This is a genomic window from Pseudoalteromonas sp. T1lg10 (genome assembly GCF_002964545.1).
In the GTDB taxonomy this organism is placed as follows: domain Bacteria; phylum Pseudomonadota; class Gammaproteobacteria; order Enterobacterales; family Alteromonadaceae; genus Pseudoalteromonas.
In genome coordinates this window covers 230,944-284,527 of sequence record NZ_PQBV01000042.1, presented here as the reverse complement: position 1 = coordinate 284,527, position 53,584 = coordinate 230,944, and the positions used below count along the sequence as shown (strand labels likewise).

The 53,584-nt window shown below is 48.8% G+C and carries 47 protein-coding genes, 1 tRNA gene and 1 pseudogene (1 of these 49 cut by a window edge); 10 read left to right on the top strand and 39 right to left on the bottom strand.

The window, feature by feature from the left end:
• Positions 1-143: 143 nt before the first annotated feature.
• From C2M17_RS12520 to C2M17_RS12485, 7 genes are all read right to left on the bottom strand, one after another.
• Positions 144-566, bottom strand: coding sequence for a hypothetical protein (locus C2M17_RS12520; protein WP_105201088.1), 423 nt, complete (start codon positions 564-566; stop codon positions 144-146).
• Positions 567-601: 35 nt separating this feature from the next.
• Positions 602-1,321, bottom strand: coding sequence for a hypothetical protein (locus C2M17_RS12515; RefSeq protein WP_105201087.1), 720 nt, complete (start codon positions 1,319-1,321; stop codon positions 602-604).
• Positions 1,322-2,058: 737 nt separating this feature from the next.
• Positions 2,059-3,279: a S8 family peptidase gene (locus tag C2M17_RS12505; RefSeq protein ID WP_105201085.1), complete on the bottom strand. Its 1,221-nt coding sequence runs from the start codon at positions 3,277-3,279 to the stop codon at positions 2,059-2,061.
• An 11-nt stretch (positions 3,280-3,290) separates the two neighbouring features.
• The gene (locus C2M17_RS12500; RefSeq protein WP_105201084.1) at positions 3,291-3,848 is read right to left on the bottom strand and encodes a hypothetical protein; all 558 of its coding nucleotides are present in this window, start codon (positions 3,846-3,848) and stop codon (positions 3,291-3,293) included.
• A 364-nt stretch (positions 3,849-4,212) separates the two neighbouring features.
• Positions 4,213-4,833 (bottom strand): response regulator transcription factor, encoded by a 621-nt coding sequence (locus tag C2M17_RS12495; protein ID WP_105201083.1) that lies wholly within the window; start codon positions 4,831-4,833, stop codon positions 4,213-4,215.
• Positions 4,830-8,390 carry an ATP-binding protein gene (locus tag C2M17_RS12490; protein ID WP_105201082.1) on the bottom strand — a complete coding sequence of 1,187 codons (3,561 nt, stop codon included), beginning with the start codon at positions 8,388-8,390 and terminating at the stop codon, positions 4,830-4,832. The genes C2M17_RS12495 and C2M17_RS12490 overlap by 4 nt, the downstream gene beginning before the upstream one ends.
• A gap of 431 nt (positions 8,391-8,821) precedes the next feature.
• The gene (locus tag C2M17_RS12485; protein ID WP_105201081.1) at positions 8,822-9,631 is read right to left on the bottom strand and encodes an ion transporter; all 810 of its coding nucleotides are present in this window, start codon (positions 9,629-9,631) and stop codon (positions 8,822-8,824) included.
• Positions 9,632-10,059: 428 nt separating this feature from the next.
• Here C2M17_RS12485 and rnk point away from each other — a divergent pair, with 428 nt between their 5' ends.
• Positions 10,060-10,473 (top strand): nucleoside diphosphate kinase regulator, encoded by a 414-nt coding sequence (rnk, locus tag C2M17_RS12480; protein WP_105201080.1) that lies wholly within the window; start codon positions 10,060-10,062, stop codon positions 10,471-10,473.
• A gap of 113 nt (positions 10,474-10,586) precedes the next feature.
• On the opposite strand, the gene C2M17_RS12475 is transcribed toward rnk, so the two are convergent.
• Positions 10,587-11,522: a general glycosylation pathway protein gene (locus tag C2M17_RS12475; protein WP_442792605.1), complete on the bottom strand. Its 936-nt coding sequence runs from the start codon at positions 11,520-11,522 to the stop codon at positions 10,587-10,589.
• Positions 11,523-11,772: 250 nt separating this feature from the next.
• Here C2M17_RS12475 and C2M17_RS12470 point away from each other — a divergent pair, with 250 nt between their 5' ends.
• The gene (locus tag C2M17_RS12470; protein WP_105201078.1) at positions 11,773-12,198 is read left to right on the top strand and encodes a hypothetical protein; all 426 of its coding nucleotides are present in this window, start codon (positions 11,773-11,775) and stop codon (positions 12,196-12,198) included.
• Positions 12,199-12,274: 76 nt separating this feature from the next.
• On the opposite strand, the gene C2M17_RS12465 is transcribed toward C2M17_RS12470, so the two are convergent.
• From C2M17_RS12465 to rlmE, 29 genes and pseudogenes are all read right to left on the bottom strand, one after another.
• Positions 12,275-12,997 carry an SIR2 family NAD-dependent protein deacylase gene (locus C2M17_RS12465; RefSeq protein ID WP_105201077.1) on the bottom strand — a complete coding sequence of 241 codons (723 nt, stop codon included), beginning with the start codon at positions 12,995-12,997 and terminating at the stop codon, positions 12,275-12,277.
• Between the two features lie 103 nt (positions 12,998-13,100).
• Positions 13,101-14,417 (bottom strand): sensor histidine kinase, encoded by a 1,317-nt coding sequence (locus C2M17_RS12460; protein WP_233997988.1) that lies wholly within the window; start codon positions 14,415-14,417, stop codon positions 13,101-13,103.
• A complete protein-coding gene (locus tag C2M17_RS12455) occupies positions 14,417-15,742 on the bottom strand; it encodes a sigma-54-dependent transcriptional regulator (RefSeq protein ID WP_105201076.1) in 1,326 nt (441 codons plus the stop codon). Before C2M17_RS12455 ends, C2M17_RS12460 begins: the two co-directional genes overlap by 1 nt.
• A gap of 314 nt (positions 15,743-16,056) precedes the next feature.
• Complete coding sequence (locus tag C2M17_RS12450) at positions 16,057-17,262, bottom strand: ABC transporter permease (protein WP_105201075.1); 1,206 nt, start codon at positions 17,260-17,262, stop codon at positions 16,057-16,059.
• 9 nt (positions 17,263-17,271) lie between these two features.
• Positions 17,272-18,585, bottom strand: coding sequence for an ABC transporter permease (locus C2M17_RS12445; protein ID WP_105201074.1), 1,314 nt, complete (start codon positions 18,583-18,585; stop codon positions 17,272-17,274).
• Position 18,586: 1 nt separating this feature from the next.
• Positions 18,587-19,333 carry an ABC transporter ATP-binding protein gene (locus tag C2M17_RS12440; RefSeq protein WP_105201073.1) on the bottom strand — a complete coding sequence of 249 codons (747 nt, stop codon included), beginning with the start codon at positions 19,331-19,333 and terminating at the stop codon, positions 18,587-18,589.
• 29 nt (positions 19,334-19,362) lie between these two features.
• A complete protein-coding gene (locus C2M17_RS12435; protein ID WP_105201072.1) occupies positions 19,363-20,622 on the bottom strand; it encodes an efflux RND transporter periplasmic adaptor subunit in 1,260 nt (419 codons plus the stop codon).
• A 441-nt stretch (positions 20,623-21,063) separates the two neighbouring features.
• Positions 21,064-21,393, bottom strand: a complete 330-nt coding sequence (locus tag C2M17_RS12430; RefSeq protein WP_105201071.1) for a Na+/H+ antiporter subunit G — start codon at positions 21,391-21,393, stop codon at positions 21,064-21,066.
• 8 nt (positions 21,394-21,401) lie between these two features.
• On the bottom strand, positions 21,402-21,671 hold the full coding sequence (locus C2M17_RS12425; RefSeq protein WP_105201070.1) for a K+/H+ antiporter subunit F: 270 nt from the start codon (positions 21,669-21,671) through the stop codon (positions 21,402-21,404).
• Entirely contained in the window at positions 21,665-22,201 is a 537-nt protein-coding gene (locus tag C2M17_RS12420) for a Na+/H+ antiporter subunit E (protein WP_105201069.1), read from the bottom strand. Before C2M17_RS12420 ends, C2M17_RS12425 begins: the two co-directional genes overlap by 7 nt.
• A gap of 1 nt (position 22,202) precedes the next feature.
• A pseudogene (locus C2M17_RS12415) lies at positions 22,203-23,725 on the bottom strand (monovalent cation/H+ antiporter subunit D).
• The gene (locus tag C2M17_RS12410; RefSeq protein ID WP_105201068.1) at positions 23,726-24,076 is read right to left on the bottom strand and encodes a Na+/H+ antiporter subunit C; all 351 of its coding nucleotides are present in this window, start codon (positions 24,074-24,076) and stop codon (positions 23,726-23,728) included.
• Positions 24,076-26,868 carry a monovalent cation/H+ antiporter subunit A gene (locus C2M17_RS12405; RefSeq protein ID WP_105201067.1) on the bottom strand — a complete coding sequence of 931 codons (2,793 nt, stop codon included), beginning with the start codon at positions 26,866-26,868 and terminating at the stop codon, positions 24,076-24,078. Before C2M17_RS12405 ends, C2M17_RS12410 begins: the two co-directional genes overlap by 1 nt.
• 277 nt (positions 26,869-27,145) lie before the next feature.
• On the bottom strand, positions 27,146-28,285 hold the full coding sequence (locus C2M17_RS12400) for a hypothetical protein (protein WP_158684019.1): 1,140 nt from the start codon (positions 28,283-28,285) through the stop codon (positions 27,146-27,148).
• A gap of 37 nt (positions 28,286-28,322) precedes the next feature.
• Complete coding sequence (nlpI, locus tag C2M17_RS12395) at positions 28,323-29,201, bottom strand: lipoprotein NlpI (RefSeq protein ID WP_105201065.1); 879 nt, start codon at positions 29,199-29,201, stop codon at positions 28,323-28,325.
• Between the two features lie 86 nt (positions 29,202-29,287).
• Positions 29,288-31,417, bottom strand: coding sequence for a polyribonucleotide nucleotidyltransferase (pnp, locus tag C2M17_RS12390; RefSeq protein WP_105201064.1), 2,130 nt, complete (start codon positions 31,415-31,417; stop codon positions 29,288-29,290).
• Between the two features lie 261 nt (positions 31,418-31,678).
• Positions 31,679-31,948, bottom strand: coding sequence for a 30S ribosomal protein S15 (rpsO, locus tag C2M17_RS12385; RefSeq protein ID WP_105201063.1), 270 nt, complete (start codon positions 31,946-31,948; stop codon positions 31,679-31,681).
• A 97-nt stretch (positions 31,949-32,045) separates the two neighbouring features.
• Entirely contained in the window at positions 32,046-32,987 is a 942-nt protein-coding gene (truB, locus tag C2M17_RS12380; protein WP_105201062.1) for a tRNA pseudouridine(55) synthase TruB, read from the bottom strand.
• A 5-nt stretch (positions 32,988-32,992) separates the two neighbouring features.
• Positions 32,993-33,382 carry a 30S ribosome-binding factor RbfA gene (rbfA, locus tag C2M17_RS12375; RefSeq protein ID WP_105201061.1) on the bottom strand — a complete coding sequence of 130 codons (390 nt, stop codon included), beginning with the start codon at positions 33,380-33,382 and terminating at the stop codon, positions 32,993-32,995.
• A 109-nt stretch (positions 33,383-33,491) separates the two neighbouring features.
• Positions 33,492-36,170: a translation initiation factor IF-2 gene (gene infB / locus C2M17_RS12370; protein ID WP_105201060.1), complete on the bottom strand. Its 2,679-nt coding sequence runs from the start codon at positions 36,168-36,170 to the stop codon at positions 33,492-33,494.
• Between the two features lie 25 nt (positions 36,171-36,195).
• Positions 36,196-37,695 carry a transcription termination factor NusA gene (gene nusA / locus C2M17_RS12365; protein ID WP_105201059.1) on the bottom strand — a complete coding sequence of 500 codons (1,500 nt, stop codon included), beginning with the start codon at positions 37,693-37,695 and terminating at the stop codon, positions 36,196-36,198.
• 38 nt (positions 37,696-37,733) lie between these two features.
• On the bottom strand, positions 37,734-38,189 hold the full coding sequence (gene rimP, locus C2M17_RS12360) for a ribosome maturation factor RimP (RefSeq protein WP_105201058.1): 456 nt from the start codon (positions 38,187-38,189) through the stop codon (positions 37,734-37,736).
• 443 nt (positions 38,190-38,632) lie between these two features.
• Positions 38,633-38,718, bottom strand: a tRNA-Leu gene (locus C2M17_RS12355).
• Positions 38,719-38,726: 8 nt separating this feature from the next.
• The gene (gene secG / locus C2M17_RS12350) at positions 38,727-39,083 is read right to left on the bottom strand and encodes a preprotein translocase subunit SecG (RefSeq protein WP_105201057.1); all 357 of its coding nucleotides are present in this window, start codon (positions 39,081-39,083) and stop codon (positions 38,727-38,729) included.
• 6 nt (positions 39,084-39,089) lie between these two features.
• A complete protein-coding gene (tpiA, locus tag C2M17_RS12345) occupies positions 39,090-39,833 on the bottom strand; it encodes a triose-phosphate isomerase (RefSeq protein ID WP_105201056.1) in 744 nt (247 codons plus the stop codon).
• Between the two features lie 80 nt (positions 39,834-39,913).
• Positions 39,914-41,254 (bottom strand): phosphoglucosamine mutase, encoded by a 1,341-nt coding sequence (glmM, locus tag C2M17_RS12340; protein WP_105201055.1) that lies wholly within the window; start codon positions 41,252-41,254, stop codon positions 39,914-39,916.
• Positions 41,255-41,273: 19 nt separating this feature from the next.
• The gene (gene folP, locus C2M17_RS12335) at positions 41,274-42,122 is read right to left on the bottom strand and encodes a dihydropteroate synthase (protein WP_105201054.1); all 849 of its coding nucleotides are present in this window, start codon (positions 42,120-42,122) and stop codon (positions 41,274-41,276) included.
• Positions 42,123-42,240: 118 nt separating this feature from the next.
• A complete protein-coding gene (ftsH, locus tag C2M17_RS12330) occupies positions 42,241-44,172 on the bottom strand; it encodes an ATP-dependent zinc metalloprotease FtsH (RefSeq protein WP_233997987.1) in 1,932 nt (643 codons plus the stop codon).
• A 64-nt stretch (positions 44,173-44,236) separates the two neighbouring features.
• On the bottom strand, positions 44,237-44,866 hold the full coding sequence (rlmE, locus tag C2M17_RS12325) for a 23S rRNA (uridine(2552)-2'-O)-methyltransferase RlmE (RefSeq protein WP_105201052.1): 630 nt from the start codon (positions 44,864-44,866) through the stop codon (positions 44,237-44,239).
• Positions 44,867-44,955: 89 nt separating this feature from the next.
• Between rlmE and yhbY the strand changes: the two genes are divergently transcribed.
• Positions 44,956-45,252, top strand: coding sequence for a ribosome assembly RNA-binding protein YhbY (gene yhbY, locus C2M17_RS12320; RefSeq protein ID WP_105190062.1), 297 nt, complete (start codon positions 44,956-44,958; stop codon positions 45,250-45,252).
• Between the two features lie 62 nt (positions 45,253-45,314).
• Here the strand turns inward: yhbY and C2M17_RS12315 are convergent, their stop codons facing one another.
• Positions 45,315-46,466 (bottom strand): serine hydrolase domain-containing protein, encoded by a 1,152-nt coding sequence (locus C2M17_RS12315; protein ID WP_105201051.1) that lies wholly within the window; start codon positions 46,464-46,466, stop codon positions 45,315-45,317.
• Positions 46,467-46,609: 143 nt separating this feature from the next.
• On the opposite strand from C2M17_RS12315, the gene C2M17_RS12310 reads away from it, so the two are divergent.
• The 7 genes from C2M17_RS12310 to C2M17_RS12280 all read left to right on the top strand — a co-directional run bounded on the left by C2M17_RS12310 (position 46,610) and on the right by C2M17_RS12280 (position 53,319).
• The gene (locus C2M17_RS12310) at positions 46,610-47,437 is read left to right on the top strand and encodes a hypothetical protein (RefSeq protein WP_158684018.1); all 828 of its coding nucleotides are present in this window, start codon (positions 46,610-46,612) and stop codon (positions 47,435-47,437) included.
• A gap of 99 nt (positions 47,438-47,536) precedes the next feature.
• A complete protein-coding gene (locus C2M17_RS12305; protein WP_105201049.1) occupies positions 47,537-48,373 on the top strand; it encodes a MipA/OmpV family protein in 837 nt (278 codons plus the stop codon).
• The gene (locus C2M17_RS12300) at positions 48,363-48,761 is read left to right on the top strand and encodes a DUF3019 domain-containing protein (RefSeq protein ID WP_105201048.1); all 399 of its coding nucleotides are present in this window, start codon (positions 48,363-48,365) and stop codon (positions 48,759-48,761) included. Before C2M17_RS12305 ends, C2M17_RS12300 begins: the two co-directional genes overlap by 11 nt.
• Positions 48,761-49,483, top strand: a complete 723-nt coding sequence (locus C2M17_RS12295) for a response regulator transcription factor (RefSeq protein ID WP_105201047.1) — start codon at positions 48,761-48,763, stop codon at positions 49,481-49,483. The genes C2M17_RS12300 and C2M17_RS12295 overlap by 1 nt, the downstream gene beginning before the upstream one ends.
• Before the next feature lie 22 nt (positions 49,484-49,505).
• Positions 49,506-50,768 (top strand): ATP-binding protein, encoded by a 1,263-nt coding sequence (locus tag C2M17_RS12290; protein WP_105201046.1) that lies wholly within the window; start codon positions 49,506-49,508, stop codon positions 50,766-50,768.
• 207 nt (positions 50,769-50,975) lie between these two features.
• Positions 50,976-52,325, top strand: a complete 1,350-nt coding sequence (locus tag C2M17_RS12285; protein WP_105201045.1) for a sodium-dependent transporter — start codon at positions 50,976-50,978, stop codon at positions 52,323-52,325.
• 172 nt (positions 52,326-52,497) lie between these two features.
• Positions 52,498-53,319, top strand: a complete 822-nt coding sequence (locus C2M17_RS12280; protein WP_105201044.1) for a hypothetical protein — start codon at positions 52,498-52,500, stop codon at positions 53,317-53,319.
• 149 nt (positions 53,320-53,468) lie between these two features.
• Here the strand turns inward: C2M17_RS12280 and C2M17_RS12275 are convergent, their stop codons facing one another.
• Positions 53,469-53,584, bottom strand: partial view of a GNAT family N-acetyltransferase gene (locus C2M17_RS12275; RefSeq protein ID WP_105201043.1) — the 3' end only. 328 nt of this gene lie beyond the right edge of the window; only the last 116 of its 444 coding nucleotides appear in the window; the start codon falls outside the window, past its right edge; the stop codon is at positions 53,469-53,471.

Genomic DNA, 53,584 nt, shown 5'->3' with positions numbered 1-53,584 from the left:
ATATGACCTATCGAAAGAGCGTGTTCAAGATGCTAATTACAAAAGAGATTTAGAGATCGCCAGATTGAAACGATCTCAGTGAATCACACAAATAAACTGTTCAGCGGCTTGAAATCTAAGTATTCGGGCTAGTGTAATTCGGCTCATACAAATACTTGCCAATTATTTCGGTATGGTTCCAGCGAACGCCAGTTAATTCCTGGAAACTTAGGATCATCAAGGTACTTTGCCAAGTCACCAGTTGCACTAGATAGTGTTGATCCTAGAACAATAAAATAGTCCACCTCTTTATCAGGCTTATTCAAGATAACGAAGACATAAACGATATTTTCGCCTATAGCGGATCGCCGTATTGGAAAATAGTTCTTTGTTCTAAGAGATTTAACCTGAACGGCATACGTCTGTCCCGACTCTTCACTATGAGCAAATATGTCTATTGATTTAGCATTGCCAAATGTAATCGAGGTTTGAAAATTTCTTTTTAATAGTTCGCCAGCAACAAAAAACTCTCCTGCTAGCCCTGTCATCTGACCATCGACTCTTTTTTTCTTTTTTATTTCAGTCATTTTGGAATAATCATCTCTATATATTGGTAGCTCAATTACATTGATTCCAATCCCTCAGAAACTTGCTCTAAGGCGCTCGCAATCATCTTTTGCAGTTCGCTCACCTGCTTGCTCAAAGTTTCGGCCGTATCTTCCTCGATTTCACTTTCAAAGTGTAGGCTAGCTATGGCCTTAAGTATTTTGCCTCGCTGAAGGTCTATCATCGCTAAACCAGTGGCAAGGATATGTTTTTGGGTGTGGGAAAAACTACTAGTAGATTGCGGTAAACTTGATATTAACAGTCGAACTTCTATGTTCCAGGTACAGCATATATCTAAGTCGTCAAACGACCTTATTTGTATCAGCTGGGGTGTCAAAGCAACAATTTCATTAATCCTTGGAGTTATCAGTAACATGAAATTTTGCCTGTCTCGTTCTACAGCTTCCTGCTTGAATCTTTGCTCTCGCCTTTTTTCCAACTCCATTTCCAGTCCTAAACTTTTCAAACGACTGGCCTCAGCTTGCTCATTTGCTTGTGCTTGGTGAGTGTTATTTTGTGCTTGCAAATACACAGTCATTACGAGACCCAGTATGGAAACACTTGTCAAAACAGGACCAACTACTCCGCCGAAGAAACTACCAAAATGTGCCCATGTTTCTGAGCTCCCATCAAAACCCAGCCCAAGTCCTTTGGACCAAAGAGCCAATGGAACTAACATAACTAAAAATACAATTACAGCAATAATGACTAAGCCATACTTGGCAGATGATTTCATAGACAATATCCTTATAAAATTTTAACTTGAAAAATACTATTCATTTTTCAAAGAGAGATTTGGTCTTCGCCAAGGCCCTCGCAAAAATACTTTCCTCAGCAGGCCTTTTATCCCAGTCTTTATCTATCGTTAGTCTCATGGATGGGGAATTAATGTCAGAAACCACTAGCTCTTCTATGGATACCTCCGCCCATTCACCATTCTTATATTGAAGGATACTAGTGTTATATTTATTGTCTTCTTGCTGCAGCATATATCAAGTCTCAGTGTATTTTATAAATACCACCAAATTTAACGCCTAACTGCAGAAAAGTTAACTACAAGATGTTTTGAAATGTTTTGTTTTTGAGTGAAATATTTTTACAAACATAAAAATGGTGACTCTTATCGGTGAGTTTGCAAACTGACGAACATTGTTAGTACATCAAGTAGTACCAAAAGAAGTACAAAAGTTTAAACATACCAAATTAATTTATATTTATTATTAAGTTACCAAACAAGTTAAGATGACCCCAGCCCACCAATAAAGAAACCCTGTGCTGACAAGCACGGGGTTTTTTATTGCGTGGAATTTGGGCAATAAAAAAGCTCCTTAAATAAGGAGCTTGAATGAGGTTGGGAACCAGAATTGACCTAGCTGATAAATCCTACTTCCCTGTAAGAAGCTGCGCATCCACCTATTTGCCCATCAGTCTAATAACCATCGCCCCGTGAATGCACAGGTGCAGGATTCCCTTTTACTTGACACCTAGGCCATCACAACTGTTTTCAGTTAGATAGTCGTATGCCGCTTTCGCCTGAACGAGGCCGTGACCATATTTATAGTCGTAGCCCTCATCACCTAGGTCTTTCGCTGAAGCAGTTAAGGCGCTGCGAATCTCATAGTTGTTACACTGTGGGAAGTAGCTCCACACCAAGGCTGCTACACCAGCAACGTGCGGGCTCGCCATTGAGGTTCCACTCATGTAAGCATATAAATCCTGCGTGTTGCCCGGAATAAGATTTCTAGCAACCGTAGAGACAACATCTACACCCGGCGCAGCCAATTCAACTTGAGAAGTACGCTGTGAAAACTCCGCATGCTCCATTTGAGAATCAACCGCTGCAACTGACACTACACCGTCATAGGATGCTGGGTAGCTATGCGTAGCATTACCATCGTTACCTGCGGCGGCTATCAACAATACGCCTTGCTTTTCCAAACGGGAGTATGCGCGTTCTTCCACCTTGGTCGAAAAGGCACCTCCGAGACTCATGTTTACCACCTTTGAACCCGCATCGGCACAATCATTTACCGCACCCGCTAAGTCTGACGCATACACAAAATTACCGTCGTCATTAAATACACGGGCGATGTGCAATTCTGGCATTCCTGAACCAATAACACCCGTTAGAGAATTTGCCCCGGTACCGTCTAATGCTGCGATAGTACCGGCAACATGTGTGCCATGCCCATGGCCGTCTTGATACCAAGGACCTGCTCCCTCGCTGTCACCGTCAACAGTAGATGATGGAAGGTCGCCATGGCCTAAGTCATAACCCGTGTCGACGATACAGACCTTTATGCCGCCCATATACTTCAACTGATCAGCCTGAACCATTGGCAAGCCATAAGGCACATAATCTTCAAAGTTTGCTGGTTCAGCGTCAATTTCCATTTGCGGTATTGCAAAACGCTTAGCGTCAACTTCCGCAGATTTAAGGGCTTTGTTGTCTTTGATTTGTGCGTATACATCTGCATTGATAGTAGCCGCGAATGAGTTGTCACTGTCCAATAGGCGTACTACAGAACCACCCGCGCGCTCGATAGCAGAAATGAGCTCTGCTTTGGAGCCATTGTGGTATTCAAATACAACGCGAATATCTTTTTGCTGCGCTGCTTGTGAATCATTAATAAGTTCAGCATTGGCCGAAAAAGCAGTAGCGACTAATACAGCAATTAAACTTTTATTTTTCATCTTGATGCTCCTTATTCTGACTCTGTTTCTTTGTTTTTATCTGGGCAACTATGCGTTTGAATGTTGCCATTCATAGTGCCGTGATTTAAGTAGCCTTCATAAGGGCCATTATCCAATTTCATTGCCGTAACAATACCGTGGAAGTTTCCTTTACCAGTACCCGTGTCGATGAAGCATGCAAAACCGGTTCCTTCACCCGGTGCTTGTGGATTCTTTGAATCATAAGTAAATTGCGCTTCATATTGGTTTTCACAATTACACTCTGCCGCCTCGGGATCGCCTGCACCAAGATCCAGTGTGCAATAACCAAAATCATCAACTTTTGCGTTAAAGCTCACCCCACCCATATGTTCGAAATCAATGGCTGAATGGTCTTGATAGTTCACACGACCTGACGCTTCTTCACCACAGCTTTCAACATTGAAAGTGAATACTGCATTTTTGTCACCGCCAGCCGAAGCCATGGTGCCGCCACCTGTCATTTTATGCTCACCGACCAGACTACAACCCGTTGACAATGTACCGGCCAACAGAGCCATTGTGATTACCTTTAGATTTTTTTGGACCATCGAGTCCCCCTATTTGGATCTTATTTTATGATTCTCTATGCATGAGTTTTATAACTTCAACATCTGTTTATTGTTTGATGCCAAAGCTCATGCGACCTCAGTAAAAATAAGGAGCTTAATCATTTAGTTAGGGCCCCAAACCCTTACTGTGTGGGATCAGTGTACGGGTTTACAAAAAATTAAAGTATTGAACATATAACCCAATCTTCTGCGTCTCGGGACTTAAGTCATTTGACTCAAATAAGTGCAATAAAAGAAGTAATTAGTTGAATTTTATAAATTATTTGTAAATTACAAGGAGGTGCATAGCGGAGCAGCCGCACTAAATATGAAGGCGGAAGACAGTATGTACATTCAGAGGAGGTTATTGATTAATGAGCTGCTGATATTTGACAGTGGCTTGAGTGCGGTTCTCCACTTCCAGCAACTTAAATATTGTATAAGCATGTGAACGAACTGTTTTTTCGGAAATATTGAGCTGATTGGCGATCGCTTTGTTACTAAGACCCGAGGCAATCAAAGCCATCACTTTTTGCTGTTGTCGAGTGAAAATGGCTAAACTAGCAGGCGCGGAATGCGACGCTAGTATTTTCTCTATATCGGCTTGGTCCTCTGCCAAATATTTGGCAATCAATTTTACGATATCTGTGTCTATTTCTGTTTTTGATACAAACTCGGAGGCACCTGCTTTTAGGCACTCATTCATGCTCTGAAAGTCATCGTGCGCACTGATGATAATTAGAGGCAATGCGGGGTAGTGCTCCGTTATATACTTAGCTCCCTCTACACCAACACACCCGGGCATTGATAAGTCTACGATAGCTAAATCAAGGTCTTCTTCTTTTTCACTTAAGAGACGAAATAGTTGCTGATAACTATTAGCGCTGTGAATAACAACATTTGACCATATCGCTTTTATTTTTTGCTCTAGCGCGAAAACAAAAAGGGGGTGGTCATCTGCAATTACAACCTGAAAACGACTCATTGCTTTAAACCTCTGATTAAAAGTTGTTCTAGCTTTTTACACTTTATGGGTTTTTTCATAAAGAAAACGCCACTGTTTTTGCTCAACCTTGCTTTAGCTTGAAGGTTACCGGAAACATACACAAGCACACCATGCTCTGCCAGCTTTTGCCGATATTCTTCGAGATAATCTATACCATCTTTTGGTTGCGCTAAATCAACATCTGAGATGATCGCCCAAAACTGTGTGCCATCAGTTGCGAGTAACTCGTCAGCACATGTAAAGCAATGAACCTCATAATTCATCGCTCTTAAGGTGTTTGCAAGCCAATTTAATTGTTGCGGGTCATCCTCAACGAGTGCCAGCTTTATCGGTGCCGATTGCTGTGTCTGGTCTGAAATATCTGCCGGTTTGGCTGTTTTAAGCACTATTTCAAAAATGGCGCCATGGGGGTTAGCGTTGCTATAGCTCAAGGGAATGTTTAACAGCTCGGCAATCTTACTGACCACCGAGAGCCCCAGCCCACTGCCGGTATATGAATGAGTTCCTCTGGAAAATGGCGCTATGTTATCGAGACAGATGCCTTCGGGTAAGCCTGGACCATTGTCTTTAACGAGAATATGACAACTATCACCCGAACATTCAGCAACTATACCTACCTCTCCATTCTCTGGTGTGTTTTTAATGGCATTGTCCACCAGGTTATTTATGAGTCTGAGCAGTAAATGACCGTCTGTTTGAATAAATTGACCCTTAGGTGCGCTGACTTTAAAGGACAAGTTTCTGGATTTACACAGGGGTGAAAACATATTCTCAACGGATTTTAAAATGGGGTCCAAGGCAACTTGTGCTTTTACGGGCTCGATGATCCCCGCATCAAGCTTTGAAAGCTGCGCAATATTTTCCGTAAGCTGGTCCAAGCTATCTACAACACTACCCAGATGGGCACTACTGTGCGTCGCACTCGCCCCCGTCGGTGAGCCCCTGAAAACATTGAGCTTCAATAAACTCACTAAATTTTTAATATCATGACTAGCGCCCGTAATGAAGCGCGCCTTATCCTGTTGTTCCTTTATTCGCAGCCGCTGCTTCTGTTCTAATTCTTCGGTTGTTTGCTTTATTTGATATTGCAGCTCTTTGGTGTAAGCGTCTTGTAAGGCTTTTTGCTTCTCCAGATACTTTAGTCGCTCCAATTTACTGCGCATGACCAGGCTATACACCCAAATTACAAATGCCGTGAAAATCAAGGTATAGATTATTATTGCAGGCGGTTGCAGCCACACTGGCGGCTTAACTTTAAATTGAAACTTAAGAGTGTTACTGAGCATGCCGTTTTCTAAGCGAGCACGAACAAATAGTTGGTAAGTACCTGATGACAAGGAAGGTAAAGTAACCAAGGTTTCCTCTTGCCTGGTCCACTCACCCTCTTGGGTGTTTAACGAATACTCGATGACGGTATTGTCATTGAGAGACATAAAACTCAATGCTGTTTTAAATGCCAACATATCGGGCGCGGTAAATTGCTGCTCTTCGCCATAGATAGTGAATGGTTTGCCATCGACCTTTGAACTCACCCAACTCAAGTGCGGCCCTGGCCTGAGTGCCAGCTTATCGTGAAATACCGTCACCCCATTAAAGCCAACATTCACAGTGCTGTTGTTTATCTTTGTGCAAGCAAATTGAAAGCTTTCGCGGTGGCTCAAGCCGTCATCCATGATTAAATAGTCTTGTAGAGAAAGGCTGTTATCAAATATCGCCACGCCATTATTAGTCGAAACTATCCAGCCCTCTTGCATATAAGGCGCCATACACAGTGTCACTTTATTAATCAGTAAATGATTGTCTTCAATTTCCACTTCTTGAAAACCATCCTTAGTTGGCTCGATACGAGATAAACCCTGACCCAAAGTCAGCAGTACAAGGGCATTATCAATCTGCTCTATGCCAGTTAACATTTTCTCACTGGCTATGGTCTGCCAACCTTCAGGTGCCTGTTCATCATCCCAATTAGCTATCAGTAACCCATCGTTGAACGTCGCGACAAAGAGTGTGTCGTCCTTTACACTAACACTATAAGCAAGCTCTGCTGCAAGTGGAGTTCGCCATTGAATGAAATACTGTTCAGCCCGTTTCCTCATAAAAACCAGCTCATCGAGATACAGAAGCACCAGGTCGCCTGAGGCCAGTTCGTATACATCCGATAAAGGCGTTTTTTCTCCCTCTAGCTCTGGCATTAGCGACCCCAAGCCAAGCCATTGACCGTTTGAGTGGTATAAGCTCCCGGAACGATAAGAGTTTAAAAAGACCCTGTTAGCAGTATGGATAAAATGGACGGGTTCAAAACCCTCGGGGTAATTGCGCCGTTCGAGTAGGGTAAGCTCCCCCCGCTCTTCTTTAAAATAAAGTAGCGTGGAAGACCCAGCTAACACCAGACGTTGTTGTTCATCTTCTTGAGTCACGGCGGCCGACAAGGGCTCTTCGCCAAACCTAGTCTCAAAATCAGCATAGCTTGAAATGGCCTCATAACTTGAAGGCAAAAGGTAAAGCCCATCCATAGAACCTATAAGTAAATCACCATTGTCGCCGATCAACAAACGATGATAGTGAAGACGCTTGGTAAACAGGTTTTTCTGATTGTCTGTCGTTAATAGGCTTACATTGTTAAGTTGTGCGTTTACAACGAATAAACCCTCGCTGCTGACTATAAATAATTTGCCATTATCCTCGACAACTCGACCTGCGGATGCGACCTCCCCTTCCTTAGTGACCAGTTTCACCGATTCACATTGAAGCTTGTCGCACCTGTAAATATTGCCTCCCAATGACACAACCCAGAGAAGATTATTACTATCGAGCGTATAACTAATTACCCTGCGCTTATCCGGGACAGGATAAGCGGGTGTTAATGCAAAGGTCTCCGGCTCAACCCAGCTAAACTGATTCTCTGTTTGTATTAAGAGGCGACCATTGATTTCTCTTTGGTTGTTCACTGGGCCAAGTGAATCGGGAGCCTTAACAACACTGAAGCGTGTTGTATCAATCAAAACCAGTTGGTTATCCGCGAGCACTGCTATGTGCTGGTTATCCCATTGAATTAGGCTTCTCAACGTTTGCGCCGGCGGAAGCTGTGGACTTACATCAACGGCTGAAAAATCCACCGTATCCAAACGTTCGATCCCATGGTTTGACAACACCCACAAACCACTCTTGATATCGAATAAGAGCTCATGAATGTAACTGCCCTTTAGCCCTCGCTCCACGTGCGTCGGACCAAAGGCGATAACTTGATTGGCATCAAGCATATTTACGCCGTCTTGCGTTGCTATCCAAAGCCTGGAAAATTGATCAAACTCCATATCTTGTAGCGAGTTGGCGGATAGGCCATCTTCCACATTGAAGGAGGTCGCATTGACGTGGTGTTGACGGTCGGCTTTTAAAGTTAAGGTTGCGTTGGCATTAGAGGCAAACCCCAGGCAAGAACCGAGCACAAAAACAACCAACAATATATTTGGCCTAAAGATATTGAGAGGAACTCTCCCAAACACCAGTTCTCGGTACTGCTCGATGGTTTTCGTCATAGGACTAGCTTAGTAAATAATAATTAAGAGCAACGGTTCCACTGCCACCACCAAACATACAAGCTGATAGCGACAGGGATTAATAAGAATAACAACACAAAACCTGGCGCGAGCCAAGTAATGGGAAAGGAGAGTCTGTGCTTAGCGTTACGCATTTAGGTTTGATTTCCGGCTCACAAATGAATCAAAACAATGCCAACAAGCTCAGTTTTTTATTGGGTGAAAATCAGCTGGAGAGGAGTTTTACTAGACCAAATTTGAACGCAGATTAAACTGCTCAGACAAGTGCATAAATGAAGTTATGTACAGTTGCCTTGTTAAAATAAGGCGACAAATCAGCCATCAGGTCAAACTATTGATGAGTGTAAAACCCGATGGCTCAGTGGTAACTTAAATTGGTGGATATGACATACCCACCGAGATAAAGGCGTTTACCCTTGCCCCTTGCCCTGCTCCTTAATCAGCTGTTTCAGCTCTTGTATTTCCTTGTGCAGGTCTTCTATGGTTGGGGTATTGTCCGCCGCTTCCTTTTCCTGGCGCACCTTGGCGTGTTCGTCTTCCATCACATTGACCACTATGCCTATCACCATGTTTAAAAAGGCAAATGCGGTGAAGAAGATAAACGTCAGGTAGAAAATCCACGACATGGGGTAGACTTCCATGGTTTCGTATTGAATATCGGTCCAGTCTTCGAAGGTCATGATGCGGAATAAAGTCAGCATGGAAATGGCGATGTCACCCCATAAATCCGGGTTAATGTCTTTAAAGATAAAACTGCCGAATGCGGCGTAGATATAGAAGATGATAAACATCAACAGGATCACATAGCCCAACTGCGGCAGAGCCTTGATCAGGGAGTTGATCAACACGCGAAGCTCCGGCACCACAGAGACCATACGCAATACCCGGAACACCCTGACCAGGCGCGCCAACAGGGCCATTTCACTGTCATTGATGGGGATCAGGCTGACGGCAACAACCAGGGTATCGAATATATTCCAGCCTTTTTTAAAGAAGTTCTTCTTGTCTTCATCTGTGATAAAACGGATCGATATTTCGAACAAAAAGAAGACGGTGATAAACACGTCCAATATGTTGGTGAAGGACATGGCTCCATCCGGCAAAGAAAAGGTTTTTGCTCCTATCTCTAAGGCGGAAATAATGATCACCGACACCACGGCCAGCTCAAACAGCTTGTTGTTCTTCAGGTTGTTTAACGAGTATCTTATGTTTTCGTACATGATTAGCTAAATTTAATAAACCAAAAATAGACGCAGTGAGCGCGATTCTATCATTGGAAAACAAAAAGCGTATCGTTAAATTTGTAGTTGGAGCAGATGATTACACCAGGTGTATATGAGGGGCCTTAAGCACATTAGGTCTATCAGCCTAATCCCTTGCAGGGAGCGCGAATTGCGCCGGCCACGAGTGCCAAAGGCATCTATATGACGTTCTCCATTGTCGCCTTACGTTCTTGACTGGTTTCCATGAAAAAGGGAGCGATATCAATTTTATTTCCCCACCTTGGAATCAATATTTATATTGCAAAAAAGCCAATAAACCCCCTTAAATAAAACAGCAAAAATAACCATTGGCTTTATTTATTTTGTAGATATACTCGGCTAAATACCCTGTATGCCTATGGGCATTTATTTGCTAGCTGAGAAAAATGAACAAGAAACCTGACATTACTATTTCTACCTTGGATTTAGATCGCCTTTATGACTTGATTGAGTCCTTGCCTCACAATAGCGCCTCTGGCCTTGAGTTGTTGGAGGAAGAACTAAATCGAGCCAATGCGCTGCCGCCTGAGCAGATGCCACCCAATGTGGTTACCATGAATTCCACGGTTAGGTTTTATGTTGCATCTACGGATAAAGAACTCGAACTGACCTTAGTGTATCCAAAAGATATGGACACCAGCGGTAAAAAAATATCTATTCTTGCGCCGGCAGGCAGTGCCTTAATTGGTTTGGCCGTGGGCGATGAAATTGAGTGGCCTAAGCCCAGTGGCGGCACCCTTAAAGTGAAAATTACCGAGGTGCTGTATCAGCCCGAGCGCGCTGGCGACTTCGTTTCATAAAGTAAGCCCTATTTGGGCTTAAAAAACAGGGGTAATACCGGGCTTGGCTATTTCCCCCATAACTATTTGGACCCTAACTAGGGCATTGCCCCACTTGCCTTTGGTTGCGCAATCTACACTTTTGTGCGCCGCTGCTGCGCCTCCACCAGCATTAATTCGGCCTTGGCACCGAGGTAAACATAAATCCCCAAGCCGATTAATAAGCCGATAACACTGAGCATCATCAATAACGCGGGAATGGTAAATTCGCCTTTCCCTAACGAGGCTTTAAACATGGTGAGCAATGCCTCGATGGACACGGCTATCAATATCGTCGAGATAAACCGGGTAATGGTGCGTCGAGTTGAACTATGTCGGAAGATATCCTTATGCATTAAGATTTCTTCTTCTAAAATGGTTTTGCCAAGGTCAAATATCGACAGGGCTAAGGTGATAAAGATAATAATTCCGAACGGCCTTAGCGGATCGCTCACATTATTAAGGTTGGCCAGTAAATCTACTATGTCTAGGCCAACGTTATAAACCAAGACTAAAACCAGGGTAAATAGGCTCACCACAATCACACTGTATCCGACTTTAAATGCGCCACTGAAGCGGCCGCGAGAGCGATCCCCCATGATATATTCAATAAGCTTAACCAGGTTAACATCGACAACTGCGTAACCTTGCTTATGCTCTGCCAGGGTGCAACTTGTTAATACAGAGACACACAAATTGCCCGATGCCAAAGAGATATAGGGCTCGGTCATCACTACGGCGGATTGATTGTCCGCAATGGCAATAAAGTAAGGCCTGCTGGCACGATTGACGCCCCTGCCCGGGGCAATATGGCCATCGGCTTGAATATTAGCACTGAGCTGCATGCCTTGGGCATTTAGCACATACACCAACTCGGCAAAACCATAACACCGGCATACCTGTGCCACCGCTTTATTCACATTACCCGGCCAATCGCTCTGGGCAACCAGCGAATGTATTAGTGATTCCAATAAGGGCACCACATCGGCGTAATGTTCTCGATATCGCTCGATCGCGCTTAAGTAACTCATCGCCATACTCAATCCTCGCTGCAATTGCTTACAATTTCTGCACGCAGGTTTGATGCCACATTAAATTAAGCCGGCATATCATATAATTACGTATTAAAACCCTGTTTATTTGGATTATGGATGTACTAAAACGGGGCGAAATCACTAAGTCCGTGCCCTGCTTCGGTGCGAGCTGTAAAAAACATTCATTCTCTATTTAAGTTCTTGTTCTATAATGAACCCATTACTTAAACAATAAAGGGAAATGTAAATGAAACAGCTAGTTGCCGTAATCACCTTAATCGCCAGCGCCTTAGTACTGAGTGCCTGTGAAGATGCTAAAACCAGCAGCGAAAAAGCTAAAGAAAGTGCCGCAGAGGCCAAAGAGGAAGTGGTAGCCGCCTGGGACAGCGCCGTTGATGAAGTAAAAGAAGCCGCCAACAACTTGCAAGAAGAGTCCTTCTCTGAAAAAGTTGATGAATTGATGGCTGAAACCAAGGCTCTTGCTTCAGCTGCCAGCGATGAAGGCAAAACTCAGTTCAGCCAGCTAATGGCCGACTCAAAAGAGTTAGCACAAAAAGCCTGGGATGAGTCAAAAGAAGGTGCCGGCGAGCTATCGGATGAAACCAAAAACCAGATTGATGCGCTGATTGAGAAAATCCGCGAAACACGTGAAGAGCTTGAAGCGAATCAATAAGCGTTAACGACTCAATTGTGATGTTACCAAACCCGACGAAAGTCGGGTTTTTATTTGCGCAAAACTTGGGCTCGCCCTAGCCCTGCTTTTGAATATATTCCAGCGCCGTCATTTTATGATAAGTGACGTCAGGATGGATAATATGCGCGGGTTCTGGGTCAACCACCTCAATGGGAATTGTTAAACTGCGCGCCACCTCCAGTGCCATCTGGGTAATATTGACACTAAAAGAGGTGCCCATAAATACTATACGATCCGCCGCCAGCATGCGCCGCTGCGCCTCATCTATGCCATACAGGTCGGTATAAAACTCATCAAACAGCAACACAAAGGGCTTAAATGAGCGATAAAGCATGGGCCCCTGCTCGGGAATGGCAAATATCTCTAACAACGACTGGCTAAGGCGCGACTCATCCACCTGCTCCCAAGGGGTAATATGCTTTTCGACTGGCTCACCCTGTTCATGAAATTCGGTCATCAAATCCAGGCGACCATGAATGGCGATGTAGTCCTGGTTGCCGGCCTTGCCATCGAGGCCATCGATATTTTGGGTGATTAGATTCTTATCCGCCAGCCAGTGATGCACCTCGTTCGGACCATGATCACGATAACTGGCAAATCTGTGGTAATACCAGGCGAGGAATTCATCCGGGCGCGTTTGATACATGTGCCGCGTCGCCATTTCCATGGGCGTATAATTCTTACTGCCGATGCGCCAGTAACCGTCTTCACCGCGAAAGGTGGGAATACCGCTGGCGGCACTGACGCCGGCCCCGGTGATATAAAGTGTGTTGCTCATAGCTGTGGACAATAGGGTGTCATGCCATTAGCTTGCCCCAAGCGCCGTGGGCGAGCAAGTTTAATTACCCGCCACGCTGATTTGGCCCAGGCCATGGCAAAGCCTACACCTTTACCATGGGCAGATTTACCCGCACCACCAGCCCGCCTTGGGGCTGATTATGCAAACTGATATCGCCATGATGGGCTTCACAAATTTCACGGCACAAGGCCAGACCTAGACCACTGCCGCTGCTTTTGGTGGAATAAAATGGCACCAGGGCGCTGGCCATCACTGTCTCGGTCATGCCCTTGCCCTTATCGCCGACACAAATTAACTGCTGTCCATGGCTTTCCACGCTCAGCCACACATCCTCGGCGGCACCACCGGCTTCATGGGCATTTTTTAGCAAGTTGATCAGTAACTGCTGAATTTGCGTCTCGTCGCCATAACCGAACTCTGCCAATTCTCCCTTCACCTTAAACTGCCATTGCTGTGATAATCCTTGAATTAACTCGACCCATCTAAATTTACTCAGTTGCGGCTGCGGCAATTTTGCAAACTTGCCATAGCCTTGCACAAACTCGCTCAGACGGGCGATGCGCTCGTCTATGGTGTTAAACACCCGCTCAAGACGCTCATCATCACTGCGCTGGGCGATTAAGCGCCCGGAGTGCAACATGGAGGAAATCGGCGCCAAGGAGTTATTCAGCTCATGGCTGATAATACGTATCACCTTCTTCCATACCTGCACCTCCTGACGGGATATTTCCCGAGTCATGGGTTTAAGAATAAAGAGATTATGGGGCTGGTTATTTAATAAAAATTCACCGGTGGCCAGATGCCAGGTTTGCCTTTGTTGCTGCTCCTGCTCTACGCTAAACAGGCCCTCACCGCCGCGTTGCAGAGCCTCAGCAATGGCCTTGGGCATGCCACAAAAAAGATTCGAGAGCGTTTCCCCTTCCACCTTAGTACCGGCAAATAGCAAACCGCGAGCACTGTGATTGGTATACACAATTTGTCCTTTCGAATTTACCAACAGCAAAGCCTGCGGCGAGTTATGCAAGACCTTGTCGAGCATCAGCTCTCGTTGATAGATCCACTGGCGCTCTTGATGCAGCTTGTTGGCGGTTTCATTGTACAGGGCGCATAAATCCCCCAGCTCATTATTGCCCTGATAGGCCAAGGTGGTGGAGAAATCCCCGTCTTTAAAATTTAACAGCCCCGACTCAACCGCCTGCAAGCCTTTGGCAACGGGCGATACCACCAGGGTTACAAAGAGCGCCTGAACTACACCCAAAGCCAGGGCCAGAACCAGCCCCTGCATAAGGTTAAATACGTCAAATAAGACGCCGATGGTGACAAGCAGGCAGATAAACAGGCTCATCCACAGACTGAGCTGCCAAATAAGCCGACCCGCCCCTTTGGGAAATATAATCATCAGTAATCAATACCAAACTTTTGCATGCGTCGATACAGGGCCTGACGCGATAAACCAAACTCCCGAGCGACCTTAGCGACGACCCCCTGGTGAGCGCGCATGGCCGCTTCAATTTCGTGCTTTTCCGGCTCATGCTTGGCCTGGTGATTCTCACCGACATGATGCAGGGCAAAGTCTTCAGCCTGCAACTCGCCTTCGGGTTTGAGCACGCCAATGCGCTTACAGGCATTTTCCAGCTCACGCACATTGCCGGGCCAGCAGTGCTGGCGCAACATGGCTTCGGCGTGGGGGCTTAATTCCCGTCCCGGTAAAAAATGCCCAATGAGGGCGGCAATATCGTCCTTGCGCTGCGCCAAAGGAGGGATGCTGAGTTCGATAACATTAAGACGATAATACAGGTCCTCGCGAAAGCGCCCCTGCTGGATATCACCGAGCAAATCGGCGTTAGTGGCGGAGATCACCCGCACATTCACCTTGCGGGTTTGGGTTGAGCCCACACGTTCAAATTCGCCGGTTTGCAGCACCCGCAACAGCTTCACCTGACCATCGAGCGGCAGGTTGCCAATTTCATCCAAAAACAAGGTGCCACCATCGGCGGCTTCGAAACGACCGATTCGGGTTTGCTTGGCACCGGTGAAGGCCCCCGCTTCGGCTCCAAAGAGCTCGGCCTCAATCAAATCCGCGGGCAAGGCTCCGGCATTAACCTTGATAAAGGGCTTGGCTTTAAGGGGGGAATTACGGTGAACAATCTCGGCGATGCCTTCTTTACCACTGCCGTTGGCACCTGTGATAAGCACGGGCACATCCGAGCGCGCTACCTGCAAGGCCATGTCCACCACTCTATGCATGGCGGCGCTGGCAAAGACCTGGCCGGCCAAATCGGCACCTTCCTGGACCTGGGTGCGCTCTTGTGCCTGGCGTTTAAAGGTGGCATTTTCACTGGCCGCCTCGCCCAACGCCACCAGATTATCTATGGTGGTGAGCAGCTTTTGGTCATCCCAGGGCTTGCTCAGGTAATCGGCGGCTCCGGCCTTAACCAGCTCCACCGCGGTGCTGAGCTCGGTCCAGGCGGTGATAAGGACAATGGGCAGATGCGGGTTAATGTCGCGCAAGTCGTAAAATAACTTTTTGCCTTCCTCACCCGAGGTGGTATCGGCGCTGAAATTCATATCCTGAAGCACCAGCGCGATACGCTGATAGCGCACAATATGTAACGCCTCAGCGGGCGTTTCACAGGTCACGGCGTGGTAGTCATGCAGCTCGAGGAGCAGCGACAAGGCGTCTAACACCGCCGGGTTATCGTCAACTATCAGTATCTTTTTCATATTATCCTGAGGGTCTGTTTATCTTTGCGGTTTACTTTATGTTCAATCTAAACGCATTCTGATCACGACGCTCGTTATGATGCATAGTCACTCTATGTACATGGCGAGCAACACAGAGCAGGATGCGTTTAGATGAACCCGTAGGGCAGCGCTTGTAGCGCATTTCTACTGTGTTGTTACATGTTTATGTAGAATAACTACACCACACATGTACCGCCTTGTATAAATACACTACAAACTGCTGCAGAAACAAACAACAAAGGTCAACAGACCCTTATCTAGAGCGCGCCCAAGGGCGCGCTGTCTTGTTGTTATTATATTGAGCGCGTGGCAATACTTGGTGCCACTTTGGCAGCGCGCAGTGCGGGTCCCCATGCTGCCACTAGGCTCATTATGAGCATAAATACCGCACTCGCCAATACGAAAGTAAAGGATAAGCTGGGTAAAGAGAAGACTTTCATCAGTTGCTGGCCTAACAAGACCGCCAAGGCAGCGCCAATCACCAGGCCTAAACCGGCAACCAAAAAGTTCTCAATGAGGAAGTAACGAACAATGGCCGACTTGCGAGCCCCGAGCGCGCGGCGCGTACCAATTTGCTTGGTGCGTTTACTGATATTGAATAAGGTAAGACCGAAAATACCCAGAGCAGTCACCAGCACCAATACCACTATCAAGACCACCAGCATGCGCATCACCAGGGTATCGCGGGCCAGATAAGATGCCTTGCTTTCGTCCAAACCTTCGATGCCGTAAAAAACACGGCGCGATTCGCTTTTTAATAAGAGCTCTTCCACTTTTGCCATCACTTCTGCGCGCTTGCCCGGTTCGGTACGTACTAGAAATCCGGTGCGCGGCTGCGACAGGTTGAACGGGAAGATCACCACGTTAGCCGGACGACTGTCATTGAGCCAGGGGCCTTTTATGGTGTCGATAATACCGATAATTTCTACCGCATCTTCACCCTGATACAGTACCTTGCCAAGGGCCGAACCATCGGGGTACAGCTCATCGGCAAAATCCTTGGTAACTATCGTGGTATTGGGCAACTTGCCGTAGTTATCCGCATGCACTACTTCTTCCGGGTAGAAATTACGTCCTTCGATCAGCTTGGCGCCCAAGGTATTGAGCATATGCTCATTGGTGGTAAAGTATGCCGCCCGTACCCCGGTGCCAATTTCGGGATTGGGCACCAAATGCATGCTACTTGAGGAACCACTGCCCGACAATGGCATCCAGTTGGTCATGGCTGCATCGATAACACCGTCAATGGCGCGCAGGTCGCGCTCATCCTGTGCATATTGTTGAACCAGGTTAATACTTGGGTCGAAGGTGCTGACACTGAGGCTGAAAATTGCTTCTTCGTCGTAACCGGTTTCCTGGTTTAAATAGGTCAGGCGAGCGCTGATCATAAAGGCGGCATTGCTGACGATAGCCAGGGTGATTGCCACTTGTATCAGCAAGAGCACCGCCCCTATTTTTGAGCGCAGCAGTGCGTTGATCATGGGTTTTAATTCTAACATGGGTCTCTCCTACTGCGTTTTCAGGTAATAAGCTGGGTTGGTACGACAAACCTGCCAGGCTGGCAGCAAGCCCGCCAAGATGCAGGCAACAATGGCAATTAACGGCGCACTGGCCAGCATCAAAAAGTCCATCTTCGCCAGGGCCGAATAATAGCTGTAGCTTTCTCTGACACCCCACAAGCATAGCTGCGCCAGTAAAATACCCAGCAGGCCGCCGAAAAGTCCCAATAAGCCAACTTCAACAAGGTGTTGTACAAACACCTGAGTTTTACTTGCCCCCAGGGCGCGACGCACGCCCACCTCGGGTGCACGGCGCATAAATTTCGCCAACAGCAGGCCAAGAATATTGGCCAAGCACACGGCCAGGAACATAAAGCTTAATAACACCAAAATCTTGTTATCCTCGCTGACCACCTCGTTGTATTCCATCCATTGATTTACATCACGTAAGCTGTATTTCGGCTCTTTGCGGGCAAAGCGACCTATCTTCTGTTGCTCCTGAATATAGCCTTTTAAATACTGCTCATAATTGGCTTTCGATTCTGGGCTATCGAGCTGCACCCAGTACTGGATCCAGACGATCTCAGAGTCCAGCCTTTGCTTAAAGGTGGTTACCATTTCACGCTTCCAGCCGTTGCTGTTACCCCAGGTGCCTATTTCCAGCTCTTTAACCAGTGAGAATGGGTAAAACACGCGCTCGGGACGTTTAAATGAACCGTTATTCAAATCGTAGTATTTGGTGTGCTCGGTTACCGGCTCAATCACGCCGACCACTTCAAACAAGAACTTGTCGAGAAACACCGTCTTACCTACGGGGTTAGTCTCACCAAAAAGCTCTTCGCTGAGGCTGCGCTCTAACACCACCTTGTTAACGGCATTGTCCTCATCACTTTGGCTCCACGGGCCGCCGTGAATAAATTCGGCGTTGAACATGGAAAAGAAGTCCCGCCCCGTAGCCCTGGCGTCCATCAATTTAGGGGCATTGCTCTCGTCGCCCAGGTGCACGGCAAAGCCGGTGCGCACCATGGCCGCCTGGGCATCGCCTTTGGCGTCCGTCATCAGCCTTTGCGCATCTTTAAAGGTCAACTGGTAAGGAATATCATCCTTGGTAAACCAACCCTCGCCTTCGTCCATGGTTTGCAGTTGCAGCGCAAATAGCTGCTCGCTTTTGCTTGGGATGGGGTCGGCGCTCATCATGTGATACACCGACAAGGTGGTCATGGTAATGCCGATACCTATGGCAATGGCTATCACCATCAAGACGCTGACCAGGGGCGTGCGTTTAAACGAACGCCAGCTTAAATCTACGTAGTACCAAAGCATATTAGGCCTCCGCTGCGCGTGCGGCTGCGCGTGCGGCGATGTCACCCGCCGTCTGTTGTTTATTGGGCGCACCCTGATACAGACTGAAGTCGGCCAGTTGACCGTCAACCACCTGAATATTGCGCGGTGCGCGACGAGCAAGCTCAGGATCGTGAGTCACCATGACTATGGTAGCGCCTTCGCGGTTAATTTCTTCTAGGATTTCCATCACTTGGCGGGCCATTAAGCTGTCCAGGTTACCAGTGGGCTCATCGGCAAGTAAAAAGCGCGGCTCACCGGCCAGGGCCCGGGCGATGGCCACCCGCTGCTGCTGACCGCCGGAAAGCTGCTGCGGCAGGTGTTTGGCACGGGCGCCCAGGCCTACCAGCTCCAGGCATCGTTCAATACGCTTCCTACGCTCCGCCGATTTAATGCCACGATAGCGCAACGGCACTTCCACGTTCTCATACAGATTCAAGTCGGGAATAAGGTTAAAGCCCTGAAAGATAAAGCCGATTTTTTGGTTACGCAGATCGGCACGCTGATTGTCGTTGAGCTTGCCGACATCGATGCCATCGAGCTCATAAGTGCCGCTTGAGAAGGGCTCCAGCATGCCGGCAATGTTTAAAAAGGTGGTTTTACCGCTGCCGCTCGGGCCGGTGACGGCGATAAACTCGCCCTGCTCCACCTCGAGATTAAAGTCGCGTAGCGCATGGGTCTGCACCATTTCCGTTTGGTATACCTTGTTGATGTTATTCATTTTAATCATTGTATTCTTCCTCTGATGTTGAGCTGGAGTTAGCGCAGTAAAACGCGCTCGGCCTGCTTAAATGAGTCATAGTTTGATACCACCAGTGTATCGCCTTCGGCGACGCCGGCGGTGAGCTCCACATTGGCTACGCTGGTCGCTCCGGTTTGAATTTGAATGCGCTCGGCAACATCGCCATTGACGCGATAGGCTATCAAGCCGCCCTCGTTCATAAAGGCTCCGCGGCGCACCATCAATACGTTTTCTCTGTTTTCTAATAGGATGCGTGCCGACAAGCGTTGATTCTGACGAATTTTGTCAAACTGCGATTGATCGAAGCGCACCCGGGCACTGACTTGGCGTTCTTTCACTTCCGGCGAGATGGACGACAAGGTGCCGACCACACGGTTGTCGGCAATTTTGAGCTCAACCTCCAGGCCCAGTCCCAGTTCATTGGCATAGCTTTCCGGCACCTGCAGCTCGGCTTCAAAGGCACTCAGATCAACGAGTGTCATCAGTGCCTCACTTGGCGACACCGCTGCCTGTTGCTGCACCAGCCAGTTACCTACCACCCCAGCAACGGGGGCAACGATCTGCAACTCGTTAACGCGGCGGTTTAGTTCATCCACCACCAGTTGTTGGCGCGTCACATCCCCCTGCGCCGATTTAAGCTCGAATGCCAGGGTGTCTTTACCGATTTCGACTTCTTGTTGAGCGTGTTTGTAGGCCAACTTAGCGCGCGCCAGGTCGTCCTGAGCCTGCTCCATGTCGATTTGGCTGATAAGATTATCCTTAATAGATAACAGCGCCCGACGGTGCTCACGCTCGGCGGCATTCAGGGTAACCGTGGCCATGTCTAAGGTTTGAGCCAGCGCCAACTTGTCGCGACGGATCTGCAATTCCTTGCGTGACAGCTCATCGCTCAGGCGCTGCAGCTCTGATTCTTGTTGTTTAAGTTCGTTAGTGAGTTCCGGGCTGTGAACCTTAGCTATGGTTTGGTTCTTTGCCACTTCATCGCCTGGGTTGACAAGTAGCTGCACATAACCCTTGGACGGGCTGTAGATTTGCGGCGCATTGGCGGCCACAATAAACCCTGTGGTGGCGATATCGCGAACCAGGTCGCCACGGACCACGGCTGCAGTTTTCACCGCGTCTCGATTCAGTGATAGCTCGGTGCCGCCGTTGCTGGCGCTCAAGCTGTAAGCGGCCAAGGCCGCAACCAAGGCGACACTCGCCGCTCCAAGCCAATATTTGCGGTAACTTTTTGTGGCCGCTAGTTGAATATCTTGTCCCTGAGTATCGCGGATCATAGTAACGCCTCACCTTGGTTAGTGAGGTATGGCGTTTTTACTAAACCGATAATAAATGCCGCCACTAGCATCAACAGTGGCGAGGTAAAAAAGACTAAGGTAGTGATCAACATGCTGCTATCCGTATGTTTTCTAATTGGTTTATTAGTTACGAGAAGCATGCCAATATGATAAAAAACTTATCCACTTGTTTTTATTGGATTTTTATTTTAACTGATGGAGTTTGGCGTTTGTCCGCGGACATTAAAAGTGTCCGCAGCGGACACTTTTTTAGTGAAGGTATGTGCCGACCTGCAGGTCGATGCTGTGTAGTTTGTAGGTCGGTGCTGTGCGCCGACAGGGTGATATTAATTGAGAATTTTGTCGGGATAAAATCCCGACCTACAAGGTAATGTGCTCCTGCATTGCTAATTGTCGGCCTAAAAGGCCGACCTACAAGGTTTAATCGTCCTCGATATTATCCATGCCCTTGGTGCCATCCTTCGCCTTGAGTTCATGATGGATAGCGGATTTGATCAGCATATAGCCGGTGATAGGCGCGGTGATCAATAAGAAGATGGAGATCAGAATTTCTTTGATATTAATCACCCCATTTTCTACGCTGAAGAACACGTTGGCGGCTACCAGCAGCAAGGCCATACCTAAGGTGGTGGCCTTAGTCGGCCCATGCAGGCGCATAAAAAAGTCCGGCATTTTCACCAAACCAATGGAGCCGATTAAGATAAAAAGTCCGCCGGCTATTAATAATGCCGAAATTAGCCATTCAGTCATAGCCGCTCCTATTCAATAATATCGCCGCGCAGCAGGTACTTACAGACCGCCACCGTGCTGACAAAACCCAACATGGCAATAAGCAACGCCGCCTCAAAATAAATCTGCGTTTGCATGCCGATACCATAGAGAATAATTAGCGCTATGGTGTTGATATACATGGTATCCAAGGCCAAAATCCTGTCGGGCACCGAAGGGCCGACTATCAAGCGCCACAGATTAAGCATCAAAGAAATGCCGATCATGGCAAAAACCATCAGTAATACATTTTCTAGCATTGGAAAATCTCCTTAAGGGGCGCTTCGTAGCGACGCTTAATGGTATCTATCAGGGCCTGCTCATCATCCAGATCCAGCACATGAATAAGTAAAAAGCGCTGCGTCGGCACCTCGCCCTTGGGTAGGGACTCAGGGATGGGATACACCTCGGCACTAACGGTACCCGGCGTAAGCGACACTGTGCTGGCCAAGATGGTAATGGGCAACTCATGCTGTAAGTCCAGGGGCACCTTGATAAAACCCGGGCGCAAACGCTTGGTCGGAGCCAAGATCTTAAAGGCCACTTCGACATTAGCGGTAATGATGTCCCAAAGTACGATAAACACCTGCTTGGTTGCCAAACCCGGACGTAAAATCAGCGGCTGAGCGGTGCGAAACGGCGCTATCACCAAGGGAATGGCTATGGCCAGTACGGCTCCAAGGATCAGGTGACCGGCGGAAACACTGTTGTTTAACAGCAACCACACGATAAATAATAAAACACTGCGAAATGGCGTTGGCAACCACTTATAACGAGCATGTAAGCGCATCTTATTGCTCCTTAGCCAAGGCAAATACTGTGTCTATGGCCACCTGAGAATTATGCAGTATGGCCGCGGCTTGATTGCTTATCTCACTCAGCGGTGCGGCAAACACAGTCATCATTAGCGGCACCGTAAGAATCAGCACCAGAGCCCAGGTGCGACGTTTACCGGCATAGACGTTATCTTCAAACTGCTCATCCTGATTGGGATGATCGTGCCAGAACAAACTGGTACCGGCGCGCGACAGCGCCACCAGGGTGCTAAACTGGCAAGCAGATAAATAGGCCAAAATACCCAGGCCACCTCGGCGCCAAAAGAAGCATCAAGCAACCACAGCTTGGCGACAAAGCCGGATAAGGGCGGTAGACCGGCCAGGGCGATGGCGGCAACCACAAAGCAGATTCCTAACAATTTGGGCTGAGCCACACCGCGGCTATTAACCAGTCGGTCCTGCACCTTGCCCCGCTGCAGGGCTATCATATCGGCAACCAGGAACATGGCGGCGCAGGCTATGGTCGAATGAATCATATAATAGATGGCCACCGCCGTGGCCTGCTCTTCATTAAGCGCCACCATGGCTATCAGGGTACCGACAGAAACAATCACCAGGTTGGCACTAAGACGGCGCAAGTCTTCCGCCGCCAGCACGCCCACCGCACCCACGACCAAGGTCACCAAGGCCAGTGGCCATAACCAGGTGCTGGCGATACCACTCAGCTCCCCCGCCTGCTCGCCGAAGATCATGGTGAAGACGCGCATGATGGCGTACACCCCAACCTTGGTCATGATCGCAAATTGTGCGGCAATTACCGGCATGGCGCGACCATAGGTGGCCGGCAGCCATAAATGCAAGGGCAGCAAGGCCGCCTTAAGGGCAAAGACGATAAGCAATAACAGGCCGCCAATTTTCGCAAGATAAATATCATCACCCTGCAACAGCGCTACCTTAAGGGCCATATCGGCCATATTCAAGGTGCCCAGCACGCCATACAGCACGCCAAGGGCAATCAGGAAAATACTCGAGCCGACCAGGTTTAAAATCACATAATGCAGCGCCGCCTTGGTGGTGTGCTTGTCTTTTTTGTGCATCAAGAGCGCGTAGGAGGCGATCAACAGCACCTCAAAAAATACAAACAGGTTAAACAGGTCACCAGTTAAGAAGGCACCATTTACACCCATCAGCAGGAAATGCGCCAAGGGATGATAAAAGCTTCCCGCTTTGTCATCGCCACGGCTGGCATACACTATGGTCACCAGGGACAAAAAGCTGGTCAAAATACACAGAGCCACAGCCAGAGGGTCTGCATATAAGACGATACCAAAGGGCGGCTGCCATTCGCCGATAGCGTAAACCACAGGGCCGCCGCTTAAGATGGTGCTTAACAAGAAACCGGATGCGACCAGGGTCGCCAAGGCCATAAAAGAGGCCACCCAACGTCTTAATACCAGGCTTTTACCGCATGGCGGCAGCAACAGAATGATACCCGCCAACAGCGGCAATAATACGGGTAAGGTGATCAAATGCTGCATTTATTTCGACCCCTTAGTGGCACGGGTAGCGCGCGGCTGACCATCAACATGGTCATTACCCAGGTCGGCACGACCACGAATGGCAAGGATCACCACAAAGGCAGTCATTGCAAAACCGATCACTATGGCGGTTAATACCAGAGCCTGCGGCAATGGATCGGCATAACTGGCCGACTGCCCAAGCACAGGCGCCTGGTTGATTTTCAACCGACCCGATGAAAACAGGAATAAATTGACCGCGTAAGAGAGCATGGTCAACCCCAACACCACGGGAAAGGTACGGGCGCGCAAAATCAGATAAATGCCACAGGCCACTAACAGACCCACACAACTTGCATATAAGAGTTCCATTAGAGATTAACCTTTTCTTTCGGGGTTTCTGCCGTCAATTTACCAAGACTGGCAAGGATCATTAATGTTGCGCCTACCACGGTTAAATACACACCTAAATCAAATATCATGGCGCTGGCCAATTCGGTTTTGCCCACCAAGGGGATATCGAAATAATCAAACCAGCTGGTTAAGAAGTTACGGCCAAACAGCCAGCTACCCAGGCCGCTCAAGGTGGCGATAGCCAAGCCCGAAGCAATCACCTTGCGGTGGTTAATATCCATGCGGGCACGGATCCAATTAGAGCCATTGGCCATGTATTGCAAAATAAAGGCAATGGAGGTCACCAGGCCGGCAATAAAGCCACCGCCAGGCAGGTTATGGCCGCGCAGGAAGATATACACGGACACCATGATCGCCAGCGGCAACAAACTTTGTGAAATGCTCGCAAGCAGCAGCGGGTGACGTTCGCGCGCCCAAGGACGCCCTTCACTGTCAGAAGATGGCATAAATAACGGCAGATTCAGCAGCAGCTTGTAAATACCCAATGCCGCTATGCCCAGCACAGTGATTTCACCCAAGGTATCGAAACCACGGAAGTCCACCAGGATGACGTTAACCACGTTTGTGCCGCCACCGCCGGTTTTGGCGTTGCCGATAAAGAACTGTGAAATACTCTCCTGCGGACGCGTCAACAGCGCATAACAGATACTGCCAACGACAATACCTATGGCACTACTGATGCCTAAATCGCGCAAGATGCGAAGTGAGCTCGACTCCTTAGGGGTGCGCTGCGGCAAGAAAAAGAGCGCCAGCATCAGTAACATCACTGTTACTACTTCCACGGTAAGCTGGGTCAAGGCCAAATCCGGCGCCGAGAAACGGGTAAAGACCACTGAGGTCATCAAGCCCACCACGGAAACCAGGATCAGGGCTATCATCCGCGAGCGATGCCACACCAAGGTAGCCAGAGTGCCTATCATCAGCAGCGCCGCACCAATGGCATTATGGGCATCAATCTCACTCAGCCCGGTTGCCCCGGCCAGGGTATGCATTTCAAACAGGGGCAAGCCCGCCACTACCAAGGTAGAGAGCAAAAGAATAAAGATATAACGCTGCAAGGAGCCATTTTCTATGCGCAGGATTTGCTCCCGTGACCACACCACCACCTTGTGAATGCTGGCATCGAAGGCTTTTTTGGCGCTCACATTTGGTAAAGAGGCCTGGAACTGGAACAGGTATTTACGCTGTGAATAAATAAACAGACCGCCGGCCACCGCCACCCCACTCATCAATAGCGGCAGGTTAAAGCCGTGCCAGATGGCCAGATGATAATCAGGTGTCTCGGCACCAAGCACAGCATGAGAGGCCGCGGTTAGTAGCGGATCCACCACAAATGCCGGGAATAAACCAACCAAGACACACAGGGCCACCAAAATTTCGATGGGCACACGCATATAGCGCGGCGCCTCATGAGGCTGCTTGGGCAGATCCTTTGGTTCACCATTGAAGAATACATCATGGATAAAACGTGCCGAATAGGCCACCGACAACGCACCGGCCACGGTCGCCAGCACTGGAATTAACCAGGACATGGAGCCAAGCATCTGCTGGTGCAGGGTCTCGGCAAAAAACATTTCTTTCGATAAGAAGCCGTTCAGTAGCGGTACCCCGGCCATGGATGCCGCCGCCACCATGGCCAAGGTCGCCGTATAAGGCATATAGCGCCACATACCGTTGAGCTTGCGCATATCCCGGGTGCCGGTTTCATGGTCGATAATACCCGTGGCCATAAACAAGGAGGCCTTAAAAGTGGCATGGTTGATAATATGGAAAATCGCCGCCACGGTTGCCAACTGAGTATCCAAACCCAATAGCAAGGTGATCAAACCTAAGTGACTGATGGTTGAATAGGCCAACAAGCCCTTTAGGTCGTGCTTAAACAAGGCAATGTAAGCGCCCACCAACAAGGTGGTTAAGCCGGTGACACCAACGATAATGAACCACAGCTCGGTGCCCGCTAAGGCAGGATAGAAACGTGCCAGCAGGAAGATGCCGGCTTTAACCATGGTCGCCGAATGCAGATAAGCACTGACCGGGGTCGGTGCCGACATGGCATGAGGCAGCCAGAAATGAAACGGAAACTGCGCCGACTTGGTAAAAGCGCCCAGTAAAATCAGTACCAAAATAAGCGGATACCACTTAGAGCTTTTTACCAGCTCGCCGCTTTGCAAGATCACATCCAGCTCATAGCTGCCCACCAGTTGCCCCAACAGCACAAGGCCTGCCAGCAAAGCCAGACCACCGGCACCGGTAATGGCCAGCGCCATACGTGCGCCCTTACGCGCCTCGGGGTTATACCACCAATAGCTGATCAGTAAGAAAGAGCTAACACTGGTGAGCTCCCAAAAGAACCACATTTGAATAATGTTGTTTGCCGTCACTATGCCGAGCATGGCGGTCATAAACAGCATTAAATAAGCGTAAAGCTTGGGCATGGAGTCGTTGGCGCTCAAATAATAGCGCGCATAAAGAATGATCAGCAGGCCAATTCCCAAGATCAGGATACAAAACAACAGGCTTAAACCGTCTAAGCGAAAGGATAAATTCACCCCTAATTCAGGTATCCAAGGTAGGCTGGCGTAGAGTGTTTCGCCGGCCAATACCTGCGGTGCCATGCTGAGCACCAGCACCAGGCAGATTAAAGGCATAATTGCGGTCACGGCGGCGCTTTGATTGCGCGATAGTTTGCCGGTAAAGCTCGCAAGTAAACTGCCTAACAAGGATAACAAGGGTATCCACAGCAATGTCATAGTTTAAAAACCTTTACTTTTGTTACCAAAAACCTTGGTAAAACTGTTATTTTTGACCCCACAAGGGCGGGCGCTTGGGACACCGAAAGCGTCAATACTAAGATTAGTTCAGCGCCAAATAAATATTGATAATTAATCAGTTATACTGGGCAGCCCTGCCTTTGTCTAGACTCGCCCTTCCTATTCGGCTAAATCTTAGGCGGCGGTTAACACCCTACTAACCTAGCTAACAAAAATCCGGACCTCTGCCTTATGTGACCTGGCCAATGTGCCATGGTTAAGCGTCATTTTTATTATTCAGGGCACGACGATATTCACGCCACTGGGTTTCGCCACTTAAGCGGTAGAATAAATCGGCAAAACGAATATGCTGTTTCGGCCTTGCCAGCGCGGCCAACCACAAGTTTCTGTATAGGGGCGTCACCCCAACTTCCGATTGCTCCATCAGGCTTTGCCCAACGCTGGGTTTATAGCCACGGCCATTGTCACAATAGGCACTAGGCGCCCAGCCTGGCGGCGCTCTGTCGCCAACCACAAGATTGGCATAAAGCTGCCCTTGTTGCTCACAGGCCCCCTGCTGCTCCTTAGGTGCCGGATACTCATCGGTAAAGCCGCTAAAGTGCAAGAGCTCATGGATAAACACATGATAGGGTGCATTCACTCCCAACTGCATAATACCGCCTTGAACATTGGCCAGCCCGCCGTCTGTCATCATCACGATAAAATCAAAACCCGCTGGCACTTGCTCCGGCGTTTGCGCCAAAGGCTGCCAGTCACAGCGACTAAAACTGTCACTTGTGCCTTGGCAGTTTAGGGTATCACCCAAATAGTGAGGCTCGGACAGGCATAACAATCCGGTACCAGGTTCAGGCTTGGCCTGATATCTGCGGCGCAACTGCTGCAGCTTATCCATGGCCGCCAGGCTGTCGCCGAGCAACAGCAGATTATAGCGACAGGATTGCGCCTGGATTTGCCGCAAATTTGTGCCAAAGCCCAAACTTTTTGCGACATCATGGCCCTCGACGTCCACCTTTAAGCCCAGGTGAAAGCGCCGCCGATATTCAAGCTCATCGGGTAAAGGATAAACGCGGCCTATCTCGGCCAGCACCTGCCAATGCCCTTGCTGCGCCAGCGTCTCGGCCAGTTGTTGCCAAAGTTGCGCCGCTGGGCGCTGCTCGCCTTTAGCAGCTAAGGCCTGCTGCCAGTATAAACGGGCACCATCAAAGTCATTTTTTTTCAGCAGGTGTTGGGCCAGTAATAGCTGGGCCTGAGGTGCGCCGTCTGTAGCTAGGCGGCGCAATACGGCTTCGCTATAATGCCGATAGCTTAGTTGTGTTGGGCTGTGATAAAACCAAAAGGTGGCGGCGGCGGCATTATTTTGCGCCTGATACTGCACCAGTGCGGGGCTTTGACTCATACTCCCACACAGGCTTAGCAGCAAGATAAAAAATAGGCTAGTGCGCACCCTCGCCTGCCATTATGTCCAGCTCAAGGCGTGCATATTTATATTCGACAAACTCGTATACATTGGTCGAAAGCGCCAGTTTAAAGTAGTCGCTGGCCAGGGTATTTTCGCCCTTGGCCTGATGGCTTTTAGCGATATAAAAATAGGCTTCACACAAGCGCTCGGCATATTCCTGATGTGATTCCACACCCTCTGCCAAGGTTCCTAACAGTGCCTTTTCGGTGATTTTACCTAGATAAAAGGCCACCAGTTGATAGGCCCAGTTTTGCGGGTCCAAAGCTTGTGCCATATCTCTTAAGTTGGCTTTGGCTTTAAGTGGGTCTTCGTCACGCTCCGCCAAATAAACCCAAAGCACCCGATACGGGTCATCTGGGGCAAAGCGCAAAAAGGCCTGCAAATCATCGCTGGCTAATCCCGGGCGTTCTCCGTAATACAAGGCAATGCCACGGTTGAGATAGGCGTATTCATGCTCGTTGTTAAGCTCCAGCACTGAATCGAACATTTCATAAGCCTTGCCGTATTGCTGCATCAGGGTGTGATGAATACCAAGAAAGTTATACACCTCGGCCAGGTCCGGCTTAAGGTTAACCGCACGGCTAAAATCGATGCGCGCCAGGGTGCTTAACCCCAGGCTGTCGAATAGCTTACCGCGATCATAATAAAGTAATGCTTGCTGATCACTGGGCAGATCGGCCTGCTCTATCAGCTCGCTATAACGGGCTACCGCCACTTCGCTGCGGTAATCGCTCGGCAGAGGTGCGGCAAAAGGTACGGTAACAACATATTGGGGACTATCTGGTACGGATTGGCAACCGGTTAAGAGTAGCGTGATAACGCCGGCTACCGTAAGCGATAATGTTTTTCTCAAAGTCCTATACCTATAATCCGTGCATGGATTTTCATTAAACCATAAAAAAGGGGCCTAAACAGCCCCTTTTACTATGCTTTTATCGCTTATTCGGCGTCTTTTGCCGCTTCCGCTGCTGGCGCGCTCTGGTCTTGCGCCTCTTTGATGCTTAGGCGTACACGGCCCTGGCGATCAACTTCTAGTACCTTAACCTTAACTTCCTGACCTAGGCTTAGGTGGTCGGCAACATTGTTTACACGCTCATCACTGATCTGTGAGATGTGTACCAGGCCGTCTTTACCAGGTAGAACGTTAACGAAAGCACCGAAATCAACGATACGTACTACTTTACCTTCGTAGATGGTACCTACTTCCAGCTCAGCTGTTAGTTGCTCAACGCGAGCGATGGCAGCGCGCGCGCTCTCACCGTCAGTGGCTGCAATCTTAACTGTACCGTCGTCTTCAATTTCAATGGTAGTACCGGTTTCTTCGGTAAGCGCACGGATAGTAGCGCCACCTTTACCGATAACGTCAGCAATCTTCTTAGGTGGGATGTTCACTACATAGATACGCGGCGCGTAATCAGAAAGCTCAGCCGCAGGCGCAGAGATGGCTTCATCCATCACACTTAGGATGTGTAGACGAGCTGCTTGTGCTTGGTTAAGAGCGATCTGCATGATTTCTTTAGTGATACCTTCGATCTTGATATCCATTTGTAGTGCGGTAACACCTGCAGCGGTACCGGCTACTTTAAAGTCCATATCGCCCAGGTGATCTTCGTCACCCAAGATGTCAGAAAGAACAACGAAGTTATCGCCTTCTTTCACTAGACCCATGGCGATACCAGCAACAGATGCCTTAGTAGGAACACCGGCGTTCATTAGCGCAAGTGATGTACCACATACAGACGCCATTGATGAAGAACCGTTAGACTCAGTAATTTCAGATACCACACGGATTGAGTACGGGAACTCTTCAAGTGTAGGAAGTACCGCAGCAATACCGCGCTTAGCCAGGTTACCGTGACCGATTTCACGACGCTTAGGCGAACCAACAAAGCCAGTTTCACCCACACAGAACGGAGGGAAGTTGTAGTGCAACATGAAACGGTTAGTAGAAGTACCTGTTAGGTCGTCGATCATCTGAGAATCACGCTCTGTACCTAGTGTTGCCGTTACTAGCGCCTGAGTTTCACCACGGGTGAAGATAGCACTACCGTGAGTACGGGCTAGTACGCCAGTTTTCACGTCAAGGGCACGAACCATTTCAGGTGAACGACCATCGATACGCTGTTCACCAGCGATGATGCGACCACGAACGATTTTCTTCTCAAGTGAACCGAACTCGCCTGATACTTCTTGCTCGTCCAGGCTTTCGTCTTCGCCAAGCTCAGCGCTTAGTTTTTCGATCACTTCTGCTTTCGCTGCGCTAAGAGCGTCTTTACGCGCTACCTTGTCGGTAATGCGGTACGCTTCACCGATTTTCTCTTCGGCGATAGCAGCAACCTTACCCGCTAGGGTTTCATCTTTTGCTGGCGCAGTCCAATCCCAAGCTGCTTTACCCGCTTCGGCTTTGAACTCGTTGATAGCATTGATGATGGCTTGTGATTGCTCATGACCGTAAACAACGGCGCCAAGCATTACGTCTTCAGGAAGCGTTTCAGCTTCTGATTCAACCATAAGTACGGCGTTATCTGTACCAGCAACAACTAGGTCTAGCTTGCTTGTTTTAAGCTCGGTTAGTGATGGGTTCAATACGTACTGACCATCGATGTAACCTACGCGTGATGCACCGATAGGACCGTTAAATGGAATACCAGAAAGCGCTAGGGCCGCAGAAGTACCAATTAGGGCAACGATATCAGGCTGGATTTCAGGGTTTACTGAAACTACTGTCGCGATTACCTGAACTTCGTTTACGAAGCCTTTAGGGAAAAGTGGACGAATTGGACGGTCGATTAGACGCGCGATAAGCGTTTCGCCGTCGTTAGGACGACCTTCACGCTTTAAGAAACCACCTGGGATACGGCCAGCCGCATACATTTTTTCTTGGTAGTTAACGGTTAGAGGGAAGAAATCCTGACCTGGGTTTGCTTCACGACGACCTACTACGGTTACAAGTACCGAAGTATCGCCGATGCTTGCTAGTACCGCACCGTCTGCCTGACGGGCAATAGCGCCGGTTTCTAGAGTTACAGTGTGTTGTCCGTACTGAAATTCTTTAATAATTGCTTGCACTTAATCATTCCTTAAGTTGCATATAACCTACTCAAAAGCCGAATTACCAGCCCTTAAATCAGGTTAAGAGGGTTTTCTTAAGCACCTCACCAATTACAGTAAATAACCACACTCGTGTGAATGCCTTTATTTACTACAATTGGCAATATGGTGCCATCTAGTTTGCTGTATTGCGAAACTTAGACAGCGCTAAGTATACTCGTCAAAGACGCACAAAAAAAGGGGCGATTAGGCCCCTTTTTTCAAACTGGTATCAAAGAATTAGCGACGTAGGCCAAGTTCTTTAATTAGCGCAGTGTAACGCTCGATGCTCTTACCTTTAAGGTAGTTAAGCAGGTTACGGCGCTGGCTTACTTTGCGAAGAAGACCACGACGTGAGTGGTTGTCTTGCTTGTGGCTTGCAAAGTGACCTTGAAGCTTGTTGATATCTGCAGTTAGAAGTGCAACTTGTACTTCAGGTGAACCAGTGTCGCCTTCAGCGCGTGCAAATTTAGCAATGATATCTGCTTTTTCTTGGTTGCTTAGTGACATAATTTACTCCAAAAAGTGAGTGTTTATATACGGTAAGAGCCGATCACTAATCCAGCCCCACCAATTGAGCGCGCTATTTTATCAAGCTGGCCAATAACTACAAGTTATTTGTGATGGCCACGGCACGCTTGGCTTTGAGATGACCGTGCTGATTGCGCTCACCCACACCAAGGAAACGCTCGCCACAACGTACGGCGCATACCTCTTCTGGTACCTCGCCGATGACCACGGTTTGACCATGGGCAAAGGCAATGGCCTGCTGCTCGTCAATCTCAACGCTGGGCAAATCTTGCACCGCCGTGTCCATTGGCAGTAACAGCGTATCTAATACTTCGCTCGGTGCCTTATCCTGGCTTTTAGCTTCATCAAGCAGGGCTTGAAGTTCGTCCAGAGTCACCATTTTCTCGGCAGGGTAATGACCTACCTTGGAGCGGTGCAGCATGATCACATGCGCGCCACAGCCCAATAACTCACCTAAATCGTCCACTATGGTGCGAATATAGGTGCCTTTGGACACATGGGCGGTCATCTGAATTTCATTGGCCTGCTCATCAAACTCATCCAGGGTCAGGCTGTAAACGTTAATACGGCGACACTTACGCGGCACTTCTATGCCTTCGCGGGCATACTTGTATAAAGGCTGACCTTGATACTTGAGCGCCGAATACATAGACGGATACTGATCTGACTCACCGATAAAACCAGCAACATGCTGCTCGATTTGCGCCTTGGTAACATTCACAGCACGGGTTTCGACAACCTCACCATCGGCATCCGAGGTGGTTGTACGCTCACCCAACTTGGCGCGCACCACGTAGGTTTTGTCGGTATCGAGCAGGAACTGACTGAACTTGGTCGCTTCGCCAAAACAAATAGGCAACATGCCTGTGGCTAAGGGATCAAGGGCGCCTGTGTGCCCCGCCTTCTGCGCAAAGTAAATGCCTTTCGCCTGCTGTAGTGCGCGGTTACTGGAAATGCCCTGGGGCTTATGCAGTAACAATACGCCATCGACCGGACGGCCTTTTGTACGTCTGGCCATGCTGCTTATTCTTCCTCGTCGCTGCTACCGCGCTTTTGCTTATCTTCGCGCATCACCGACTCAACCAGGTTAGAAATACGCATACCTTCAAGTAATGAAGTATCGATAACAAAACGTAGCTCAGGGACGATGCGGGCACGAATACGCTTGCCCAGCAGCGAACGAATGTAGCCACTGGCATCATTCAGAATACGCATGCTTTGCTTGGTTTTGCTTTCGTCTTCTTGATTGAACACGGTCACAAAAATTTTCGCGTAAGACAAATCGCGCGATACTTCAACCGCAGACACGGTCACCATGCCTAAACGCGGGTCTTTAATTTCCCGTTGGATGATCACCGCAATTTCTTTTTGTATCTGTTGCGCTACGCGCTCTGTGCGAGAAAATTCTCTCATTTTCACCACTTATATTTAGGATACCGGCACGCGCACAGAGCACGGCAGGTATTACACAATCACAAATGGGGGCACAAGGGCCCCCATCAAATTTACTTAATGATCAAGGTTATAGAGAACGTTGTACTTCAACGATTTCAAATACCTCGATTTGGTCACCGACCTTAACGTCATTATAGTTCTTAACGCCGATACCACATTCCATACCGTTGCGAACTTCTTGTACGTCGTCTTTAAAGCGACGTAGTGATTCAAGTTCACCTTCGTAGATAACCACGTTTTCACGAAGTACACGGATTGGGTTAGAACGCTTGACCACACCTTCGGTAACCATACAGCCTGCAACCGCACCGATCTTAGGTGACTTAAACACGTCACGTACTTCGGCAAGACCGATGATCTCTTGTTTGAACTCAGGAGCAAGCATACCAGTCATGGCCTGCTTCACTTCTTCGATCAGGTCGTAGATTACGCTGTAGTAACGCAGGTCTAGGTTTTCAGCTTCGATAACCTTACGCGCTGAAGCGTCGGCACGAACGTTGAAACCAACCATGATGGCGTTAGAAGCAGCCGCAAGTGATGCGTCAGTTTCGGTGATACCACCTACACCACTACCTACGATCTTCACTTTCACTTCGTCAGTAGAAAGCTTCACAAGTGAATCAGAGATGGCTTCAACAGAACCTTGTACGTCCGCTTTAAGTACGATATTCACTTCTGAGATATCGCCTTCGGTCATGTTGGTGAACATGTTCTCAAGCTTAGCTTTTTGCTGACGCGCCAGCTTCACTTCACGGAACTTACCTTGACGGTATAGAGCAACTTCACGGGCCTTACGCTCATCGCGAACAACCGTTGCTTCGTCACCAGCTGCAGGTACACCAGAAAGACCTAAGATCTCTACCGGGATTGAAGGGCCTGCTTCTTTGATTTCTTCACCGTTTTCATCGCGCATTGCACGAACACGGCCATACTCAAGACCACAAAGAACGATATCACCTTGCTTTAGCGTACCTTCTTGTACCAGTACAGTAGCTACCGGACCACGGCCTTTATCAAGGCGAGATTCGATTACCACACCTGAGGCCATGCCTTCAGAAACAGCGGTTAGCTCAAGGATTTCCGATTGCATTAGTACGGCTTCAAGTAGCTCGTCGACGCCCTGGCCGGTTTTAGCCGAGATGTGTACGAATTGCGTCTCACCGCCCCAGTCTTCTGGGATAACGTCTAGCTGAGCTAGTTCGTTCTTAACGCGATCTGGATCGGCGCCTTCTTTATCCATCTTGTTCACGGCAACAATCAGAGGTACTTCAGCCGCTTTAGCGTGCTGTACCGCTTCTTTGGTCTGTGGCATTACGCCATCGTCCGCAGCAACAACCAGGATTACGATATCCGTCGCTTTCGCACCACGAGCACGCATTGAGGTAAATGCCGCGTGTCCCGGAGTATCAAGGAAGGTGATCATGCCGTTGTCAGTATCAACATGGTATGCACCAATGTGCTGGGTAATACCACCGGCCTCGCCCGAAGCAACTTTAGCTTTACGGATGTAGTCCAGAGTCGATGTTTTACCGTGGTCAACGTGACCCATTACGGTTACTACCGGTGCACGAGATTCAGCTTTACCGCCTTCGCTGCGGTCGCTTAGTACTTTCTCTTCCAGTTCGTTTTCACGAACAACAACCACTTTGTGACCCATTTCTTCTGCAACTAGCTGTGCAGTTTCCTGGTCGATAACCTGGTTAATGGTTACCATGTCGCCCATTTTCATCATGGTCTTAACGACTTCGGCACCCTTTACCGCCATACGTGAAGCAAGCTCGGCAACCGTGATAGTTTCACCGATACGTACTTCTTGCTTCTTATCGGCAACTGGTTTTTGGAAACCATGCTGTAAAGAAGTAGGCGCTTTAAGCTTACCTTTTTTACCCTTGCCCATTTTTAGTGGTGCTTCGGCAGTTTCTTTGCCCTTAGGCTTTTTCTTTTTACGACGCGCGCTTTTCTCTTCGCGTGCATCTGACTCGTCTTCCGCTTCACGTGCATAGGTAGAAGTAGTTAGGTGGTGATCCGCCGTTTCTTCACGACGTTTACGTTCCTCTTCCTCTTTCTTCCAACGCGCTTCGTTTTCTTCGGCTAGGCGACGAGCTTCTTCTGCTTGACGTTGTGCTTCTTCTTCGGCTTTCTTCAATGCTGCCTCTTCTGCTTCTTTCTGTAAGCGCTCTGCTTCATCACGTTCTTTCTGAGTTTGCGCCTCATCCTTTGCAGAACCTTTACTTTCTTTGCGCTGTGCTTCGGCTTTACGCTTCGCTTCTTCTTTGGCTTTACGTTCGGCTTCTTCTTTGGCCTTGCGCTCTGCCTCTTCGTTCGCTTTACGCTCGGCTTCTTCTTTAGCCTTACGCTCCGCTTCTAATTTAGCCTGTGCTTCGGCTTCAAGACGCTCCTGCTCTTGTGCTTCCAGACGCGCTTGTTCTTGCTGCTCTTCTAGGGCACTTTTCTTCACATAGGTACGCTTTTTACGCACTTCGACCTGCACAGCCTTGGCCTTACCGGTTGAACCGGTTACGCTTAGGGTGCTTTTCTTCTTGCGTTGCAAAGTCATACGCTCTGGGCCTGAGGCACCAGCGCCACCGTGCTGCTTAGACAAGTGATCAAGCAGTTGCTCTTTTTCCGACTCGTTTACCTGGTCACCCGCTTGCTTTTTAATGCCCGCGCTGTCCAATTGCTGTAGCAATTTATCAACAGTTGTACCAATGTCCTCGGCCAGTTTTGTTACACTTACTTCTGCCATATTCTTTGTTACCTCCGTTAATAAATTACTCGTCACCGAACCAGCAAATATTACGTGCAGCCATAATTAGGTCGCCCGCTTCCTGCTCAGAAAGCTCAGTAATTTCTACTAGTTCGTCGATGCCCTGCTCAGCTAGATCTTCAAGCGTTACTACGCCCTTGCTCGCCATAACAAAGGCAAGGTGACGATCTAGGCCATCCAGGTTTAATAGGTCTTCAGCCGGCTCTGCGCCTTCTAGGCTTTCTTCGTCTTTCAATGCTTTGGTTGTCAACGCGTCTTTGGCACGATTACGCAGCTCTTCAACTGTGTCCTCGTCCAGACCATCGATTTCCAAGAATTCGCTGGTTGGTACATAGGCTACTTCTTCTAGCGTTGAGAAGCCTTCACCGATAAGCAGCTCGGCGAAATCGTCATCGATGTCCAAACCTTCGGTGAACAGGGTGATCAGCTTGTCTGACTCAGCCTGGTTCTTTTCCTGCATGTCCGCAACCGTCATTACGTTTAGCTCCCAACCTGTAAGTTGGCTTGCTAAACGCACGTTTTGGCCGTTACGACCGATGGCTTGTGCCAGGTTATCCGCTTCAACGGCGATATCCATTGAACGTGAGTCTTCGTCCATCACGATAGAAGCAACTTCTGCCGGCGCCATGGCGTTGATAACGAATTGCGCTGGGTTGTCATCGTAAAGCACGATATCAACACGCTCACCGCCCAATTCACCGGATACCGCTTGCACACGTGCACCACGCATACCCACGCAGGCACCAACAGGGTCGATACGCTTGTCGTTTGATTTAACAGCAATCTTTGCACGTGAACCTGGGTCACGAGCGGCCGCACGTAGCTCGATCATCTCTTCGCCAATTTCCGGCACCTCGATGCGGAATAGCTCCATTAGCATCTCCGGCTTAGAACGAGTTACAAATAACTGCGCGCCACGGGCTTCTGGACGTACCGCATAAAGCAGACCACGAACACGGTCGCCTGGGCGGAAGTTTTCGCGCGGTAGCATGTCATCACGGTAGATAACGGCTTCGGCGTTGTTGCCTAAATCAAGAATAATGGCTTCGCGGCTGGCTTTTTTAACCACACCTGTTACTAGCTCACCTTCTTGGTCTTTATAAGCTTCAACCACAAGGGCACGCTCGGCTTCACGTACTTTTTGTACGATAACCTGCTTGGCCATTTGCGTGGTGATACGGTCAAACTTGATTGACTCAATTTGTTCTTCAACGTAATCGCCAAGCTGCTTTTCTGGCTCTTCAACCTGCGCCGCTTCAAGAGTGATTTCGCGGTACGGGTTTTCTAAGCTGCCATCTTCAAGCGCTTCAACGATTTGCCAGCGACGGAAAGTGTCGTATTCGCCGGTTTTACGGTCGATAGATACACGCACTTCGATGTCGCCATCATGTTTTTTCTTTGTTGCGGTCGCTAGTGCGAACTCTAATGCTTCAAAAATTTTCTCTTTGGGGACCGCTTTTTCATTGGAAACGGCTTCCGCCACCAACAGTATTTCTTTTGCCATAGGTATTGCCTCGCTTGCCCTATTTCTTCGCACTGAAATTAAAATTTGGCGATGATGTTCGCACGCTCAATGTTGCTTATCATGAGCATGTGCTCTTGGTTATCAACATTAATTGTGATCATATCACCGTTAACTGCTACTAAATCGCCCTTGAAATTACGGCGACCATCTTGCGGAAGCTTAGTTCTCAACCTGACTTCCTCACCCACTGCATTTTGATAATGTTCTGGTTTGAACAGTGGACGATCGACTCCAGGTGAAGACACTTCCAAATCATATTCATTGGTAATGGGATCTTCTACGTCGAGGATCGCGCTAACTTGACGACTGACATCCGCACAGTTATCTACCGTAATACCGTCTGGGTGATCAATATACACACGCAAGGTGGAATGACGACCAGCTTGAGTAAACTCAAGTCCCAGGAGCTCAAAGCCTAATGCTTCGACCGCCGGAGTTAACATCTCGGTTAATGTTTGTTCGAGCTTTGTCACGAAACTTCTCCATAGAAACAAAAAAAGGGCTAATGCCCCATTTTCAATACAGATACAATAACGCCCCGAACCAAGCGGGGCGTCACACTGGAAATATTTACTCAAAAAGTAAACACTTCCTGATTTTCTGTGCGGCCTAGGGCCTAGCTTGGCGCGGGCTATATCCGTACGATAAAACCGCTGCGACGACTTAGCAAAATCACTTCCGCTAAACGCAAAACGCGCATTGCAAAGAATGCGCGACATCACATAAAGCAAGTAGAACGAATATCTCTACCTCTTTATAAATCTGCTGCCTGAAGGGTCACTATGTACCAACTTCATTTATGGCGACTATTATAGTGGTACGGCCGCTAATTAGCAACCTTAGTTAACCACTTAAAGCCTTTACTAACTGGGCTTTATACGCAAAAAAGCCAAGCTAACTGCTTGGCCTTTTAATTTGGTGCCGTGAGCGGGACTTGAACCCGCACGAGCATAGCTCACCACCCCCTCAAGATGGCGTGTCTACCAATTCCACCACCACGGCTTAATTTTTTAGTTTGGAACGTCCGGGTTGTTAGAACCCTTTTCTTCCTCAACAGGAACATCTGATACTGGTTGCTCAACGGTTTCTACCGCCGGTGCACCTTCTAGATTTTCCCATTGATCAGTTTGCTTGATTTGACCAGCAGTTAGGTTACCTAACACTATGCTCAAAACGAAGAAAACCGTGGCCAGTACTGTGGTCGTTTTAGTCATAAAGTTACCCGCACCCGATGAACCGAAAACGGTTGCCGAGGCACCAGCACCAAATGACGAACCCATGTCAGCACCTTTACCTTGTTGAATTAGCACGAAACCAATTAAGGCTAATGCAACAATTAAATAAACTACTAAAAGAATTTCGTACATTTAACTCTATCCTTTTGCACTTTCGCAGATGCTGATAAAAGCATCTTTTTTAAGACTGGCGCCACCAATCAGGCCACCATCTATATCTGCTTGTGCAAATAATTCACTACTGTTTTGTTCATTAACGCTGCCACCATATAAGATAAGCAGTCGCTGTGCGATTTCACTGTCTAGCGAAGCGATTTTCGCACGAATAAATTGGTGTACTTGTTGAGCTTGTTCCGGCGATGCGGTTTTACCCGTGCCTATGGCCCAAACCGGCTCGTATGCTACCACAGATTGCGATAACGCAGCCACACCTAATTTTTCAATCACCGCGTCAATTTGCGCGCTGATCACTGATTCTGTTTCGTTTTGCTCGCGCTGCTGCTCTGTTTCACCAACACAAAGCACGGGGGTTAAGCCCTGCTGCTGTGCCATGGCAAATTTAGCGGCAACATCCTCATTACTTTCGCCGAAAATATGGCGACGTTCCGAGTGACCAACCAGGGCAAAGCTTGCACCTAATTCTTTGGCCAGCGAGGCTTGAATCTCACCTGTATAAGCGCCGGATTCATATTCAGAAACGGTTTGAATACCCGTTACTACACCTTGCTGCGCCGCACTCGCAACTAGCAATGCGGGAACAAAAAGTGCCACATCAACATCTTGGCCAGCTACGGCTTTTAGCTCGGGGGCCATTTCATTAAGCAGCTCTAAGGAGCCATTTAACTTCCAATTTCCAGCCACCAGGGGCTTACGTGATGCCATGTTTTACTCCATGTTCGAAAGCGGGCGAGATACTAACTCGACTCGCCCTAAGTTACAAGAAGTTATTTTTAGAGCGCCGTTTAACTGCTCACACTTTCAACAACTTGCGCGATTTTACTGCTGTAATCCAGCACCTGATTTTGGTCTTCGGCTTCTACCATAACGCGCACTACAGGCTCGGTGCCTGACTTACGCAGCAGCACCCGGCCCTTGCCCGCAAGCAGCTCTTGTGCTTCGCTTACCGCGGCGAGTACTTCAGGGTTTAGGGTCGGATCTGTGCCCGGCTGGTAGCGCACGTTGATCATATTCATCGGGTACTTAACAAAGCCGTTGCCCAGATCGCGCAGGGTTTTGTTGCTGGTCACCATAGCGGCCAGCACCTGCAGGCTTGAAATGATGCCATCACCGGTGCTGATAAGGTCAAGGTTCAACACATGACCCGAGCTTTCACCACCGATTTTCCAGCCTTTTTCTTTAAGCAACGCCATTACATAGCGGTCGCCAACCTTGGAGCGTTCAAAACCAATACCCTTGGCTTTAAGCGCATTTTCCAAGCCCATATTCGACATCACGGTACCAACAACGCCGCCACCTAACTCATCTTGCTCATGCAGGGCACAGGCAATGATATAAACTATGTCATCGCCGTCGAATACTTCTCCGTGCTGGTCGACCATCATCACGCGGTCACCATCGCCATCGTAAGCGATGCCCACATCGGCACCCTCTTCAATTACCTTACGCTGCAAGGCGGCAACATCTGTGGCACCACATTTAGCATTAATGTTCAGGCCATTGGGTTCACATGCGAAGGGGATCACCTCGGCACCGAGCTCCTGCATTACCGCTGGGGCAATATGGTAGGTGGCACCATTGGCGCAATCGAGTACGATTTTCAAACCTTCAAGGGAGTGACCTTGCGGGAATTGGCTCTTACAGAATTCGATATAACGGCCATCGGCGCTCACCAGGCGGCGCGCTTTACCCAGCTTTTCGGAAGGTACACATTCCATGTCCTGATCCATCATGGCTTCAATTTCCAGCTCCACCGCATCCGGTAGTTTCAAACCTTCGCTGGAGAAGAATTTAATGCCGTTATCATGGTAAGGGTTATGAGAGGCACTGATCACTATGCCCGCTTCGGCGCGGAAGGTTTGTGTTAAATACGCCACCGCCGGAGTCGGCATGGGGCCAAGCAAAACCACATCTATGCCCGCGGCAATAAGCCCGGCTTCCAACGAGGTTTCTAGCATATAGCCGGAAATGCGCGTGTCTTTGCCAATTATCACTTTTTTTGTGCCAATTTTTGATAGCACTTTACCCGCAGCCCAACCCAGTTTGAGGGCAAACTCAGGAGTGATCGGGTATTGCCCGACCAGGCCACGAACACCGTCGGTGCCAAAATATTTTCTGTTACTCATTCTTGTTACTCCTGTACTCTTATTCTTGCGGCTGCACATCTGTGGGCCGTAACATCGCCTGGTGCACCCGCAGCAGGTCGACGGTTTCTTGAACATCATGAACGCGCACTATGGCCGCGCCCTTTTGCATGCAAATCAAGGCTCCCGCCAGGCTGGCGCTAAGTCTTTGGTCTGCCGGTCGCCCCAGCAGCTGCCCAAACATGGATTTGCGTGAAAGTCCGGTCAATACCGGGTAGCCTAGCTGTTGCAACTGCTCAAGCTCAGCCAGTAATTGATAATTGTGTTGCAATGACTTACCAAAGCCAAAACCAGGATCCACTATTATATGCTCGGCTTTAATGCCTGCGTCGATGCAGGTTTGCGCGCGCTCGGCCAAATAGCTGCATACCTCGGCGGTCACATCCTTATAATCCGGTGCATCCTGCATGGATCTCGGCTGCCCCTGCATATGCATAAGACATACAGGAACATCCAAAGCCACTGCTGCCTGCAACGCGCCTGGTTCCTGCAAGGCACGCACATCATTAATAATATCGGCACCGGCCTGAACCGCCGCTGTCATTACCACAGCCTTACTGGTGTCTATGGAGATCACACAATCGGATTGCGCGCGTATCGCCTTGATCACAGGAACAACCCGTTCGAGTTCTTCTTGCTCAAGAACGTCCGCTGCACCTGGGCGGGTTGATTCACCACCTATATCAATAATGGTGGCGCCCTGCTCAAGCATAGCTAAGGCTCTTTTGACAGCGTCATCAAAATCGTTGTGCTGACCACCGTCAGAAAAGGAATCTGGCGTGACATTGAGTATCCCCATCACCTGTGGGGTGCTAAGGTCGAGGAAGCGACCTCGGGGTAAAGATAACATGGCTACTCTTCCCTAAAATTAAAAAGCCCAGATCCCTTAGGCGAATGCTAAGTGAGGGCAGATAGATAAGATGATCCACAAGAAGGAAAAGCCCCAATATCTTTGGGGCTTGAATTTATTACTTGTCCTCTTCTGAGCCTGGCTTTTCATCTTGTGCGGATGAAGTGCCTTGCTCCGGGGCCGATTTGTCAGGCTCTGCTGCCACTTGTGCCTTGGTGGCTTTGCGGTCATGGGCATCGCTCGGTGGACGAACTTCACGACGCGCCATTAGGTCATCAATTTGCTTGGCATCAATGGTTTCGTACTTCATCAGCGCGTCTTTCATGGTATGCAGGATATCCATGTTATCACGCAGGATTTGTTCAGCACGCTGGTAGTTGCGATCAGAGAGTTCACGCACTTCTACATCAATTGCTTTAGCTGTCTCATCCGACATACTCATGCTGCGCGAACCGCCGCGACCCATAAAGACTTCGCCTTCTTCTTCAGCATAAAGAAGTGGTCCCATTTTGGCGCTCAAACCCCACTGTGTAACCATCTTGCGAGCGATTTGTGTCGCGCGCTCAATGTCATTACTTGCACCAGTAGTTACCTTGTCATCGCCGTAAATCAAGGCTTCGGCAATACGGCCGCCATACAAGCTTGAAATCATAGATTCGAGGTGTTCTTTTGAGTGACTTACACGGTCTTGCTCCGGCAAGTACATGGTCACACCCAAGGCACGACCGCGCGGAATGATTGATACTTTATATACAGGGTCATGCTCTGGCACCATGCGGCCAACAATGGCGTGACCTGCTTCATGGTATGCAGTCATTTCTTTTTCTTGCTCAGACATCACCATGGACTTGCGCTCAGCACCCATCATGATCTTGTCTTTAGCGGCATCAAATTCGGCCATGCTCACCACGCGCTTGTTACCACGAGCGGCAAACAAAGCGGCTTCGTTTACCAGGTTGGCCAAATCGGCGCCTGAGAAACCAGGAGTACCACGGGCAATCACGGATGCTTCAACATCATCTGCCAAAGGTACTTTGCGCATATGCACCTTAAGAATTTGTTCACGACCACGAATATCCGGCAAGCCTACAACCACTTGACGATCGAAACGACCTGGACGCAATAGCGCCGGATCCAGTACGTCTGGGCGGTTGGTGGCAGCGATTACGATAATGCCTTCATTACCTTCAAAGCCATCCATCTCTACCAGCATCTGGTTAAGCGTTTGCTCACGCTCATCGTGACCACCACCCATGCCGGCACCACGTTGGCGACCAACGGCATCGATTTCATCAATGAAGATGATACAAGGTGCTGCTTTTTTCGCTTGCTCGAACATGTCACGTACACGGGATGCACCCACACCTACGAACATTTCGACGAAATCAGAACCTGAGATAGTGAAAAACGGTACTTTGGCTTCACCGGCTACGGCCTTGGCCAGCAAGGTTTTACCCGTACCAGGAGGACCTACCATCAACACGCCCTTAGGAATGCTGCCGCCAAGTTTTTGGAATTTAGACGGGTCGCGCAAGAAATCAACCAGCTCGGTTACATCTTCCTTGGCTTCATCACAACCGGCCACATCGGCAAAGGTGGTTTTAACCTGATCTTCGCTCATTAGGCGGGCTTTACTCTTACCGAAGGACATAGCGCCCTTGCCGCCACCGCCTTGCATCTGACGCATAAAGAAGATCCACACGCCGATCAACAAGAGCATAGGGAACCAGGAAATGAAAATGCTGGCTAACAGGGACTGCTCTTCAGGCTGAACACCCTTAGTGTTGACGTCGTTTTTCAACAAGTCATTCATCAGGTCTTCGTCATACATTGGCATGGTGGTTTGGAAACGCTCACCGCTGGACTTAACGCCAGTGATCGAGCCAGTGCCGCGATCAATCACGACTTCACGTACAGCACCATTGCGCACATCCTTTACGAATTGGGTGTAACTGGTTTGTCTGTCAACGCCTTCAGAGCCGTTAAAGCTTTGAAAAACAGACATTAAAACCACGGCAATAACAAGCCAGAGTATTAAATTCTTTGCCATATCACTCAAGGTGTTAACCTCTTGTATCTAAATTAATTAAGTTCAACTTTTCCCGACAACTGTACTACAGTTTGTAACCCGTCGCTACTATATATACCTCGCGAGAGCGCGGTCTTGACGCATCGGGCTTACGGATTTTTACGGTACGGAAACTCTCGCGCACGTCCTTCACGAACTGATCAAAACCTTCCCCCTGGAATACTTTGACCGCAAAAGCGCCGTTTTTCTTCAATACCTGATGACACATATCCAGTGCCAGTTCGACCAAATACATGCTGCCGGCCTGATCCGTGCTCATATTGCCGCTCATATTCGGCGCCATATCGGAAAAAACCACGTCGACGTTTTTACCATCGATACGATCTAACAAGGCGTTAAGCACTGCCTCTTCGCGGAAATCACCTTGCAGGAAGTCGACACCGGCCAGCGAGTCCATGGGCAGAATATCACAGGCAATCACTTGGCCATTATCACCCACCTGCTGTGCCAGGTACTGAGACCAGCTACCGGGAGCGGCACCTAGGTCCACCACCGCCATGCCGGGTTTGAGTAGTTTATCTTTTTGCTGAATTTCTTCGAGTTTGAACACCGCTCGCGAACGCCAGCCCTGTTTCTGTGCCTCATGAACATAATGATCGTCAAAATGCTCTTTTAGCCAGCGCTTTGAGCTCGCCGAGTGCTTTTTATTCGTCATAAATTAACACGTAACTTAATAGTAATATCTGCTAGATGGCGTTAGAATACCTGTAATTCAAGCTCGAATCAGCAAAATTTATAAAATCTATGAAACTATCCAATAAACAAAAGCAGTATCTGAAATCCCTTGCGCACCCACTGAAACCTGTGGTTTTACTGGGAGCCAATGGCCTAACCGAGGGCGTAATCGCCGAAATAGACAGTGCTTTGGATATTCACGAATTGATCAAAGTGAAGGTGCCAACCACGGATCGTGAGACCAAGGCCCTGATTTTTGATGCTATCGTACGCGAAACCGGTGCCCATAAAGTACAAAGCATCGGCCATATCATTGCCCTGTACCGCCAAAGCGAAGACCGTAAGATTCAATTGCCACGCAATTAATCACCTCGCTTCATACCAAAAAAGGTCAGCAATGCTGACCTTTTTTGTTTTTGTACCCTGTTCTAAGCGGTGCGCGGCAAGGCCAGTACTTGGTCGATAAACTGTGTAGTAAGTTCACTAATCAAACCGCTTTCGGCATTAAGCAAAAGACTAAAGCCGACGTTTAAGCGTGGGATCACCACGATATCGGTTCTATAACCCTGGACCCAACCACTGTGGTAGTAGATGGTTTCATCATCATATTGGTAGATACGCCAGCCCAAACCATAATGAGCCTGATTAACATGCTCACCCCATATGCGGCGACGACGCTCTTTTGTGGTCAGGGTATAAGGCTGAACCTGAGTTTGTAGCGCCGCCGGTGGTAACACACTCGGGTACATACCCAATTGCGCCTTTAACCATTGCACCATATCCGCAGCACTGGCATTGACGCCCGCTGCCGGCAGCACCTTGTAATAGTTTTTCTTTAAACGTGCGGTATGCCAGCGTTTGCGTCCTCGCACATGCGGATAGGCATAGTTTTCATCCACTATCATGCCCTCATAACCTAGACTCGCATGGCGCATACGTAAGGGCTCGAAAATATCTTCCCGCACCCAGGTCTCATAGTCCTTACCACTGGCGCGCTCAATCACATCGCCAACCAGGGAAAACATCACATTCTGATAGCCATAACATTCCCCCGGTTCACACACGGGTTCAATTTTCAGCAGCTTTTCAACAATATCCGGATAAGACATGCGTGATTCTACTAGGTTGTCGTAGGCATTGGGCACCAGGCCGCTGGAGTGACTCAGTAAATGCGAGACCTTAAGGGTAGTTTTATAATCCGTGCTACGCAATTCAGGAATGTATTGGTGCACAGGGGCATCCAGCTCTATAACCCCTTGCTCGGCCAACTTGGCAGCCAGCGAGCCAGCAAAGGTTTTCGACACCGAAGCAAGGCGAAAACGCGTATTCACATCAACTTGGCGCCCTTTTCTTATTTTGGTTTTACCAAAACCCAAGGCAATGGAAGGATAATCCGGATGCACTATCGACAAGGCGGCCCCAGGCACACGCTTTTGTTTAAGCTGACGCTCTAAATCGGCAACATAAGAGTCAACAAAGCCGTGCCATTGATACGCATCGGCGCCTATGGAAGCTCCATAAGCAGGCAATAAGGTACTGAAGATAAGACAGAAAGAAGCAACTAAACTCTTGGTTTTCATTATTGTTGTTTTAGCGATAACAGTTCAGATTGGGTAAATATTATCATGAACTTTGGGTTAAACTCACGTACAATGCTGTGTGGGTGTACTCAAGTATGGGTGCCTAAGCGCAGCGACAAGGGAAACTAAGAGTTATAAATAGTATGATGAAGAATTCTTTAGCACTGGCACTGCTTGGCTCGGCAATTTTGCTCAGCGGCTGTAGCAGCTTACAAACGACTTCTTTGCAACAGGCGCAAAGGGTTGCTATGCCAACAAAGCCGAGTCTTAGTGAGCGCACCTATGTTCTCGAATACCAGGTTGACCATCAGCAACCTAGGGTCAAGTCGGTGCAGCTTCCGGCTCACCCTGTTAAACGCGGACAAAGCGTGGTAATCGAAAGCGAGCAAGTAGCACTGACAGAGCGCCTACGCGATCGCCTGGTGGCCATTTTCAACGATAAATCCCTTGCGGTGATCAATGACGCCAAACAGGCGGACTATATTCTTAGCATTAATCAGCTGGATATTAGTGAGGCCGACAAGGTGGATTATCGCCTGAGCAATAGCCATATCCTCGGCGATGGTAGTCTTATTGAAGAATTCGCCGTACGCCAATGTAGCAATATTTCTGGCTCAGTCAGTATGAAACTCTTCCACCGAGCTTCCAAGGATGTGGTGTGGTTTGCCAAATCATCCATTGATACCGCCAGCTTTCAACGCAATCCCTTGCGTTATCAACTGACAATCAGCGATTACATAGATAATTTGGAGCAGGTTCAGGAGTTTGTGCAAACTCACAACTCACCAGATGCGCTCGCCGAACGTGGCGATAAGCCGGCACCTAAAGCGCCTCGCTATCAGGTCCTGAGTAAAATCTCGGCACTGGAAAAAGTCGCCGGGTCCTGTAACGACACCGAGGTGAGTGCCTTAGTACCGGATCTGCACTACTACCTCAGCGGTATTTTGCTGGAGAAGATCAATATCAACTGATCGACTGGGCTTACCGGTACACCGCCGGTGAGCCCATCTACAATTTCTTACAGTTTTCGGCGCCCAAGCAACCTACTATAAAATAAAAAGCCTGAAGCCATGCCAATTCGTACCCTACTCGCCCTGTTTTTTTTGCTTATAAGCCAACCTAGTTTGGCAACCAACCGTTATTATTCAGACAACCGTTTGGAGCCTCAACCAGGCTTTAATTGGGATTGGAGCATAGGCGCCGGTTATTATATCGAAGACTCCTATCTGATTGGCCTCGACTCCTACGATGACGGTATTGAGCCGGATTTAAATCTGGTGATCAGCTATAACAACTTCTATCTGGATATAGACCATAGCCAGTTAAGCGGCGGCATGGTCATAGGCTATTCGCTGGTCGATAAGTTCGACTGGGGCCTGGATATTGTCGGTACCAATGTGCAAGCTGGATTCGATGAAACCGGCTTGAAAATCTATGACAGGGATGTAGTAGATGAGCTCGCCGGTATCGACCGTCGCCATTATGATTTCGATGTAGGGCTGAGATTATCGCGCCGATTTGACGACATGCAACTGTCATTTGAGCTGATGCATGATATTACCGGCACTCATAATTCATGGATTTTCAGCAGCTTCTTAACCCGTATCAGCCAGTACCGGAATTGGGAGCTGCGCACAGGTCTGGGTTTTAACCATTATGGCGGCGATTTCACCGATTATTACTTTGGTATTGACGCCCATGAGGCCACCGCGCAGCGCCCCATCTACCAGGCCCACGCATCCCAATCCCTGGTGCTGGAATTTCACGCCGAGCATCCCTTATCACAAAACTGGGTGTTTTTAGCCGGCTGGCTCTCCACCTTATTTTCCTCTGAAATAAGTGACAGCCCGATCATTTCTCAACAATACCAGCATAAGGCCAAGGTAGGCGTACGCTATGTTTTTTAGACTCAGCGCCAGCCTTAGTTTAATGTTTGCCCTGCCAAGCTGGGCGGCGCAGCCCGAGGCGTTGTCCGCCGAACTACCCACCTTGCTCAGCACGCCAAACACCTGTGTGGCACTGCGCCAGGGGCGCACCTGTTATTCCGATATCACCCTGAATTGGCAGGTGGACAACGAAGAGCGCTACTGTATTCGCCAAAACCAAGCCACTAAGCCCCTGCATTGTTGGCAACAGCAACAACAAGGCAAACTGGTGTTTGAATTCGCCAGCAAGACGGCGCAGGGTTTTGAATTATTTCATGTCACTACGGGCAAAGTGCTCGCCCGCACCGAGGTACGAGTGCAGTGGGTGTACACCAGCGGCCAGAAAAAAAGGCGATGGAGGTTATTTTAATGAGTCAGCAACCCCTTATTTTAGTGGTCGAGGACGACCCTTCGCTGAGCGAGTGGATGCTTGAGTTTCTTGCTCAAAACGGCTATCGCGTGGGCCTGTGCGACAAGGGCAACGAGGTCGAAGCCTATGTGCGCGAACACAATCCAGATTTAATCTTACTCGATATTATGCTGCCCGGTCTCGACGGCGTTAGCGTGTGCACCCGATTACGTCAGTTTTATCAGCAACCCATTATTATGCTGACCGCCCGCGATGAAGAGCTCGACGAGGTAATAGGGTTAGAAGTCGGTGCCAGCGATTATATCGCCAAACCAGCCCGTCCTCGCGTATTGCTGGCCAGAATTAAGGCCAGTTTACGGGATATGGCCGACGATTCTCAGCCATCCGCAGAGCCGATGCATATTAAAGTGGGGCAATTGCATATAGACATGCAGGCGCACCGCGTGACCCTGGCCGAGCAAGCGGTGGAACTCTCTCATGCAGAATTTTCGTTGCTGGCCTATCTTGCCCGCCACGCCGGTGAGGTGGTTGACCGAGACTCTGTGTTCAAGGCCATCAAGGGTCGCGAATATGACGGCTTAGATAGAAGCATAGATGTGGTGATATCGGCGCTGCGCAAGCGTTTTGATGGCAATGGCGAGCAGCCGCAACGAATAAAAACCATCTGGGGCAAGGGCTATTTATTGGTTAAAGATGCCTGGCATGCGGATACTGCCGACTAGGCTCACAGGCTAAGAGGCGGCAATGAAAAAGCTCTACTTATCCTTATTGGCCACGGCGCTGCTGTCTGTGGTACTGCTCAGCTGGTTGATCGATGGCATCGCCAGCAACAACGATGAGCACAATGATTTTAATCAGCAGCAAGCGCTCCTAAGCGGCATGCTTTCCTACCTGGCCAGCTATCCCGCAGAGCAACAACGCCAGCAACTGACGACGCTCAACAGCCACTTTAACTTGAATATTGGCTATGCCGCCAATAGCGACCTTGCCTTACCCTCACCACTGCGCCAACAGCTTTATCAAGAGCAAGGGCTAACCTTGGCCGATGAGGAGGGCCTTTACTTGGTACGCTCCACGCCACAACTGGCCGACCATCACCTCACCATGCGTTTACCCAAACCGGCCAGCTCTCACCATGATCTACTGCTCACAGTTCTGTTTTACTGTGGCTTTAGCCTGTGCATGTGGTTACCCCTAATACCTCTGACCCGGCGCATTACCACCTTGGCCAATGCCGCGACGCGATTTGCCAAGGGTAAACTCGACACCCGCATTGCCAGCAGCCGTTTTAGCTATACACAACAGCTTGAGCGCAGCTTTAACTCCATGGCCGAGCAGATCAATGCGCTGTTGGCGGAGAATAAACTGATGGCATCGAGCCTCTCCCATGATATTCGTACCCCCATCGCCTGTCTGCGCTTTGGCCTTGATGCCGCCCTGGACAGCGAAGATGAGCAAAGCAAGCAGGCCTACCTGACGCGCATGGAAAAAGATCTCGATACCATGGAGTCCATGCTTAAGAGCTACCTCAGTTTTGCCGCCCTGCAACAACAGAATATTGAACTTAATTACAGCCGCACCGAACTTTACCCTTATTTACAAGAGGTAGGTGAGCAGTTACTACCCCAACTAGGCGGCATACAGGTGCACATAGACTGCCCCCATCAGCTGATGGTACAGGCCGACCTGCATTGGTTGGCGCGCTGTATCCATAATATTCTTACCAATGCCCTGCGCTATGCCGACAACCAGATAGTTATCAGCGCCTACACCGAAGCGCAGCAATTACACATCAGCATTGCCGATGATGGCCCAGGCGTCCCGGCGCAAGAGCGCGCGGCTGTGCTTAAGCCCTTTTATCAAAGCGCTAAGCATCGCAATCAAAACGGTTATGGTTTGGGCCTGGCCATTTGCCACAAGGTGATGTTGTGGCATCAGGGCAAGCTGCAGGTGGGTTCATCGGCAAAATTAGGCGGTGCACAATTCACCTTGATACTGCCGATGTAACACAGCGTTTACATCGCTCTAGCCCACAGCACATTGCTAATGTGGCGGCGTCGCCCTAAGACCGGGCATTGCGCCGATAGCATGGAAATTGTTCGTATCGCGCGCTTTACCCCGGCTACAGTGTACTAATTGCCGCTTTGTGCTTTTTATTTCACGTAAATTACAGTAGATTTAGGGCGCAGTTCACCTACAGAGAAATATAATAATATGAGTGCGTCGCGTGGGGAGTTTAGCTCCCGTTTTGGTTTTATAATGGCCGCTGCCGGTTCGGCAGTGGGACTAGGTAATATTTGGGGCTTTCCCACTCAAACCGCCTCCAATGGTGGCGCCGCCTTTGTGCTTGCTTATCTGGTTCTAGCCTTCTGTTTAGCCTATCCCGCATTAATGGCCGAGCTGGTTGTTGGCCGTTATGGTCAGGCCAATGCCGTAAGTTCGCTAAAAAAAGTATCCAAGCATAAGTGGCAACACCCACTGGCATTCTTAGTTGGTTTTGGCGGCATTATCTGTGCCGGCATGATTTTAAGTTTTTATGCCATAGTTGCCGGTTGGATGATCAGTTATACCGCTGAGCCCGTTGCCCAACTGGTGGGTGCTCCAGAGGCAGCAAACTGGCTGACGAGTCAATCCTTAACCCGTAACTTACTCTTTGCTGGCGGCTTTATCGTGCTGACAGTGATGATCATCAGTAAAGGCGTTGAGAATGGCATAGAGAAGTGGTCAAAGCGCTTGATGCCGGCCTTGCTGGGCATTTTATTTGCGTTGATCGCCTATGTAATGAGCCAGGACGGTGCCAGTGAAGGCCTGCGCAATTACCTGCTACCGGACTTTAGCGCCATCTTTGAGCCTACGCTGCTGGTGAGTGCCCTGGGTCAGGCGTTTTTCTCGCTGTCACTGGGTACCAGTGTCATGATCATTTACGGCTCATACATTTCTAAACAAGAAAACCTGGTTACTCTGGGCGCCTCGGTAACCCTTATCGATGTGTTTATCGCCTTCGTTGCCGGTTTACTTATTATTCCGGCCATGTATGTGGCACAGGAGCAAGGGGTACAAATCTTTGACGAAGCGGGTAAGTTACTCTCGGAAGACACGCTCGTGTTCCAGGTATTGCCAGCCCTGTTTGATACCATGGGCAGCGCCGGTCTGTTTGTGGGTTTTGCCTTCTTCGCGCTAATGAGTATTGCCGCCCTGACCTCCTCTATTTCCATGTTAGAAGCTCCGGTGTCTTACACGGTAGAGAAATTTGGCCTTGACCGTAAACCGGCGACCTGGACCATAGGCGCCTTCATCGGCTCAATAAGCACCATCATATTGCTTAACTTTGAACAATTGTTTGGTTTAGTGATCGCCATCACCACTCGTTTTGGCCAACCGCTACTAGGCTTAATGTGTTGTGTTTTTGTTGGCTGGATCTGGAGCCGTGCATCGCTGCTTAAAGAAATTCAATCCGGCTGCCCAGAAGCCGCTAACAGCTGGTTCTGGAAGATTTGGCCCTGGTACATCAAGTTTGTATGCCCAGTGTGTATCGCCCTGGTGTTTATTAACTCGCTACGTTAATTCAAGGAATACCGAAAAAGGCCGCACTCGCGGCCTTTTTTATCACCCCTTTTCCTTAAATATGCCTTATAAAACAAGCTAATTGCTCATTGGACGTGATGTACCTATTTTTCTATGCTAGCATCCATTTGCTTTCACATTGAATTAACAAGTACATAACAAGGAAATACACATGAAAGCCATTATGGTTTTTTTATCTACCCTAGTACTTACACTGGGCCTAAGCTCCAATGCTAAGGCTGCAGAGTACGAAATCAACTACCCTAGCGCCAGTTCATCAGTGCCCTACCCGGGCCTGGACCTGAACATGGTAAAAAAGATAAAGGTCAAAACATCGAACTCACTTCATACGCCCGAGCAATCACTGGATGAACTCGAAATTGTTTTCGAAAACGCAACTAACCTAGTCGTTAATGGCTTTCAAAAAGAATCTAGCTACGGCCCAGATCTATATAAAGCCATGGTCAACGATGCCTGGGTGTACAGTAAAGTGTTAGTCACCGTATTTGCATCTGACAAAATTAGCGGTGGCAGAAACCTCACTATCGAATTACAGGTCATGGAAATGACCAATGAGCTGAACGAACTAAATTACTCGCATGGCCTGATGATATTCAACGCTCAAGGTATCTTAAATGACGTCACCCCGGTGACGGTCGCCGATATCGAAACCATCAGCTACCAAGATAAAGACATGAGCCTCACCTTGTATCAAAGAGCCATGTTTGACGAGTTCAATGGCGAAGGCTTTAAGATAAAGGTTAACTGGATGGGCAACGGAGAAAAAATAATTAACATCCCTGCACCCATTTCGAGCGAAGAATATTCATTCTTTAAAGCGGCTGATTTGGAGATTCAAACTGAGACATTCCCTGATGGCTTCACTGACCACCAGTTTAGGATCAAGTATCAAGACCCGTTTGGCTACACCCAATACACGCCGTTTGAACCGTTAGCCCCATACATAGATCAGGCTTTCCAAAGCTACCCCTAATCTAAGAGAACACCAATGGTGAAAGCCGGAAGCGGAGCCTAGGCTCCGCTTTTTTTTGCGGTCAAAGAATTAATCTACACGATTTCAATTAAATGCGGGAAAAATGAAGGCCCTAAATCCAGAGGTTTAATACCCGGCTCTTTCATCATTTATAACAGTTCCATATCCTGATGCTCTATGCCGTCTTCTAGATAAGGCTCGCCTTTAGTTTGAAAACCAAAGCCGCGATAAAAGTCGAGCAAATAGGTTTGTGCGCTTAGCACCA

Coding starts and splice junctions, on each gene's coding strand:
- C2M17_RS12435 (WP_105201072.1), bottom strand. CDS start 20,622: ATGATCCGCGATACTCAGGGACAAGATATTCAACTAGCGGCCACAAAA.
- glmM (WP_105201055.1), bottom strand. CDS start 41,254: ATGAGTAACAGAAAATATTTTGGCACCGACGGTGTTCGTGGCCTGGTC.
- C2M17_RS12310 (WP_158684018.1), top strand. CDS start 46,610: ATGATGAAGAATTCTTTAGCACTGGCACTGCTTGGCTCGGCAATTTTG.
- rlmE (WP_105201052.1), bottom strand. CDS start 44,866: ATGACGAATAAAAAGCACTCGGCGAGCTCAAAGCGCTGGCTAAAAGAG.
- C2M17_RS12425 (WP_105201070.1), bottom strand. CDS start 21,671: ATGCTAGAAAATGTATTACTGATGGTTTTTGCCATGATCGGCATTTCT.
- C2M17_RS12300 (WP_105201048.1), top strand. CDS start 48,363: ATGTTTTTTAGACTCAGCGCCAGCCTTAGTTTAATGTTTGCCCTGCCA.
- rpsO (WP_105201063.1), bottom strand. CDS start 31,948: ATGTCACTAAGCAACCAAGAAAAAGCAGATATCATTGCTAAATTTGCA.
- C2M17_RS12505 (WP_105201085.1), bottom strand. CDS start 3,279: ATGAAAAATAAAAGTTTAATTGCTGTATTAGTCGCTACTGCTTTTTCG.
- C2M17_RS12405 (WP_105201067.1), bottom strand. CDS start 26,868: ATGACATTGCTGTGGATACCCTTGTTATCCTTGTTAGGCAGTTTACTT.
- tpiA (WP_105201056.1), bottom strand. CDS start 39,833: ATGGCATCACGTAAGCCCCTGGTGGCTGGAAATTGGAAGTTAAATGGC.
- C2M17_RS12440 (WP_105201073.1), bottom strand. CDS start 19,333: ATGATTAAAATGAATAACATCAACAAGGTATACCAAACGGAAATGGTG.
- C2M17_RS12515 (WP_105201087.1), bottom strand. CDS start 1,321: ATGAAATCATCTGCCAAGTATGGCTTAGTCATTATTGCTGTAATTGTA.
- C2M17_RS12410 (WP_105201068.1), bottom strand. CDS start 24,076: ATGGAACTCTTATATGCAAGTTGTGTGGGTCTGTTAGTGGCCTGTGGC.
- C2M17_RS12285 (WP_105201045.1), top strand. CDS start 50,976: ATGAGTGCGTCGCGTGGGGAGTTTAGCTCCCGTTTTGGTTTTATAATG.
- C2M17_RS12460 (WP_233997988.1), bottom strand. CDS start 14,417: ATGATTATATTTCCCAAAGGGGCGGGTCGGCTTATTTGGCAGCTCAGT.
- yhbY (WP_105190062.1), top strand. CDS start 44,956: ATGAAACTATCCAATAAACAAAAGCAGTATCTGAAATCCCTTGCGCAC.
- C2M17_RS12295 (WP_105201047.1), top strand. CDS start 48,761: ATGAGTCAGCAACCCCTTATTTTAGTGGTCGAGGACGACCCTTCGCTG.
- C2M17_RS12495 (WP_105201083.1), bottom strand. CDS start 4,833: ATGAGTCGTTTTCAGGTTGTAATTGCAGATGACCACCCCCTTTTTGTT.
- truB (WP_105201062.1), bottom strand. CDS start 32,987: ATGGCCAGACGTACAAAAGGCCGTCCGGTCGATGGCGTATTGTTACTG.
- C2M17_RS12455 (WP_105201076.1), bottom strand. CDS start 15,742: ATGAAAAAGATACTGATAGTTGACGATAACCCGGCGGTGTTAGACGCC.
- C2M17_RS12445 (WP_105201074.1), bottom strand. CDS start 18,585: ATGCTTTGGTACTACGTAGATTTAAGCTGGCGTTCGTTTAAACGCACG.
- C2M17_RS12485 (WP_105201081.1), bottom strand. CDS start 9,631: ATGTACGAAAACATAAGATACTCGTTAAACAACCTGAAGAACAACAAG.
- C2M17_RS12500 (WP_105201084.1), bottom strand. CDS start 3,848: ATGGTCCAAAAAAATCTAAAGGTAATCACAATGGCTCTGTTGGCCGGT.
- C2M17_RS12520 (WP_105201088.1), bottom strand. CDS start 566: ATGACTGAAATAAAAAAGAAAAAAAGAGTCGATGGTCAGATGACAGGG.
- C2M17_RS12430 (WP_105201071.1), bottom strand. CDS start 21,393: ATGACTGAATGGCTAATTTCGGCATTATTAATAGCCGGCGGACTTTTT.
- folP (WP_105201054.1), bottom strand. CDS start 42,122: ATGTTATCTTTACCCCGAGGTCGCTTCCTCGACCTTAGCACCCCACAG.
- C2M17_RS12315 (WP_105201051.1), bottom strand. CDS start 46,466: ATGAAAACCAAGAGTTTAGTTGCTTCTTTCTGTCTTATCTTCAGTACC.
- C2M17_RS12305 (WP_105201049.1), top strand. CDS start 47,537: ATGCCAATTCGTACCCTACTCGCCCTGTTTTTTTTGCTTATAAGCCAA.
- C2M17_RS12290 (WP_105201046.1), top strand. CDS start 49,506: ATGAAAAAGCTCTACTTATCCTTATTGGCCACGGCGCTGCTGTCTGTG.
- C2M17_RS12490 (WP_105201082.1), bottom strand. CDS start 8,390: ATGACGAAAACCATCGAGCAGTACCGAGAACTGGTGTTTGGGAGAGTT.
- C2M17_RS12420 (WP_105201069.1), bottom strand. CDS start 22,201: ATGCGCTTACATGCTCGTTATAAGTGGTTGCCAACGCCATTTCGCAGT.
- rnk (WP_105201080.1), top strand. CDS start 10,060: ATGAACAAGAAACCTGACATTACTATTTCTACCTTGGATTTAGATCGC.
- infB (WP_105201060.1), bottom strand. CDS start 36,170: ATGGCAGAAGTAAGTGTAACAAAACTGGCCGAGGACATTGGTACAACT.
- C2M17_RS12400 (WP_158684019.1), bottom strand. CDS start 28,285: ATGAGTCAAAGCCCCGCACTGGTGCAGTATCAGGCGCAAAATAATGCC.
- C2M17_RS12475 (WP_442792605.1), bottom strand. CDS start 11,522: ATGAGTTACTTAAGCGCGATCGAGCGATATCGAGAACATTACGCCGAT.
- C2M17_RS12280 (WP_105201044.1), top strand. CDS start 52,498: ATGAAAGCCATTATGGTTTTTTTATCTACCCTAGTACTTACACTGGGC.
- nusA (WP_105201059.1), bottom strand. CDS start 37,695: ATGGCAAAAGAAATACTGTTGGTGGCGGAAGCCGTTTCCAATGAAAAA.
- C2M17_RS12465 (WP_105201077.1), bottom strand. CDS start 12,997: ATGAGCAACACACTTTATATCACCGGGGCCGGCGTCAGTGCCGCCAGC.
- C2M17_RS12450 (WP_105201075.1), bottom strand. CDS start 17,262: ATGTTAGAATTAAAACCCATGATCAACGCACTGCTGCGCTCAAAAATA.
- rbfA (WP_105201061.1), bottom strand. CDS start 33,382: ATGAGAGAATTTTCTCGCACAGAGCGCGTAGCGCAACAGATACAAAAA.
- C2M17_RS12470 (WP_105201078.1), top strand. CDS start 11,773: ATGAAACAGCTAGTTGCCGTAATCACCTTAATCGCCAGCGCCTTAGTA.
- ftsH (WP_233997987.1), bottom strand. CDS start 44,172: ATGGCAAAGAATTTAATACTCTGGCTTGTTATTGCCGTGGTTTTAATG.
- secG (WP_105201057.1), bottom strand. CDS start 39,083: ATGTACGAAATTCTTTTAGTAGTTTATTTAATTGTTGCATTAGCCTTA.